Raw genomic sequence first — 46,711 nt, 5'->3', positions numbered from 1 at the left:
ACCCGCCGTGACGACTCAGCCGGGCTTCGGCATCAATGCTGGCGGCACGGCTATCACCATCATTGGCAGCGGCACCGGCGATGTCTCCTTCACCGACGCTAACCAGTCGGCGATCACGGGAGCCAGCAATGGCATTGTTATTTCCGGGGGCAATACCGGCACCATCAACGTTACCTCCGACGGCGTCATCACCTCGGGGGCCAATGATGGCATCATCGCCACCATGGGGGGCACTTCCACGGGTCTGACGATCGATGTCAATGAGGTTAACGCTGCCGATAACGGCATCAATTTGAATGGCAACAACGGCACCGGCGATATTTCGGTCACCGCCAACACGATCAACGCGGACACCGACCACGGCGGCATCGGCACCGGCATCGTCTTCGACAACGGTCCGAACACCCACAATTTCACCGTCAATGTCGGAACGATCACCGGCGGCGGCGGCGGCGGTATCTCTGGCTTCTCCAGCGGCGATGGTAATACCGATATCACAGTAGGCTCCATCACCACTACCGGTGGACATGGTGTGAACCTCACTGTCGACGCCAGTCCCGGTGCGGGGTACACCAAGGTCAATGTCGGCGACATCACGGCCAATGTTGGCAATGGTATCTTGGTTAACACGACGAATGCGAATACGACAGACCTTACCATCACAGCCAATAATGTAACCGCTGGTGCTAACGGCATACAGGCGCTTAATGGCGGCACGGGAAAATCTGCAATTACAACCCATGGCGATGTTGTCGCCAATGGGACCTACGGCATCTATAATGTGAACACCGCTGCGGCCACCGGCGATCTTACGGTCAATACGGATGCCGGTACGACGACGCACGGCACTAGCTTTGGCATCTATGCCGAAAACAACGGCACGGGTAATCTCGTCGTCACGTCTAACGGCAGCGCGACCACGAACGAATTTTTCACCGCGGGCAATGAATCTGGAATTCTGGCGGTCAACAATAATACGACTGGGAATTCCAGTATCCAGATCACCGCAGGTGATACGACCGGTGCTGGCTTTGGCATTCTTGCTACGAATAACAGCAACGGCGGAATACACATCGAGTCCAACGGCACCGCGAAGGCCGGCTTTGGTCTTGGCGGTTGGGCCGCTATCGAGGCCAATAATTTCGGCACCGGCGACGTCTATGTCAAAGCCAACAATGCATATGGCGACATGGGCGGTGTCAACGTCGTTAACGCCGATGCCGCAACCGGCAAAATTGACGTTATCGTGACCGGCAAGGCGACGACGATTGAAACCGAATTTCCCGGGCATGGTGGCGGCAATGCCGTCAACGTCATAGCCGGTGTCAATACAAAGGCCATCAACGTTGCGGTGAACAATGCCACAGGCAACAACGATGGCATCTATACCGAGCAGCATGGTACGGGCACGACGACGATCACCACGACCGGTGTTGTGGAAGGGAACACTCACGGTATCCATGCCCTTTCCGTCGATGCGGCGATCAACATCAACAACTCCGGCACCGTCCGCAACAGCTCTGGTCTCTCCACCAGCGGGGCGATTATTACCGAAGGTCCTGCACAGGCGGTGGTCACCAATACAGGCCATGTTACGGGCTTGATTGAGTTGACCGGTGACAGTGGCAATACGCTCAATAACTCCGGGACCTGGGACACCTCCGGAGGCACCAGCCGGTTCGGCGCGGCAACCGACAAGAACACCATCAACAACACCGGCACGATCATCGCTGCCAAGGATGGCACGGCCGTCGCCAACACGGTCTTGCACAATGCCGGCACCGTCAACAATGCCGGCCTGCTGACCATGGCTGACGAAGGCGCCGGCGACACCACCACCATCGAGGGCAATTATGTCGGCCAGGGCGGCACAGTCGAGCTCGACACGGAGCTGGGCGACGACTCTTCGAAGACCGACAAGCTGGTGATCACCGGCGATGCCACGGGCTCCACGAAGCTGACGGTCCACAATGTCGGCGGCCTGGGCGCGCAGACCACAGACGGCATCAAAGTGATTGAGGTGGGTGGTACCTCGGACGCGAATGCTTTCCGGCTCACTTCGGCCGTGGCGGCGGGCGCCTATGATTACGGCCTGTATATGGGCGGCGCGAGTGGTGCGAACGACTGGTTCCTGCGTTCGACGAATGAACTGAATTCCGAGGCGCAGACCACGGTGGTCTATGCCGGCGCGCTCTCCCACTTCGCTCAGGCGACGCTGGGTACGCTGCAGCAGCGCACCGGTGGCCGGATCTGGCCCAATGGCGGATCGCAGGTCGCGGCTGACCTGCCCTCGGACCAGGTGATGAAATATGCCCCCGGCGGACCGGTGATCTATGGGCAGGGCGCCTGGGGACGCGTCGGAGGCCTTTATGCCTCCTATGATCCGAAGAAGGGCGGTTCCTACACCCAGGGCATCGGCTTCCTGCAGGCCGGTTATGAAGGCACGGCCTATGAGACGTCGGAAGGCCAGGTGACGCTGGGCGCCTATGCCACGGTGGGCCGTTCCTGGGTCACGGTCGACACCACGCGGGACCCCGTCACCAAGGCGGTCCGCTCGAAGGGCAAGATCACCAGCAACGGCTACGGCGTGGGCGTCAATGCGACCTGGCTGGGCAATGATGGGCTCTATGCCGATGCGATCGGCCAGTTCACCTGGTACGACTCCAGTCTGTCCAGCAAGAACGGCAACAATCAGGGCTGGGCAAGCGCTCTGAGCCTCGAGGTCGGCAAGCGCTTCGACGTCGGATCGGGCTGGTCGGTGGTGCCGCAGGCGCAGTTGTCCTGGACCCATGTCGACTTCTCCTCCTTCACCGATACGTTGGGCAACCGGGTCTCCCCCGGCGACGGCGACAGCGTGCTCGGACGCCTGGGTGTGCGGGTCGAGAACCTGAGCAGCTGGAAGGGCGAGGATGGCGAGACCCGCCGCCTGCAGTTCTACGGCATCGCCAATCTGAGCTACGAGTTCATGGGCGACACCTCGGTCAAGATCGCCGGCGGCACCGTCGAGCAGCAGGACAAGCGCCTGTGGGGTGAAATCGGAACGGGCGCGACCTATGCCTGGAACGACAAGTCCAGTCTCTATGCCGAAGCAAGCTACGGCCACGCCCTCGCCTCGGGTGACAACTACAGCGCCAAGGGAACGGTGGGCTTCCGCTACAAGTGGTAAGTGGAAAGACCCATTATACCCAATAAAATTTCCGTCGTCGCCCTCAAGGCGGCGACGGAAAAGCGTAATTTGAGACGTAGTCTATCGATACCAAGCCGAATACGATCAAGACGGTCGAAGAAACTCTACTCTGCTCCCGCGTCCCTTCAGGATCTTGGATGTCCGTGGATCTGTGGTTTCGTGATGGCCCGCTATATTAGATGATATTTTTCGTCTCCAGTGGCAGTTGCGCGTGAGGAGCAATCCTTCAATTGGTGTTTCGAAAATCGCCTTACATTACGTAGGGTAATTTTATATTTTTTTTGATATATTTGTTATTTTTTAAGCAAATACTTCACCGACTCTTGAAATGACGACGATTTTGCGTTACTGATTCGCTGGTTTGGTGATCGTCGATGTTGGGGGAAGATTATGATTCTCAAACTTTCGGTGCATGACCTAGGCTAACCTCTGTTTAGAAAGGTCAATCATGGCCATACATGGAAAGTTTAGTCTAAGTTGTTCTGTCCTAGCCATTGCGTGCTTCTGGGCACCCGCCACGGGTTGGGCGCAATCTGCGACCAACGAGCAACTCTTCAAAATGATCGTGGACCTCCAGAATCGCCAGAAGGCGTTGGAAAGCCAGCTGAAGGTCGCGACGTCGGAGGCTTCCAAGGCGAAGGCCGAGTTGCGGCGGCTGGGGCGGAAGACGGCTCATGTGGCGCCGGCCGGAGCCGGGCGCGACTATGTCGAAATGGCCCCGGTCGCCACGCCCGTGGCCGGATCCGTGCAGGCACCGCCCGGCACCCAGGCTGTGGCCGCTGTCAACGGCAAGCTGGAACTGGGGGGCGGCAACAGCTTTGGCGGCTCGGGCTATGGCTATGCCGGCGGCTCGCTGGCGGTGCCGCTCGGGCAATCGTTCGGCGCGCAGGCCGACGTCATCGGGGGCGTCGCGAGCAATACCGGCTTCTATGGCGCGGCTGGCCATGTGTTCTGGCGCGATCCCACCATCGGTGCGATCGGCGGCTATGGCAGTTTCCTGTATGGCACCGGCTATTTCGCGTCGCGCCAGGGCAACTCGGTCTATGGCTACCAGAATGCCAAGGGCGGCCTCGAGGGCCAGCTCTATTGGGGTCCCTTCACGCTGCAGGGTGTGGCCGGTCTCGAATACGAGAACCTCAACAGCAAGCTGCGCTTCTTCGATGATGTGCGCGTCGCCTGGTACGCGACGGACAATCTCAAGCTGAATGTGGGCCATCGTTACACCGGTGGTCGCAACCAGGTCGTCGGCGGTGCCGAATATCTCGTGAACTTCAACACCAATACGGCCGCCTCCATCTTCGCGGATGTGGCCTATGGCAAGAAGGGCAGTGGTTTCGACAGCTCCTTCGGCAGCAAGAAGGGCAACGACCTGACCATCCAGGGCGGTCTGCGCTTCTTCCTGGGCACGGGCAGCAACACCAGCGTGCCGGCAGTCTCCTATGGCGGCGATGGTTTCGGCGAGAAGCGGGGCGGTGTCTTCACGGCGCCGGATGCGCCGACCGAACGTACCCTCAAGCAGCGGGATCGCGAGGATTATCTGCCGAGCTATATCGGCCGAGACGCCGCCGAGATGCCGAGGGGAACCAAGCGGCCGCCTCCGATCGTGGTCGTCGGCCCGCCGGGCGCACCGGGTACGCCTGGGAAAGACGGACTTCCGGGCACGCCTGGACAGAACGGTACGCCTGGAACAGATGGCACGCCCGGAACAGATGGCGCGCCTGGTCAGCCCGGCACTCCGGGTGATGTCGGGAGTCCTGGCCCTATTGGCGCTCCTGGTCCAGCTGGACCGGATGGCGCGCCCGGTGCTCCCGGCCCCGAGGGTCCGACTGGCCCAGCTGGCCCAGCTGGCCCATCTGGGGCAGATGGAGCTCCTGGCCCAGCTGGAGCACCTGGCACAGACGGTACCCCCGGAAAGGATGGGTTGCCTGGCCCAGCTGGCCCACCCGGTCCTCCGGGCCCATAAGACGGGCTGATTCAAGAAGATCGATCAGTATCAATGATCGGGTGGCTCGCAAAAGAGCCGCCCATGACCGGACGGGGCTTCGGGAAAGCAGGCGCTATTCCCGAGGCCTTTCGAAGGGCGGAACGGTACAAGATCGCACAAATTCCGAACAGGTGTTCGGGAGGTCCCGCTGGTTTAGAGGCGAGTCGGTGGCACTGTGCGGCTTTCTCCTTTCGGACCCCCTTACGCGCAGCGGCGGTGTTGAAGTTGCCGGGCGGCCACTGAGATTGATGCGCATGACCGGATGTGCTTTAGACGCGAGATCTTGAACTGGCTGGGAGATCGATCGTCGCGAGCCACTTGTCCGGCGTAAAGGCATTGCTTCTCGTTCAATGATGTCCGGAATGCGCGGGTAGCATAATTGTTGGCACTCAAAGGGTAATGAGGCCCGCTCCAATTCTCGATCCGATCCGTAATTTCGGGCGAGACGACATATTCAATCGGAATCTTCACCATGCAGGCGCCGAAGCTCGAAGGCTTTTCCATCCATCCCAATCCTGCGCGACTGGTCGCCGCCGGCAGCGAGCGCGAGTGGATGGATCGGACGAGCGATCACTATGCCTATCGCTGCACGCCTTTGGCCATCGCCAATGCGACAGGCTGGGAACTGCTGAATCCATCGGGCTTCTCGGCGACTTGGACCGGTGGAAATGGCCGTAACGACATCATTCTACGCCCCCACGTCGCCGGCGAGAAATTGCATCAGACTGGTTTCTTCTTCGGCCACGGCATCATCAGTTTTCACCCCGGCTATCTCTTCCGCACCGATCCGGGGTGGGTCGTCTGGGTTCGTGGCTCGCCGAATCGTTTCAAGGACGGCATCCACCCGCTCGATGGGGTGGTGGAGACGAATTGGCTGCCCTTCACCTTCACCATGAATTGGCGCTTCACGCGGCCCTGCACGGTGCATTTCGAGAAGGACGAGCCCTTCTGCTTCCTGACCCTGATGCCCAGCGTGACGATCGAAGATGTCCAGCCGGTCATCCGCCCGCTTGAGGAAGAGCCCGGTTTGCATAGGGAATATCTCATGTGGGCCAGCGAACGCAGCAAATTCAGCGCGGCCAAGGACGCCGGAGATCCTCTCGCGGGCGACCAGAAGTGGCAGAAGAACTATTTGACCGGCAAGTCACCGTCGGGAAAAAGCGTCGCCGACGCCGATCATCGCGTCAAGCGGGGGCTCAACCAGCCCGTCTTCGGCTGCCCCGTGAACCATGGCCCGAAGTGAGAGCGCCGCATGAGTGATCTGGCGATCAGTGCACCGCAACTGCAGTGCTTTTCCGTGATATCAAATCCGCCTCGTCTCGTGCCAGGTACCGCCGAGCGCGATTGGATGGATTTTACCAACCAGCGTTTTGCCTATCGCTGCACGCCCTTGACCATGGCCAACACCACCGGATGGGAGCTTTTGAATCCAACCGGCTTCTGGGCAACCTGGACGGGGCTTAACGGCAAGGACGAGGTGATCCTGCGTCCGGACGATCCTCGGGCCTCCATGCACCACGTGTCCCTCGGTTTCGGCCATGGCATCATCACATTTCACCCGGGCTATCTTTTCCGAACGGCGCCGGGATGGATGACGTGGGCGCGCGGTGCGCCCAATCGCCTCAAGCACGGCATCCAGGCGCTCGACGGTTTGGTGGAAACCAGCTGGGTGCCCTTCACCTTCACGATGAACTGGAAGTTCACCGAGCCGGGCACGGTCTATTTCGCCAAGGACGAGCCGTTCTGCTTTATTACGCTGGTGCCGAGCCTGCCGATCGAGAGCGTTCAGCCGGTCACTCGCCCGCTCGCGGACGAGCCCCAGCTGGAGAGGGAATACAACATCTGGCTCAGCGAGCGCACCAAGTTCAATATCGGCCTTGCCCAGGGGGATCCGATCACCCTGGAGCAGAAATGGCAGAAGAACTATCTCGTCGGCAAGTCCCCCAGCGGGCGGACGGTCGCCGACGAGGATCACCGCACCAAGCGCAGTCTCAAGCCGCCGGTTCATGCCGACAAGCTCGAAGGGGGCGATATCGCGAAGATGCCCGCCCAGGTGATGCCGGCGTTCGAGAGCGAGAAACCGGTGCCGGCTATCGTCATGCGCCAGGCCTTTCCAAGTTTCCAGTCCGTCTTCGGCATGCCTCCGCACGAGCCAACGCAACTGCCAAAGAGTGCCGAGCCTTCGCATGCTCCATCGCAAAAGCCGGCGAAGTCGCCGCGCAGCAAGAAGGCTCCTTCCGGGAGTGGTTCCCAAACGGGCAGGACTGGGAAGACGTCCAAACCTAAGAAGTAAACTTGCAAAACTTGAAAGAGGAACGTTCCGCACAATCCGCCGGCGTTCATTCAAAGGCGATTGCCGCCACCTGAGATGCGGCAATCAAATGTCCAAGCGGAAATATAACTCTGCTTATGCCACTCAATACACCATGACACGCGTTCCATTGGGAACGCGGCTGGCAAGATCGATGATGTCGGCATTGCTCATGCGAATGCATCCCGAAGAAACCGGCATGCCGATACTGAAGGGATCATTGGTGCCGTGGATGCGATAAAGAGTGTCCGCTCCATTCGCGTAGAGATAGAGCGCCCGGGCTCCAAGCGGATTTTCGGGGCCACCAACGGTTTTCGTCATGCGAGGATCCCTGCCGCGCATTTCACTTGGCGGATTCCAATCCGGCCATTCGGCCTGATGATTGACATAGACCGCGCCCCTCCAGGCAAATCCGTTACGTCCGGTCGACACGACATAACGAATTGCCTTGCCGTCCGGCAGAGTGAAATATAGCAGGTGCCTCTGTGCATCGACGACGATCGTGCCCGGAGGGGCCTTGGTGGGACTGTCAACAACCGTTCGTGCATAGGCCGGGTTGGTTCTTGCATTGGGCAGCAATGCCAGGAAACGAGCATCACGTTGCGACAACCCACTTGCTACCAACGGACCGGACGCCGTTTGCGACGTTGTTGCCGCCATATTGGAAGCGCAGCTCACCAATACAGCGCCAGCAGCCACCGAAGCGAGAAGACGCATCAAAGAAACCATCATATTTTCTCGCTTCCGAAATAGCTTCGATTCTCTTGTTGAATCGGCCGTAGGGTATCCAAAAAAATATTCTATATGACCTCGAAAGTAAAGCCGTAGAATCGAAATTGTTATTGAGAATTGATTCCAGATCGCTTCTGCCATGCGATAGTTGGGGCGTCTCCTGTGCCAGTTGCTATCGTGTTCCGGTTCTCGAGCTCTCATCACTACATGGGCGCTCCCAGCTTCACTGTTTAGCGCAAAAATAAATCAACGCCACGACTGCAGTGAGTGGCTCAAGATCATCGCTGAGTTTTCTCAGCCACCATGGAGGCGATTTGAAAGAGCGCCCCAGGCGAATCTCTATTGATCAAATGCACGTCGGGATTGTGTAATTAAGATACATCATATGACAGAATGTGTCATTTAGTGCGATTGTGAAGATTTTTTTGAGAATATAATCTCCAATATCCCTCTAAAGGCTAAAAAAATACGTTTTTTTGGAAAAAATCCATGAATAAAAATCCTAGTTTATCTCCAAAATTTAACTGTATGTTTGGAGTAACTGATACATATCGCAAATCTATTTCAGAGTTTTGTGCATATTTTTCTGTTTCATGCTCAGAATTGCGTCAGTTATTGCTGCCGCCGCAGCGTATTCGGTTGGTAGTTTAGTGGCTGCTTTACGTGTGAGGTTTGGCGTGGCCGTGATTAAGCGGCAATTGCGCCCGAGAGGGCGGTAACTGCTCCTCTTGGAAACACGAATTCCGAGTTTCTTGTCCAAATAGTGGCGGTGATTTTATGTCGGTGAACAGTACTTGCTTGGACTTTTGCTTACGCATCGGCGTCATTAACCGAAGCACCAAGATCATTGGGCCCGGAATGGATGCGATTTCTTTCAGTAAACTTACATTTGAACGAAGCAAAAGTGCTTCGGACGAAGAATATTGTAGGTGGCGTGGTTAATAGACAGGAATCTCAAAGTAATATGGAATATTTTTAGATTCAAATCGGAAGGAGTAGACGCCAATATTTTAAAGTAAAAATACAATAAATATTAATTCTAATGAATGGCGAAAATGCATTTATTTTTCTTCTTTCCTGGCGATTTGAAAACGGCCTTTTGACGGGGAATTACGAAGTTGCCGCATAGAAGGGACATTGATGTCCGCTGGAGACGCTAAGCAGGGCGATGTCGCGATTGCTCCTCTCGTTTATCTTGTTGATGACGACGAGGGTTTTCGCGAAGAGATGGTGTTGGGCCTATCCAAACTGGGCTTGAACATACGTGGGTTTGGCAGCGCTGCCGCCCTGTACCGAGCCTATGCCGCCACGCCCCCCGAGATCGTTATCCTCGACATTGGCCTGCAAGATGAAGACGGCCTGTCGATAGCGGCCCATTTGCGGACATCGCAATCGGTTGGAATCATCATAGCCACGGCCAGGGGGTCTATCGACGACCGGATCGTCGGTCTTGAGAAAGGCGCTGATGTCTACCTGGTGAAGCCTATCGATGTTCGGGAAATGGCCGCCACCGTGGTGGCACTCCACAATCGTCTCATCAGGCATCGCAAGGTGCCTGCTCCTCCTCAGGCTCCACGGTGGGCCCTGGTGGAAGGGGGGTGGACACTTACTGACGGTCTGGGGCACCGCCTGCGCCTGACCGTCTCCGAGCAACGCCTTTTGGGATGCCTGTTCAGGGAGCGCGGCAACACTGTCGAGAGGAGCACGCTGGTCGAAGCCATGGGCGCTGACGTCTACGACTTCAACTATGCCCACCTTGACACCATCGTAAGCCGCCTGCGCCGGAGGGCCAGGAAGTCCAACATGCTCCTACCCCTGCATGCCATTCGCGGCCTGGGCTTTACCTTCACCGAGTAGAAGGTGCGTGCCTATCTCTCTGGGAATAAACGGTTTTTACAAAGCCAAGGCGGATATCGATGCGATATGAAATATACATCGATGGCAACAAGTGACAGGATTCGACAGTTACTGAGATTGTATAGAATAACAAGAGAAAATATGGTCTGATATATATTCGATATAAGGGTCTCAGTAATCGCAATTAATGTAATGAGCTCCATCGTAAAGGTGGGGCAATATCGGTGGCTCCAAACTCCACATTGGGGCCCGATAGTTGCATTGCGAGATGTCACCGGTGTTGGCACCAAAAAGGGGCGACCTCTTTGCAAATAGTTCCGCGCCAGGCAGACGTAGCAAAGAGTCAATGCGCGAGTGCAGATGCGGGCAGGCGCTTGTGGGTGACATGCCGCCTATGACCAAGATATCGGCCATAGCTATGGAACATGGTGATGCAAGGAGATCTTTGTATCATATAAATGGTTCTGGCATACAAAATATAGTAATTTGTGGAAGCTTTAGGTTTTCAGACGAAAAATCTATATTTAAAAATCTCGATGAAATAAAATACAAGTATGGAGCGTTCCGCATAATACGCGCCGCAGAAGACCGTATTGGAAAAATAGTGAATAAATGGGCGCGCGAAAACGACATTGAAATGATCGCGGAGCGCGCGTCCTGGTTTAGATACGGTACGGCAGCAAAGGTTCTGCGAGATGAGCATATTCTCAACTACTATTCTCCAGTATTAGTGGTTTGTTTTGTCACTTTGAAGGAATATCCGAATTTATATGGCAAGGCAAAAAGAGATGGAATAGACATTCTTGAATTCTGTACGTCGTAGTTTTATATAATTCTTATATTTTATATTTATATATCGGTGTCAGATTAAGTCTATTCTGACGCATAGTTGATTTATATTAAGGCGGGACAGGTTTGGTAAAGAGTGGCTAATCCAAAGGGGCGTGGGGATGTCTACCGTCGATACGATCGTTCTAGTGTGTCCATTGGCGCTTTGGCGTGACTGCGTCGGTCGGGTTCTTGCCGCTGAGTTTTCTAACGTTCCAATCTTGGCATTCTCGGATCTGCGCGAGTGGTACGCCGTTAGTGATTGGCACGGGCAGTCTCCATTGCTAGTTATATTTGAAATAGGTCAAAGTGTAACTCTTGATGATCTCCGTGTAATAATTTCACGAAAGCCAAATATTGGCATTGCAATTATTTCCGACAATAGTAATCCATCTCGAATTATTGAAGCAATAAATATAGGAGTCAGGGCATATATTCCCAATGATCAAAGTATTGAAATCGCCCTGAAAGCGATACAATTGGTCATTGTTGGAGGTAGTTTTTTGCCTATCTCGTCACTTCGGCAAGATGTCCCAGTGCATAAGCCCGTGATGATTACTTCAAAAGCCAAATACAAGTTTAATATTTCTCGAAGACAATTTGAGATCATAGCGGGTGTAAGTCGTGGTAAATCCAACGCAGATATAGCTCAAGATTTAAATATAAAAGAAGCTACAATCAAAGTTCATATTCGTAACATTATGAAGAAGATGGGTGTTAATACAAGAACAGCCATTGCATATAAGTCGAAAGAAATGCTTCAGTCACCATTTTTCCCCAAAATATCGGATAGTCGTAACGATATGCTGGAGCGCCGAAAATATTAAATGGCGGATGATAAGAAGTGCGAGGGCTGGTGAATTTTCGTGAATATTAGGAAATTTGGATCAGAACTTATTGCCATTGGTCGACAAGAATCTAATTTGGCAGACATCTCGGCCATTGTTGCTGAATGTTGTCGCGATTTTAATGTCAGTGCTTATGAAACGATTTCCGCATGGAGGCGGACGGAGCCTCGTTCCGCGAAGCCGATTGTTCTGCTCTATGTCGCTGGGCAGCAGCGACAATATCAACTGATGGCTGACATTAGGACGATACGAAGCGTGGTCGCTGACGCTTGGGTCATCGTTCTTTCCGGCATTGTCTCGGCGAGAGTGGTCGTCCGCGCTTTGGAGGAAGGCGCGCGCGGATATATTCCGGCGGACACAAGTCTTGCCGTGGCGTTGGCGGCAATTCACCTCGTTCGGGCTGGAGGCATCTTCGTGCCAGCCGATAGTTTCAAATGTTTGCCGGGGCAAAGCCGCTCGCATGGGTCTGCGGTAGAGCCCAAGGGGGTACCTCAATTTACTAAAAGGCAATTGGCGGTGTTGAGATGCTTGCAACAAGGCGAGCCAAACAAGATCATTGCCGATAGGCTGCGCATAAAAGAAAACACGGTGAAGGTGCACGTTTACAACATCATGCAGAAACTCAAAGCACGAAGTCGTACAGAAACTGTCTATTTCACAAGGCACATGTTCGATGAGACGCAATATACATAGACTATGAATTGAACTGAATTCCTGCGCTCAAGGACTTTGCTCGGGACAACGGTTGCATGCACTTGCGGACAAAAGACGGGCGAAGTCTATTGCAGCTGATAACCTCGAAACCACGTGTTGAGTTCAAGCAGCGAACGGACCTGTTCACCAGGCGCGGTATCGGCATCGACCGCAAGCAATGGCGTGGCGTCGCACCACTTTCTGCCACACCGTGGAGTTCACCGAATGACAGGCGCGTCGTGGGCCGTGGCCCCTGGCGAATGGGCGCGGACAGGGTGTCCCACCTTAAGCAGATAGTTCCGGGCCTGAGAACCGTGAATGTAAGTTGAATATTCTCCGCTGGCTCCCGGCTGTTCTGATTTACACATAAGTACAGGAGATCGAGGAAATTTGTGGAACACGAAAATGGTGTTGCTTGTGACCGCTTAAGTTAAGCTTTGCATAAAACTGGAAAATTTCCAAGAAGCCGGGTCGACACAACAATACTGTATAAATAGTGAGAAATGTCATTCACTTCGGCGTCGACATAGAAAGAAGGTGAATAAACATGCTCGAGGAAGACACAGATCTGCTGCATCTGACCGTCGACATCGTTTCGGCTTACGTCGCCAACAATCAGATCGACACCACTTTTGTGGCCGAGCTGATCCTTGCAGTCCATGGCAGCCTTGCCAGCCTGAATGATCCCAAACCGGCCGAGGCGGACACTCTGCTAAGGCCCGCCGTTCCGATCAAGAAATCCATTACGCCCGATTACGTGGTCTGTCTGGAGGACGGCCTCAGATTCAAATCTCTGGCCCGGCATTTGCGGGCCGCCTATGATCTGACGCCCGCGCAATATCGGGAAAGGTGGGGGTTGCCCGGGGATTATCCCATGGTCGCGCCGAATTATTCGGCCGAGCGGTCTCGCCTCGCAAGGGAACTTGGTCTCGGCAAACAACGTCGCAAGGGTAAAGCCAAGAGCGAACCACCACCTCCTCCCGCTTCAAACCAGGGCAGAAGGAAAAAGGTGACATAGGCGCCTTGGCGAATGCCAGGCCGTTCGATCTTCGAATGCCGACTGATCGAGATCAGGGCTTTCCAACCTATTCGCAGGTTTCTGGTGTGGAGGCAAACCGTTGCGTGCAAGTCATTGTACGCCGCCGCAGCCAACTCTACCGACGTTGCCCCTTGGACCTAATCGGGTTTGAAGTTCGCTCCGGCCTGCCACGAGAACCAGAGCATGAAGCGCATTCGCTTTTCGGAGGAACGGATCATCGCGATCTTGAAGGAGCACAAGGCCGGCGATTCGGTCGTGGATCTGTGCCGCAAGCGGGGGGCAGCGGCATCAGCATTTGCAAATGGAAAGCGAAATCCGGTGGGATGGAAGTGCCCGAGGCCAAGCGACAGCCGCTTCGATCTAGGGCTCGGCCGCTGGAACGCGGGACAAGGACAGGTTTGCCTCCAGCAGGCGACGGGTGGCCGGCGCCTTGGTTTGCCTGGTGATAGTGTGGGACGGCAGGTTTTCCACCAGGCGTCCCTTGTCGAGCACCAGGATGCGGTCGCAGAAGGATTGCACCACCGCCAGATTGTGGCTGATGAACAGATAGGTCAGGCCGAGCTGCTGCCTCAGTTCGAGCAGCAGCGCCAGGATCTGCGCCTGCACGGAGACATCGAGGGCGGAGGTCGGCTCGTCGAGGATCAGGCATTCGGCCTCGACGCCGAGCGAGCGGGCGATGTTGATGCGCTGGCGCTGCCCGCCGGAGAATTCGTGCGGATAGCGCTCCGCGGCATCCGCGTCCAGGCCGACCAGGCGGAGGAGCTCGGCCGTCCGCTCGTGCGCCTTCTCCCGACTACCGGCGACGCCCAGACGCAGCATGGGCGTCGCGATCTGGGTCCCCACGCGCCGACGCGGGTTGAGGGCCGAGGAGGCATCCTGCAGCACGAGCTGGAGACGGCGGCGCAGGGGCCGGCGTGCCTGGTGGGAGAGTCCGTCGATCCTGGCGCCGTCGAGCAGGATCTCGCCGCTATCAGGTTCGTCGAGCCCGGTCAGCAGGCGTCCGATCGTGGACTTGCCCGAACCGGAGGCGCCGATGATGCCGACGATCTCGCCGCGTTCGATCGTGAAATCGACACCCTCGACGGCGACGACCTCGTGCCGCGGGCCGAACAGGCCGGTGCGCACGCCATAGCGGCGTGTGAGGCCGCGGACCTGGAGGAGGGGAGATGCTGCCATCGTTTATCGTCCTGCTGAACGGGCAAGGATGGCCGGCCGATCCTGTTCGCTGATCACGCCGGGCGCGGGGCGGGGCAGGGGGTGGTTGAGGCGCGGCACCGCATCGATCAGCGTTGCCGTGTAGGGATGCCGAGGTGCTGCCAGCACGCGCGCGGTGGGCCCGGTCTCGACGATGCGTCCGTGCTGCATGACGGCGATGCGATCGCTCAGGAACGACACCACGCCGAAATCATGGGTGATCAGCAGGATGGCGGTGCCGTAGCTGTCACGGATGCGGGCCAGCAAGGCCAGGATCTGCCTTTGGGTGGCTGTGTCGAGCGCCGTCGTCGGCTCGTCGGCGATGATGAGCTTGGGGCGGCTGTTGATCGCCATGGCGATCAGCACGCGCTGACGCATGCCGCCGCTCAGTCTGTGCGGATAGGAGGCCATGACGCGTTCGGCCGCCTCGATGCCGACTTCACCGAGCCAGCGCACGGCTTCGCGGCGGGCCGCGCCGCGCCTCACGCCATTGCGGAAGGCGATCATGTCGGCAAGCTGGTGGCCGATGGTGGACGTCGGGTTCAGGGAGGTCAGGGAGCTCTGTACGATGAAGGCGATGTCCTGGCGCAGGATGCGTTGGCGGTCGCGTGCGCTGGCGCCGAGCAGGTCCCGGCCCTGGAACAGGATGCGCCCCTGGGTAATCCTAGCGGCGGGGCGCGGCAACAGGCCGACGACGGAAGCTGCCGTCATGGTCTTTCCCGAGCCGGACTCGCCGACGAGGGCGAGAATCTCGCCGGCCCGGAGGTCGAGGTCGACGCCCTTGACGGCCTGGATCGCGCGGCGGGGTGTGGTGATGGTGACGTGCAGGTCGGCGAGTTGCAAAAGCTCCGAAGAGCCGGGTGGTGCTTGAACCTTGTCGTGCGCAATGGGGGCAACGATCGGCATGGCCGCTCCTTCAGCAAGTTCGACTACGCATGATGATGAGGGTCCAGCCAGTTCCGCAGGCCGCTGCCGAGCCAGTTGAAAGCCAGCGAAACGACGATGATCGCGATACCGGGGGCGATCACCACATGCGGTGCGCCTTCGGCGAACACGCCGACGCCATCCACGGTCATCCGGCCCCAATCGGCCAAGGGCGGCTGGATGCCGAGGCCGAGGAAGCTGAAGCCCGAGGAAAAGCCGATCATCGGTCCGATCAGCGTGGTGGCATAGATGATGGCGGGCGAGAGCACGTTGGGCAGGAGCTCGCCGAACAGGATGGCCGACCGGCCGGCGCCGAGCAGACGCGCCGCATCCAGATATTCGCGCCCGGTTTCCGCCAGCACCGCGAAATAGACCACGCGCGTCATGTAGGGAACCAGCGACAGCCCGATAGTGGCGATGATCGTGATGAGGCCTGGGCCGAGCATGGCTGCGATGGCGATCGCGAACAGGATCATCGGAAAGGCGAAGAGCACGTCGATGCCGCGCATGATCACCGCGCCCAGAGGTTTGCGGGCGAAGCCGGCGGCGAGGCCAAGGCCGAGGCTGACGATGAAGGCGATCGCAACGGGAACGATGCTGGCGATCAGGGACAGGCGCGCGCCCCAGATCAGGCGGGAGAGGATGTCGCGCCCCTGGCCGTCGAGCCCGAGCCAATGGCCCGGCGTGCCGGGCGGTTCGAGCCGAAGGGCGCCCTCGCCGATGTCGGGATCATAGGGCGCGAGCAGGGGCGCCAGCGCCGCGAGGCCGACCACCGCGACAATGATCACAAGGCCGATGACGCCGCGATCGATCCGCCACCGGCGCGCCGGGGTTTCGGCTGCCGATGCACCCAGGGAGTTTGAATCCTGGAAGGATGACATCAGGCCCTCGCTCGCGGATTGAGCCAGAGCAGCGCCAGATCGACGACCAGGTTGATCAGGATGAAGGTCGTGGCGATCATCAGGACGCCGGTCTGGATGACAGGGATGTCGTGCGCCGTGATGGCATTGTAGAGTTGGGCGCTGAGGCCGGGCCAGGCGAACGCCGTCTCCACGAAGATGACGCCGCCGAACAGCGTGCCGAATTGCAGCCCGCCAATGCTGACGATCGGCGCCAGGATGTTGCGGGCGATCTGGGTGAACAAGAGCCTCGACGTCGACATGCCGGCCGAGGCGAACATCCTGGCATAGTCGGCATTGAGCGCGTCGATCACGCTGGCGCGCGTCAGGCGCATGATGATGGCGATGGCGAGCACGGCGGCGGAGAAGGCCGGCAGCACCAGATGGGCGAGAAGATCGGCCAGGGAATGGGAGCCCCTGAGATTGTACATGCCCGATGAGGGCAGCCAACGCAGTTGCTTGGAAACCAGCCAGATCAGCATGATGCCGAGCCAGAACACCGGCGTCGCTGCCAGGCCCTCGCTGATCGCGGCCGCCAGCCGGTCGAACCAGCCCCCGGCCCGCAGGCCGGAGAGCACGCCGAGCAGGACGCCGAAGGCCAAGGCGATCACCAGGCTGGCCAGGGCCAGGATGAAGGTGTTGACATAAGCGGGGACGAGAATGTCGAGCACCGGCACATGCATGGTGATGGAGGTGCCGAAATGGCCGCCCAACAAGCCCCACAGCCAGGCGCCATACTGGACGAGGAAGGGTCTGTCGAGGCCGAGATCGCGGCGGATCTGGTCGGCAGTCTCGCCCGAGGCGTCGCGGCCGAGCATGATCGCCACCGGGTCTCCCGGACTGAGATAGACCACCAGGAAGACCAGGAAGGTGACCAGCACCAGGATGGCGAGCGAGGCGACGGTGCGGCGTGCGACCAGGGCGATCATGCCAGCATCCCCCGGCCTACTGCTTTTCCTTCAGCCAGACATGGCTGAGATCGTACCAATCCTGGGCGGGGGTGGCGAAGCCGACGACATTCTTGCCCGCGGCATAATGGGTGCGCTCGTAATAGATCGGCAGCTTGCCGACATCGGCGGCCAGGATACGGTTGGCCTCGCGCCATTTATCCCTGATGTCCTCGGCCTTGACGGCGGTGATCGCCTCATGGACGGCCTTGTCGAACGCCGGATTGCTGTAGTTACCCGTATTGCCGCTGCTCTGGCTATGAGCGACGATGTAGAGCCAATAGGGCGTGAGAAAGCCCCATTCCATCGAGGTCAGCGCAACCTCGGGGCCGTTCTTCTTGTTGCGGGCCAGGAAGCTGTTCCAGTCATAGGAGCGGATCTCCAGCTTGATGCCCGCTTTGGCCGCATCACGCTGGATCCATTCGGCCACCGGTTCGCCGCCGGCATAGATCTCCAGAAGGCCGCTGACGCCGCCGGGGTGGCCGGCTTCTGCCAGCAACTGCTTGGCCTTCTCGACATCATAGGGATAGTCGCGGAAGGATGGGTCGAAGGCATCGCTCCCCGGGTTCAAGATGCCATAGGCGGGGCCGGCCGTATCCTTGAGCAGGTCGCGCGCCAGCGCGGCCCGGTCGATCGACAAAGCGAGCGCCTGGCGCACGCGCGGATCCTTGAAGGTCTCGTTGGCGGTATTGAAAGTGTAATAATAGACGGACGGCAGGTCGACATTGTCGACGCTGAAGCCCTCCGCCTTCAGCTTGGCCACGCTGTCGCGCGGAGGCCAGGAGATGATGTCGACCTCGCCGGTTTCCAGCGCGGCGACGCGGGCATTGCCGTCGATGATCGGCCGGAAGATGATGCGGTCGAGAAAGGGCTTGTCGCCCCAATAGCCGTCGAAGCGCTCGATCTCGACTTTCTGGCCGCGGATGCGCTCGACGAAGCGATAGGGGCCGGTGCCGACGGGATGTTCGGCATAGCCGTCATTGCCGTATTTGCGGATGGCCGTGGGGCTGGCGATGCCGCCCGAACCGCCGCTGCCCTGGGCGAGCATCCGCAGGAAGGGACTGAAAGGCTCGGCGAAGGTGAGGACGAGCGTGTGGTCGTCGGGCGTGTCGATCCGGCTGAGCGAGGAATAGGTATAGGCGAGGTTGGCGGCGCTGATCTTGTCGTAGAATTCGAATTTCGGATCCCAGCCGCGGCGGATGTTGAAGGCCACGGCCTCGGCATTGAAATCGGTGCCGTCCTGGAACTTGACCCCGTGGCGCAAATGGAAGGTGTAGATCCGCCCATCCGGCGAGATTTCCCAGGATTCGGCGAGCGCCGGCTTGAGCGGCGGCACCTTCACCTCCGCGCCCGATTTCGACAGGTCCTCGGTCACCAGCGCTTCGTGGATGTGGCGGGCGATGCGGAAGGTTTCCCAGCCGCCTTCCCGGCCGGGATCCAGATTGGTGATCTCGGCATTCTGCGCGACGATCAGCGTGCCGCCATATTTGTCGGCGTCGTCGGCAAGGGCTGCGCCGTGGACAAGGGTGAACAGGGCGCCGGCAAGGCTCAGCCTGAGGCCCAGGGAAACGAACCGCATCGTAATCTTCCATTCATTCCAGCAGGAGGGGCGGGCGCACCAAAGGGCGGTGCGCCGAGGCAGGCGGAAGGCTGAAGCGATCCGCCTGCCTGTTGTCAGCGTCAGAAGTCGCCGATGCCGCCGCCCGGCGGGCCGACCGGTGGCTTTTCCCTGGGCAGCTCGGTCACCAGCGCCTCGGTGGTGACGATCAGCGAGGCGATCGAGGCGGCGTCCTGCAGGGCGGTGCGCACCACCTTGGCCGGGTCGACGATGCCGGCTTCCAGGAGGTCGACGAAGGTCTCGGTCTGCGCGTTGAAGCCGAAGGTCGCCGACTTGTTCTCGGTGATCTTGCCGACCACGATCGAGCCTTCCACGCCGGCATTCTCGACGATCTGGCGGATCGGGGCCTCCAGGGCCTTCAGGACGATGTTGATGCCGGACTGGACGTCGGCATTCTCGCTCTTGAGTTCGGCGACGGCGGCCTTTGCCCGCAGCAACGCGACCCCGCCACCCGGCACGATGCCCTCGGCAACGGCGGCGCGGGTAGCGTTGAGCGCATCGTCGACCCGATCCTTCTTTTCCTTGACCTCGACCTCGGTCGAGCCGCCGACACGGATCACCGCGACACCGCCGGCGATCTTGGCCAGGCGCTCCTGCAGCTTTTCGCGATCATAGTCGGAGGTGGTCTCCTCGATCTGCGCCTTGATCTGGGCGACGCGAGCGTCGATGTCCTTCTTCTTGCCGGCGCCGTCGACGATGGTGGTGTTCTCCTTCTCGATGCGCACGCGCTTGGCGCGGCCGAGCTGGGAAAGCGTGACGTTTTCGAGCTTGATGCCGAGATCCTCCGAGATGGTCTCCCCGGCGGTGAGGACGGCGATGTCCTCCAGGATGGCCTTGCGGCGATCACCGAAGCCCGGCGCCTTGACGGCAGCGACCTTGAGGCCGCCGCGCAGCTTGTTGACCACCAGCGTGGCGAGCGCCTCGCCCTCGACGTCCTCGGCGATGATGAGCAGGGGCTTGCCGGTCTGCACCACCGCCTCGAGCACTGGCAGCAAGGGCTGGAGCGAGGACAGCTTCTTCTCGTGGATGAGGATGTAGGGGTCCTCAAACTCCACCACCAGCTTCTCGGCATTGGTGACGAAATAGGGGGAGAGATAGCCACGATCGAACTGCAGGCCCTCGACGACGTCGAGCTCGGTTTCCAGGCTCTTGGCTTCCTCGACGGTGATCACGCCCTCATTGCCGACCTTGTCGACGGCGGTGGCGATGATGGCGCCGATGGAGCCGTCGCCATTGGCCGAGATGGTGCCGACCTGGGCCACTTCCTCGGACGACTTGACCTTCTTGGCGCGCTTTTCGATGTCCTTGATCGCGGCTGTCACGGCAAGGTCGATGCCGCGCTTGAGATCGAGGGGGTTGAAGCCTGCCGCCACCGCCTTGGCACCTTCGCGCACGATGGCCTGGGCTAGCACGGTGGCGGTGGTGGTGCCGTCCCCGGCGAGATCGTTGGTCTTGGAGGCGACTTCGCGCAGGAGCTGGGCGCCGAGATTCTCGAACCTGTCTTCGAGCTCGATCTCCTTGGCAACGGTGACGCCGTCCTTGGTGATTCGCGGGGCGCCGAACGACTTCTCGATCACGACATTACGGCCCTTCGGACCGAGCGTGACCTTGACGGCATTGGCCAGGATGTCGACGCCGCGCAGCAGGCGCTCGCGGGCATCGGAGGAGAATTTGACGTCTTTTGCTGCCATAGTTGGATTCCTTCAGGCCCGCCGGCGACGAATACGCCCCGGGGCCGTCTGACCGAAAAAGGGGGACTGTCAGGCGATGATGCCCAGGATGTCTGCTTCCTTGAGGATGAGCAGATCCTGGCTGTCGATCTTGACTTCCGTGCCGGACCATTTGCCGAACAGCACGCGGTCGCCGGCCTTCACGTCCAGCGGCTGGAGCTTGCCGTTCTCGTCGCGCGCCCCGGGGCCGACGGCGACGACCTCGCCCTCCTGGGGCTTTTCCTTGGCGGTATCAGGTATGATGATGCCGCCCTTGGTTTTCTCGTCGCCTTCCAGGCGACGCAGGACCACGCGATCATGGAGCGGTCGAAAGCTCATGGATTCTACCTCAGATTGATTGAAGCACCGCGATTTGCCGCCTGATTCAGGCGGGTTTTGCGGCCTGAACCCATGCTAGGGCGGGTTCGCGGCCGACGTCAATAAAAAGAATATAAAATATATAGACAATATATAATTTATGCGCAAACATACCTCCATCGATTGCCGGACGCGGCCTGCGGCGACAGCAGGCGCGGCCAGCCCGGCGAGCCAAACTTCCCTAGAAATGGATGACGAACGTCGTGTCCGCCGAACCGATCATTTTGAACGGGTTCACCATGAACTCGGTTTCCCATGTCAATTACGGGCTGTGGCAGCACCCCGAGGACGAGACGTACCGTTATACCGATCTCGACTATTGGCTCGAGCTCGCCAGGATCCTCGACGAGGGCCGTTTCGACAATCTGTTCATCGCCGATGCGCTGGGGCTGCTCGACGTGCATGGCGGCAGCGCCGAGGCCTCGCTGCGAACGGGCACGCAATCTCCCCTCGGTGATCCCCTGTTGCTGGTGTCGGCCCTGGCGGCGGCCACGCGCGATCTCGGTTTCGGCATCACCGTCTCGACCAGTTATGAGAAGCCCTATCTGCTCGCCCGCAAATTCACCACGCTCGACCATGTCACTCGCGGGCGCATCGCCTGGAACGTGGTGACCTCCCAGCTCGACAGCGCCGCCCGCAATCTGGGGCTTGAGGCCCAATATCCCCACGACGAGCGCTATGATCGCGCCGACGAATTCCTCGACGTGGCCTACAAGCTCTGGCAGGGTTCATGGGAGGACGATGCCGTCCTGCGCGACCGCGGCAGCCCGGACCGTCCCGAGGGGCTCTATACCGATCCCTCCAAGGTGCATGGCATTGCGCACCGCGGCCATTACTACAACGTGCCCGGCCCGCATCTGTCCGAGCCCAGCCCCCAGCGCGTGCCGGTGATCTTCCAGGCCGGCGGCTCGCCACGCGGGCAGGCTTTTGCCGCCCGCCATGCCGAGGTCGTCTTCGTCGCCGGGGCCGATGCCGCCGGCATCCGGCGCAATGTCGCTGGGATCAAGGAACTGGCCCGCGAGGCAGGCCGGGCGCCGGGGGCCATCCGCTTCGTCAGCGCTATCGCCGTCGTCACGGGCGAGGACGACCAGGCCGCCCAAGTGAAACTCGACGATTACCTGCGTTATTACAGCCTGGAAGGCGCCATCACCCATTATTCGGCCAGCACCGGCATCGATTTTGCCGGCCACCCCCTCGATGAGCCGCTGCGCTATCAGGACACCAACGCCAACCGATCCCTGCTGCGCATGTTCGACGATCCGGCCTCGGGCAGGCGCTGGACCTTGCGCGAGGCCTTTCTGCCCGATGGCGGTTTCGGGCGGGTGAAGACGCTGGTGGGCGGCCCGGCCCGGATCGCCGACGATCTCGACGCTTGGCTCGCCGAGACCGATACCGATGGCATCAATCTCATCCACATCGTCAATCCCGGCAGTTTCCGCGACTTCACGCAGCATGTCGTGCCGGAGCTCGACCGGCGCGGGCGCCTGCGCGAACGACGCGGCGGCGCGCTGCGCAGCCGCCTGTTCGGCACCGCTTCCCCGCTCGTGCCGCCCGATCATCCCGCGGCCCGCTTCGCCTTCCCGGCAGCCCAGGTGGCGGAAGCCCGGTCATGAGCGCTGATGGAACCCGGGCGGGATTGAACAATGAGGAGCGGTTCCGGTTCTGGATCGAGGCGGCCGAGCGGGTTGCCGCGGAATTGAGGCGGACGGGGGCGGCGCGCGATGCCGCCGGTGTCGATCCGGTGGCGGAGATCGAGCTGTTGCGCCAGGCCGGTCTCCTGACGATCTTCCTGCCCGAGGCGATCGGCGGGGGCGGTGCCACCACCCGGCAGGTCCTGCGCATCATCCGCATCCTGGCCAAGGGCGATACCTCCATCGCCCAGATCGCCGCCTACCACCTCTTCGGCACGGCCCTGGGTCGCAAGGGGCCGAACCAGGCGCTGTTCGTCAGGCGGGCGGAAGGCTTCCTCAGGCAGGGCTGGTTCCATGGCGGCGTGGCGCAGGCCGCCTATGAGCCGCTCATTAGCGCAACCCCGCAGGGCACGGGCTTCGTGCTCAACGGTTCCAAGCCCTTCGCCAGTGGTGCTGCGGTGGCCGATACCCTGCATGTCTGGGTGCGCTTCGCGCCCGGTACGACGATCGCCGGAAACGATGTCGGCGGCCATATCGGCCAGTTCGTGGTGCCCAACCCCGCGCCGGGGCTGAGCTTCGGCCATGACTGGGACAATATCGGCCAGCGCCTGACCGTCTCCGGCAGCGCCAGTTTCGACAACGTCGCGGTGAGCCCGGACGACCTCGTCGCGCATCGCCGCGAGGACGCGCCGCAGACGCCGGCCGAGACCCTGCACGTGCCCGTCATCCAGCTCGCCTTCGGTGAGCTCTATCTCGGCACGGCACTCGGCGCCTTCGAGGAAGCGCGCGACTATATCCAGACCCGCTCGCGGCCCTGGCTTTCTTCTCCGGCAGGCAGGGCCAGCGAGGATACGCTGGTGGTCGAGCGCTTCGGCCGGCTTTCCGTGGCGCTTGCCTCGGCCGTGGCGCTGTCGGATACGGCTGGCGAAGCGGCGCAGCGTGCGGTGGAACGCGGGAGCGAGCTGACCGAGCGCGAAAGAGGCGAGGTCGCCGCCGTCGCCTACCAGTCGAAGGTGCATTCGACCGAAGTCGCGCTGGAGGTCACCTCCCGCCTGTTCGAACTGATGGGTGCGCGGGCCACCAGCAGGGCGCTCTCCTTCGATCGCTACTGGCGCAATGTGCGCACCCACTCCCTGCACGACCCCGTGCACTACAAGGTCCTGGAAGTCGGCGATTACGCCCTCAACGGGACGGTTCCTCCACCCACCTATTATTCGTGAATGGTTTGAACGATGTCCGTTTCATCACAGCCGATTGCCGCCAAGAAACCTTTTCTGCTCAATGGCTTCGGCATGGCCGTGGTCGGCCATGTCTCGGCGGGCCTGTGGCGCCATCCCGACGACCGGGCCGACACCTATACCAGCATCGACTATTGGATCGGCCTCGCCAGACTGCTCGAGGAAGGCGGCTTCGACGGACTGTTCCTGGCCGATGCGCTCGGGCACCTGGACGTCTATGCCGGCACGCCCGATGCCTCGCTGCGCACCGCCGCCCAGTCGCCGGTCAACGATCCCCTGCTGCTGGTCTCGGCCATGGCGGCAGCCACAAGGCATCTGGGGTTCGGCATCACGGTGTCGACCACCTATGAGCAGCCTTATCTGCTGGCGCGCAAATTCACCACGCTCGACCATCTCACCAAGGGGCGGATCGCCTGGAACGTCGTCACCTCCGTGCTGGAGTCGGCCGCGCGCAATCTCGGCCTCGAACGCCAGATCGAGCATGACGAGCGCTATGATCGGGCCCAGGAATTCGTCGACGTCGCCTACAAGCTGTGGGAGGGCTCGTGGGAGGAGGATGCGGTCATCCGCGATCGCCAGCGCGGGGTCTATACCGATCCGGCCAAGGTCCATGCCATCCATCATCGCGGCACCTATTTCACCGTGCCGGACGCGCATCTGTCCGAGCCGAGCCCCCAGCGCACGCCCTTGCTCTACCAGGCCGGCACTTCGACGCGCGGGCGCGAATTCGCGGCTGGCAATGCAGAAGTCGTCTTCCTGGGCGGTACCAATTCGCCTTCGATCCGCCGGCGTATCGAGCAGATCCGCTCGCGCGCCGTCGAGCTCGGCAGGGCGCCCGATGCCATCAAGTTCATCACCGCCATCAGCGTGGTGACGGCTGAAACCGACGAGGAAGCCGAGGCCAAATATCGCGACTATCTCTCCTATACCAGCGTGGAGGCGGCGCTCGCCCTGTTCTCAGCCTGGACCGGGGTCGACTGGTCGCAATATCCGCTCGACCATCCCATCGAATATATCGAGACCAATGCCGGCCGCTCGGCCTTGTCCAGCCTCACCAGCATCGATGCCGACAGGCGTTGGACCGTGGGCGATGTCGCCGACTATATCGGCGTGGGCGGCATCCATCCCACCCTGGTCGGCGGGCCGAAGAAGGTCGCCGACGCGCTCGAGCGCCTTGCCGACGAGACCGGCATCGACGGCTTCAATCTCGCCTATGCCATCAGCCCCGGCTCCTTCGAGGACTTCATCCGCTTCATCGTGCCTGAGCTGCGGCAGCGCGGTCGTATCCGCGAGCGGCCGGCGACGCCGGTGACCCTGCGCGAACGCTTCCAGGGCGAGGGCCAGCGCCGGCTGCGCGAGGACCATCGCGGCGCTTCCTTCCGCGACTTCACCCGCTTCGTCCCCGCGCGGGACGTGCCGGCCGCCACCGCGGCCGAGTGACCCCCCAATGTGCCGACAGCTTTGAACGAGGACGAGACAAGTGGCCTATGACGCAGCCGTGAGCGCCTTGCGCGATACGCGCAGGGATGCCCCCGCCATCGAGATCTATGCCGGCCTTTCGGAGGCGGAGTTCGCGGAATGGCGCAGCCGAGCCGAAAGTGCTGCTGCCGAACTTGCGGCCACTGCGCTCGAACGCGACCGTGCCAACCAGGATCCGTTCGAGGAGATCGAACTCCTGCGCAAGGCCGGCCTCCTCGGCCTTGCCGTGCCGCGGGCCCTGGGCGGCGCCGGCGCCAATCTCGCGCAGGCGCTCGAGATCAGCCGTATCATCTCGGCGGCGGACGGCTCGATCGGGCAGCTGATCGCCTATCATTATTCCAATGGGGTGTGGAGCTATATCCTCGGCACGCCCGAGCAATGGCAGGCCACGGCCCGCGGCGTTGGCGAGGAGGGTTGGTTCCAGGGCGGCGTCAGCAATCCGCGCGATCCCAAGGCCGAACTCGAAAAGACCGAAAAGGGCTACCTGATCAGCGGCCGCCGCACGTTCGCCACCGGCGCCTCGATCGCCCAGATCCTCACCGTTACCGTCTGGGATGGCGAGAAGCGCGTGCATTTTCAGGTCCCGCCATCGCGCAAGGGCATCAGCTTCGAGGGCGACTGGGACAACCTTGGCCAGCGCCTCACCGCCAGCGGCTCGGTGATTTTCGACAGGGTCGAGGCGACCGATGCGGACCTCCTGTCGGGTCTCGATCATTATGCCGGTGATGTCGAGCAGCGTGACGGGCTGCGCGTACTGTTCAGCCAGCTGATCTTCGTCAATTTCTATCTCGGCATTGCCGAGGGAGCGCTCAAGGCCGCCTCCGCCTATGTGCGCAGCCATGGCCGGCCCTGGCCCGAGTCGGGGCTGGAAAAGGCGACCGAGGATCCCTACCACCTCCAGCTCTTCGGGCGCCTGTCGGCCGGCATCGCCGCCGGCGTGGCCCTGGCCGACAAGGCTGCGGCCCTCTATCAGGCGGCGCTGCTGGCGGGGCCGGCGCTGACGGCGCAGGCCTGGGGCGAGCTCGCCCTTCTGATCGACCAGGCCAAGGTCATCGCCACCAAGGTTTCGCTGGAGGTTACCGCCGATATCTATGAGGCGACGGGCGCCCGTTCGACGGCCAACAAATACGGTCTCGACATCTATTGGCGCAATGTGCGTACCCATACGGTGCATGACCCGGTGTCCTACCGCCTGCGTGAAATCGGCGAGTTCGCGCTCAACCAGACGCTGCCGAAGCCACGCGTCTTCACCCCGCCGGCGAAGGCCTGAACGCCATGTCGCTGCACGCCGTAGACCTCTCGGCCGTCAGGGCGCCGAGCCCGGCGCCGGCCCGGGTAAGAGTTCTGGATGACGTCTCGGAACTGATCCAGGCGGCCCGGCTGTTCCGCACCGCCATGGTGGGTCTGCCGAATTTCGGGCCGATCGATGCCGGCTTCGTCGCCGACATTTATGAGCCGGGTCGCACCCTCGGCGCCTTCCTGTCAGGCACGCTGGTCGGCACCGTCAATTCCTATGCTAGCACCCTGACGGTTCCGGGTGGCGGATGGCTCGCCCATGCCGCCGTCACCCATGTCGGCGTGCTGCCCACCCATACCAGGCGGGGCATCGGCACCGCTCTTCTGGAAAGGCAATTGGCAGAGGCGCGTTCGCGCGGCGATGCCATCGCTACGCTGCGGGCTTCGGATGCGCGCATCTACGCCCATTTCGGCTATGGCATCGCCAGTTCGCAGGTCAGCTTCGACCTTGCCACCGAAGGGGCCCGACTGCGGCCGGGCGTGGCGCGCGGCCTGCCAGTGCGTTTCGTCGAGCCGGACGAAGCCTGGTCGCTGCTGCCCACCATCCATGCTCAGGCCGGCACCGCCCGGGCCGGCGCCATTGCACGCTGGCAGGCCTGGTGGCGCTTCCAGCGCCTGCGCCAGGACCTGTCCAGGGCGCCGGCCTATGTCGTGGTGGCCGGCGAGGAAGGGCAGGAGAGCGGCTATGTGCGCTACCATCCGATCGGTCTCGACGAATGGTTCTCCGGCTCGGATCGAACCCTCGTCGTCGACGATCTGGTCGCGGCCGACGATGCCACCTATGGCGCGCTCGTCGCTCATCTTCTCAATGTCGATCTGGTGCACCGCATCCTCCTCCCCGGCCGGCCGGTGGATGACGCCCTGCCATGGCTGTTCGAAAACCATCGACAGGTTCGCGTGACCGGCCAGCGTGACGAGACCTGGCTGCGCCTTCTCGATGTGCGCCAGGCCCTGGAAACGCGCCGCTATGCCGGTGAAGGCGAGGTGGTGCTCGCCGTCAGCGACGCCCTTTTTGCCGAGAACAATGGCCGGTTCCGCCTCTCGGCGCAGGGCGCGGCGCTGACGGATGCCCCGGCGCAGGCCGAGCTCGATGTCGGCGCCTTGGCAACGGCCTATCTCGGCGGCACGCGCTGGTGGCAGCTCGCCAGGGCTGGGCGGGTCAAGGCCGAGAGCGAAGTGGTGCTGTCCACGCTCGATACCTTGTTCGCCACACCGGCCCAGCCCCACGCGGGCACCGTGTTCTAGGCCCGGCGCCCGATGGTGCGCGGCCTTCGTCCCTCCTTCGAAACATCAGGAAACAGACTATGAAATCCCGGCTTTTCGCCCGTTCTTGGCTGCTCGGCTCGGCGGCTTGCTTTGCGACGGCGGGGGCGGCCCTGCTGCTGGCGGGCGGCCTCGCCCCCAGCATGGCACAGGCGGCCGACGAGGTCCCCTATGGCGGGACGCTGCGCATCGCCTCGCTCGACCCCGATCTCGACGCCTTCGATCCCTTGACCGGCTACAGCACCGATTCCTGGGAGATCCTGCGGGCCTTGACCCGCCAGCTCGTGACCTATCCGGGCGCGCCGGGCGAGATCAAGGACGACACCAAGCTGGTGCCTGACCTCGCCGAGTCCTGGGACGTCAGCCCCGATGGCAAGACCTACACCTTCCATCTTCGCGATGGCGTTACCTATGCGGGCCCGACCACGCGCAAGATCACGGCGGGGGATTTCGTCTACGGCATCAAGCGCTTCTGCGATCCCAACAAACAGGTCGCGGCCATCAACTATTTCAATCTCGCCTTCGCGGGCTTCGCCGACTACTGCAAGCAGTTCGCCAAGGTGCCGACGGGCGATCTCGCCGCCACCAAGGCCTTCACCGATACCCATGACATCGCCGGGGTCTCCGCGCCCGACGACAGGACGCTGGTGCTGCGTTCCGACAGCAAGAACTATGATTTCCTCAACATCCTGTCGATGAACTTCGTCAGCCCGCTGCCGCCGGAAATCGCTTCCAAATATTTCCCGGATTCGCTGGAGTTCAGGAAGAACCTGCCTTCGAGCGGTCCCTATTACGTGGCGGCCTACGACCAGGGCCAGAAGCTCGTGCTCAAGAAGGTGGCCAACTACAACCACGCCGCCGATCCGGCCCGCAAGGCCTATGTCGACGAGATCGTCGTGGACTTCACCACCAATACCGAAGATGCCGTGGTGCAGAAGATCCGCGCCGGTGAAGCCGACCTGTCGCTCTATCTCGACGTGCCTCCTTTGGCTGCGATCCGGCAATACCAGGCGCAGAAGAGCCCCTATCTGCATGCCTCCAACAGCGGTTCGGCCAATTTCATCACCTTCAATGCCCGGCCGGAAGCGACCAGTCTGGGCGCCACCGCCTTGCGCAAACTCGAGGTGCGCCAGGCCCTCGCCTATGCGGTGAACAAGGCCCATCTCGTCCAGCGCCAGGGCGGCTCGATCGCCGCTCTCCCGCTCGGCCAGATCATCACCTCGACGATCCTCGGCCATGAGCCCTTCGATCCCTTTGCCACGCCCAAGAGCGCGGGCGACCCGGCCAAGGCCAAGGAGCTGCTGGCCAAGGCGGGCTATCCCGACGGCCTGACCCTGGACGCGCTTTATCAGACCACAGCGCAGACCCAGGCCATCGCGGTGACGCTCAAGGAAGACCTGGCCGCGGCCGGCTTCACCCTCAACCTCATCCCGGTGCCGAGTTCGCAGTACCGTTCCTACATCCAGGATCCCAAGAGCCATTGGGACGTCTTTCTCGGCGGAACCTTCGCACCCGATTGGCAGGGACCGAGCACGCGCATGCTGCTCGGGGGCTGGCTGAATTCGGACGCATCGCCCTGCGGCACCGGCAACGTCTATGCGATCTGCTACTCCAACAAGGAGCTCAACAAGTTGGCCGCGGAAGCCTTCCCCTCCGATGATCCCGGCCCGGTCTGGGCCAAGGCCGATCGCCTCGTCTCTGCCGACCTGCCCTGGATCCCTCTGTTCGAGAAGCGCAAGGTTGCCATCACCTCCGATCGCATCGCGTTGTGGACCTGGTCTTCGCTCGCCGTGCAGGCCGACATCACCAACATCGCCCTGCGCAAATAGCGACAGGGCGCAGGAGAGCCGGCCATGGCGATCTTCGCAGTCGATAGTCTGGATGTGAGCTTTGGAATGCGCCGGCATCGCATGGAGGTGGTCCGCGGCGTCTCCTTCGCCGTCGATGCCGGCAAGACCCTGGCCATCGTCGGCGAATCCGGCTCCGGCAAGAGCGTGTCGCTCTTGGGGGCGACCGGCCTGCTGCCGCCCTCGGCGGCGGTGGCGGGCAGCGTCCGCCACCGCGGCACCGAACTCCTCGGCCTGTCGGCAGGCCGGCTGCGCCGCCTGCGCGGCGCGCAGATCGGCTTCGTCTTCCAGGATCCGCTTTCCAATCTGCATCCGCTCAAGACCATCGGCAGCCAGATCGGCGAGGCCATCACGGCCCACCAGCGCGTGAGGCGGTCGGCGCTGCGCGCCCGCATCCTCGATCTGCTCGACGAGGTGGGCATTCGCGATCCCGCCCGGCGCCTTGACGATTATCCCCATCAGTTCTCCGGCGGCATGCGCCAGCGCGTGATGATCGCCATGGCGATCGCGCTCGGCCCGGACTTGCTGATTGCCGACGAGCCCACGACGGCACTCGATGTGACCGTGCAGGCCGCCATCCTCACGCTGCTGCGGCAATTGCAGGAACGCCATGGCATGGCCCTGATCTTCGTCAGTCATGACCTCGGCGTCGTCAACGACATCGCCGACGACGTGGTGGTGATGCGCGGGGGAAGCGTCGTGGAGCAGGGGCCGGCGGCGCGCATCTATGGCGCACCGAAGGAGCCCTATACCAGGCTGCTGCTGGGAGCGGCGCGCCACGGCCTGGCGCTCGGTACGGCCACACCCGTGGAGACCAAACCCCTGTTGACGGCGGAGGGGATTTCCCGCCGCTTCCGCCGAGGCGGCAAGGCCGCGGGTTCGCTGCAGGCGCTCGACCAGGTTTCCTTTGCCTTGCGTGAGGGCGAGATCCTCGGCGTGGTCGGCGAGTCCGGTTCGGGCAAGTCGACCATCGGCCGCATCGTCGTGGGACTGGACAGGCCGGACGAAGGCCAGGTCCGGCTCGGCGACAATGTCTATGCCCATGCCGGCGCCATGACCCTCACCGGGCAGCAGCGTTCCGCCATCCAGATGGTCTTTCAGGACCCCTATGGCAGCCTCAATCCGCGGCGGCGGATCGGCGCCATTCTGGCCGAGCCCTTCATCATCAATACGGATCTATCCGCGTCCCAGATCCGTTCGCGCATCCGCGACCTCGTCGACGTGGTGGAACTGCCCCAGGACGTGCTTGATCGCTACCCCGCCCAGCTCTCCGGCGGACAGCGCCAGCGCATCGCCATCGCCCGCGCGGTGGCACTGGAGCCGCGCGTGATCGTGGCCGATGAACCGGTATCGGCCCTCGATATCACCACCCAGGCGAGAATCATCGCACTGCTGCGCTCGCTCAGAAGCCGGCTCGGCGTCTCCATCCTGTTCATCTCCCATGATCTGGGCGTGGTAGCCGATCTGTGCGATCGCGTGCTGGTGCTGCAAGCAGGCCGCATCGTGGAGGAGGGGCCGACGGCACAGGTCTTCCAGCGTCCCGGCCAGGCCTATACGCGGGCACTGATCGCCGCCATTCCCGGTCAGAGGAACCGGGATGGGGACAGGCTCGAAAGGCTGGCCTTGCATGGCTGAGGCGAGCCGGACCATCTCTGCCGAGGGAGCCGAACGGGTTTCCTCCCATCGTGAATCGAGGCGATCTCCCACCGGCATAGCGGCCGTACTGGCGGAACCCTCCGTGCGGTTCGGCGGCCTGCTGGTGCTGACGGTGCTGGCTGCCGCGCTGCTGGCGCCCCTGGTGGCGCTCTGGCTCGGCCATGGACCGACGGAGCAATTCAGCGACATCGCCCTGTCGGAGGATGGCCTGCCCATCGGGCCGAACTGGGCCTTTCCGCTCGGCGCCGACGGCGATGGCCGCGATGTCCTGGTCCGCACCCTCTATGGCGCGCGCGTTTCCCTGCTGGTCTCCATTCCCGCCACCACGCTCGCGATGGTGGTGGGGACCTCGATCGGCCTGATCGCCGGCTATTTCGGCGGGCTGGCGGACCGGGTGATCTCGCAGGGCATCGACGTGGCCTTGTCATTTCCCTTCGTGGTGACGGCGCTCAGCCTGCTGGCGCTCAACCGCGGCGCCAACGGCCAGCCCATCGCCGATCCCCTGCTGGTGGTGGTGCTGATCATCGCCTTGTTTTCCTGGACCTATTTCGCCCGCCTGACACGGGGGCTGGTACTCTCGCTTCGGCACAGTCCCTTCGTCCAGGCCGCACAGACGCTGGGGGCCAGCCGCCGGCGGATCCTGATCCGGGAGATCCTGCCCAATGTCGCGCCGGTTGCCCTGGTCTATTGGGCGGTGCAACTGCCCAACAACATCGTGGCGGAGGCGACCCTGTCCTTTCTGGGTGTCGGCATCCAGGCCCCGACGGCAAGCTGGGGCAACATGATCGCGGATGCCCAGCGCTCCTCGCTCTACCAGCTGCAGCCCTGGTTCCTGCTCGGGCCCAGCATCGCCCTGTTCCTGACGGTGGTGGGCTTCAACACGCTGAGCGCGGGCCTGCGCAACGTGCTCGATCCCCATCGGCGCTGAGGGAGAGATCATGCTGCGTTTCATTCTCGGCCTGGCCGTGCGGGCGATCTCCACCCTGCTGATCGTCCTGGTCATCGCCTTCTTCATCACGCGGCTCGCCTACCAGAATCCGGCCGTGATGCTGGCGCCGCGCAATGCCAACCAGCAGGCGATCGATGCCGTCGCCCATGCCCTGCGCCTCGACGAGCCCTGGCATGTCCAGCTCTGGCAATATCTCTATCGCGGGCCGGACATCCAAGGCGCGGCGATGGGTCTTGCGCACTGGCCGCCGGGCCTCGGCTATTCCTTCCGCAAGCAGACGGGCGTGACCGAGCTGATCCTCGACAAGGTGCCTGTGACCTTCTCGCTCGCTTTGGGAGCGCTGGTCATCTGGATGGTGGTCTCGCTGGTGCTCGGTATCCTGGCGGCGCGGCGGCCGGGTTCCCTGCTCGACCATGCCTTGGCAGCCATCGCCTATGTGGGCCTGTCGGTTCCCACCTTCCTCTCGGGGATGCTGCTGTCCTTTTTCCTGTTCTACCAGCTCTCGACCGTGGGTATCGACTGGTTCCCGAGCAGCGGCTATGTGCCTTTCCTCGACAGTCCCTTCGAATGGGCTCGTCATCTCGCTCTCCCCTGGCTGACGCTGGCGATCGCGGAGATCGGCATCTTCCAGCGCGTGGTGCGCGCCGCCATGCTGGACGTGCTGGGGGCTGATTACATTCGCACGGCCCGGGCCAAGGGCCTCGGCGAATGGCGCATCCAGGTCGGCCACGCTCTCAAGGCCGCCCTCAACCCTATCATCACGCTGGCGGGTCTGGAACTGGCGGTGATCATGGGTGGGGCGATCGTGACCGAGCAGATCTTCGGCCTCGACGGTGTCGGCAGGCTGGCGATCAATGCTGCGCTGGACGGGGATTTTCCAGTGGTGATCGGCACCACCATCTTCACTGCGGCGATCTTCGTGGCCTGCAACTTCCTGGTCGATGCCATCACCAGGCTGCGCGACCCGCTGGCGGCAGCCGGATGAGCCGCCGGCGGGGTTCTACAGGCTTGGTGTCGCATAGGTGCGCATTTGAAACATTGAGCAGGGAGATGGCACGTTTCCGGTCCCAAATTCGAGGAGGGGCAGCCTTTGCTGCGGTGCGAAACAACCCGCTGCCATATTCCGGAGGATCCTGTCCGATGCTGTGGGTCAGCGTACCCTCAGCGTGACCGGATGATGGTCAGACCCGTGCCGGCTTGCCTCGCGCGCGGCGGGAATATCCGGGCGTTTCATGTTCTTGAACATGAAACCATCGAGATGTCTTTGCGTACCGTCGCTGCCCAGATGAGTTGGCTCTTCGGGCATTGCGTAGCCGACGCTATGGTGACGCATTCTGTTCGTTTCATAAGAGCCGCTCGCCTGAAGCGGGGTTTCGCTCATGAGATCGAGCCGCGCCACATTCCACTTGTGCTGGACCTGTCTTTCGGACCGCACTTTCCCGTCGACAAGGCGCCTGCCGTTGCTCCCTTGCAGCGGCTGCATCAGACTGCCATCGGCAATCTGCCTGGCGAGACCCGTCTCCACGGCCTGATTCTGCGCGTGCTGTCGCAGATCAGAATTGAAGTCGCCTGCCATGATGATGCGCTGATCCTTGAACGCGCGGCCGAGTGCCGTCAACGTCGTGTGCGCATCGCTGGTGGCGGCCTGGCTGGCCTCCGCATGGAAGGATGTCACGACGCATCCTCCATATTTTACGCTGACCGCGGATCGCCCGGTGGCACTGTTCACGCCAGCACTCTCGTCCCCTGGCAGGTCCTCCAGGCGATCAATCCTGGCGATGATGCCGACGGTGCAGCGATTATTGTTGAAATGTCCTGCCTGTTCGCGCGAAACGAACACATATTTTGCCTGAGGGTTTCGTTCCTTCAGGTCGGCAGCTCCGCACCTTCGGCCACTCGTGCGGTTCTCCCTGCTGTCCCAGTCAACGACGGTGCCATGAGCGCCTCCCAGCATTTCCGCGACCTGCTCAGGCTTGAGGCCGCCGCACTCCTGCAACGCGACGACATCGTTTTCCGCACAGAGCTTGGAAAGGCCTCTCTCCTTTTCCGGGTTCCCCGATGGGTTTCCCTGCATGTTCCATGTGGCAACCCGGAATTCGGCCGCATGATCCGGCATCACATTCTCCATTGGCAAATCGTTGCGAAGCTCGCCAACGTCAACGATGCCCGACCTAGGGCGATCGGGGCAGGCGAGGGCGGCAGGTCAGAAGTAGAGTTCGTCAAGACTTCTGCGCAGCAGCTCTCTATGAGCCTGCGAGCCATCGACCGGCAGCAAGGTTCGCTTTGCGATCTTCCAGCGGCCATCATGGCGTTCCAGCTCCCAGCGGTTCACCACGGCCCGATGGATCCGATATCCCATCGACATGCCATGGTTGGGGAGAGCTTTTGGCTGGCCATCGTGATCGAGGTGAACGATCTGAAGGTAGGACGTCACCACAGCGCGATCGCCTCGCAGGTCGATCAGCGGCAGGCCGGCAAAATGGGCGAGGCCGCCGGCAATCGCCTGGCCATGCTCGGGGCGCTCGATAAATGCGGCGATGTCCCTGGCGCCCTTTGCACCATCCAATGCCGGGCCACGGTCAAAAATGCCATCCTGTGTGTAGACAGACAGGGTGTAATTGGAATGTCCAGTGTCGGCACTTGGCGGGTGAGAGGCTATGAGCTCGTAGATCGCAAGTTTGTCCTCGACGGTGCGCAGGCGGCTCTCGAGACTGTTCTGGTCAGGTGAATTCATATCCAATGTCTTTTGTCTAAATTCATGTTGGCAACGGAGGCACCTGTCGCCGAACTGCTGGAAACGAGCTGGAGAAAAGGCCGATCATGGGCAGTAAGGGTCGAAGCGGGAGCTTTTCCCACCCCATGACAAGATCCGGTTTTTCCTCGCGTGCGACCGGGGGCAAACGCACGGGCCGGATTAGCTCTGGGGTGCTGTCTCCCGCCTCGCCTGGTGTTCTGCTGCGATTTGATTGTGTCGCTGAACAACTTCCTCGATGATAAATTTCATTAGATTTTCAACGAAGTCTTGATCGAGGCCGGCATTCTCCGCAAGGATTCTCAATCGGGAATATTGACGGCTTTCCCGGTCTTTATCCACGGCGGGCAGATTATATTCAGCCTTTAATACGCCAACCTCATTGGTGCACCGGAACCGTTCGCCCAGAATACGAAGAAGGGCGGCGTCGATATTGTCGATTGTATGTCGGTATGATTCAAGCTGAGCCGCAACGTCGCAATTTTTCATGAAATAAACCTTCTACTCACCACAAACTGGGAGGCGCCAGAACAGAGCACTGTCTTCGGCGGCAGAGTTGCCCTGCCTACCTTCTGAATGGTAGATTGTCAATATTGCCTTGGAGGATTGGGCTGGAGTCACCCATCGCCGGGCTCCCGAAGGTTTGTGCAGGCAACCACGGATGATCTCGTCCAGCCTCCACTGCAGCGGCCGGCAAAGTGTACCGCTCGGCAAGCGAGTGCCACCACAAACATGGCGGGCAGCCAACCCAAGTTCGATATTTCGCTCTCTTTTTCGGAGGAGGAAGGCGGGAGAGCCCATGCAGATATCAGGACCGGGGCAAGGCAAGCATTTCTTCTCCTGCATTTTATAGGTACACGCTTCGCCGGCTGACTTGGCGTGGCTGGCTGACTTGGCGTGTTGCCCTCACAGTATCGCTGCCATCGACATGAGGGCGCGGCGGATTTGAGACAGGCTGGACGCGCTGGGCTGGCTCTTGGGATGACCCAGGCCGCGCACGCTCAACTGCGAGGCAGAGGAAAATCAGATTCACGCTTGACAGCCTCCCTACTGAAAGGTAGACAAATTCCATGAGCAATCTTTCGACGACGTCTGACGATATCCTGGCCTCTGCGCGTTCACTCATCATGAATGGCGGCTATAACGGCTTCAGTTACGCCGACATTGCGGAAGTCGTCGGGATCCGCAAGGCCAGCATTCATCATCATTTTCCAAGCAAGGTGGATCTGGTCCGCACGCTCGTGCGGCGATATCGTGAAGAAGCCGAAGCGGGGTTGGCGGGGCTTGAGCGGAACGTGCGCAACCCTGTCGAACTGCTCAATGCCTATGCAGGCTTCTGGGCCAAGTGCATTGAGGATGCGAGCATTCCTTTTTGCGTTTGCGCTTTGCTTGCCAGTGAGTTGCCGGCGCTCCCGCCGGAAGTTGCGGTGGAAGTGAAGGCCTTTTTCCGGTTTCTATCGGCTTGGCTGACGGCGGTCATGGAGCGCGGCTCGAAAGAGGGAGCCTTGAAGCTGTCAAGCGAGCCACGGATCGAGGCCGAGGCGTTCATGGCGTCCGTTCATGGGGCAATGCTCTCCGCCCGCGCTTACGGAACTCCGGACGTGTTCGCCGCCATTCTGGCGCCTACGCTGAAGCGGTTGTCGTCGACTGCTGCTTGACAACGCCCGGGGCGGTGCAGTCTGCCCCGCGCAGCAATTGCGATTGAAAAACTACCAACTAGTAGGAAGTTATTGTGATGATCAAGAATTTTTTCCCTGCGCTTGCCGTCGGTCTGTCGGCGCTCTCCTCGGCGGCCATCGTGGCATCGCCCGTCCATGCCGAAGATAAGAAGGCAGGGCAGATCCATGTCCGGGGCAGCATTCTCAATTACAGCGGGTCTACGCTCAAAGTGAAGACTCGCGAAGGAGAGACACTCGATGTCGCTCTCGCCGACGGCTGGAAAGTATCCAGCGTGGCGAATGCGAAGGTAGCCGATATCAAGCCCGGCGATTTCGTTGGTATTGCATCACTGCCCAAAAAGGGGGGCGGGGACGGTGCGCTCGAAGTGCTCATTTTCCCGCCGGCACTCAAGGGCACGGGGGAGGGCAGCTACGGTTGGGATCTCAAGCCCAACAGCAGCATGACCAATGCGACCGTGGCGGATGCGGTCAAAGGTGTCGAGGGCAGGACGGTCACCGTGTCCTATCATGGTAAGGAAAAGAAGATTTCCATTCCGGACGGCACGCCGGTCGTCACTTTTGCGCCCGCGACCGCGGACGATCTCGTTCCTGGTGCTGTCGTTTTCGTGCCTGCCGAGAAGGCCGGGACCGGCACCATCGCCCATCAGGTTCTCGTCGGAAAGAATGGCGTAGTTCCGCCCATGTGAGGCGCGTCGCTGTCGGTCGATCCGGTCGCTCGGCCGGTTCGATCGGCGCGGCCTGAAAATACCGTCTGACCTGAGAGTAATGAAGGCCAAGAACAGAGGGCGTTGTCGTGAACGGGAATGCTAGCAATGATAATACCCAATGTCGGCGAACGGTGTTCATTCGCCGCCACGCCCTCAGCACGCGGCTCACGCATTGGTTGAACGCGCTTTGCCTGAGTTTCCTCCTCTTGAGTGGACTTCAGATCTTCAACGCTCATCCCGAATTGTACTGGGGTCACTATGGAGCGGACGGTGATCATGCGGCCTTGACCATCGGTTCGCAGGGCGAAGGCGACCAAGCGCGCGGCTTTGTGCGAGTCGCGGGCGTGCAATTCGCGACAACCGGTGTTCTCGGAGTGTCGGACGTGGAAGGCGAGCCGACATCGCGGGCTTTTCCGGCATGGGCCACGATACCCTCGTTCCAGGATCTGGCGGCAGGACGGCGCTGGCATTTCTTCTTTGCCTGGCTGTTCCTCATCAACGGCATCTTCTACTTCGGTTTCAGTGTCTTGAACGGTCATTTCAGGCGGGACCTGGCACCGACGACCCGAGAGCTTTCACCGCGCCATCTGTGGCGCGAAGTCCTGGATCACGCCCGTCTCCGCTTCCCGGAAGGCGAGGAGGCAAGACGCTATAACGCGTTGCAAAAGCTTACCTATCTCGCCGTGATTGTCGTTCTGCTGCCCCTGATGGTCCTTACGGGCCTGACCATGTCGCCCGGCATCGACGCAGCTTTTCCAGCATTGGTCGATGTCTTCGGGGGGCGTCAATCCGCCCGAACCATCCACTTCATCACGGCATCGCTTCTGGTGCTGTTCGTCGTCGTCCACATCGTGATGGTCGTGCTGTCAGGCGCTTGGAACAATCTGCGCTCGATGATCACTGGCCGCTATGCTATTCGCGAAAAGAGTTCCAAATCATGAGCCAACTTCTCACCCGTCGCCGGTTTCTGATTGGCGGCATGCTGGGGGCCGGCGTCCTGACCCTTCCCGGCTGTGACGCGTTGGAGCAAAATACCGATATCGATGCCGCCCTCCGTTCAGCGGAGAAGCTGACGATGATGGCTCAGCGGCTGCTTCAGGGGCGTGACGCTTTGGCCCGCGAATTTGCGGAGGCCGATATTTCGCCATCCTTCCGGGTGAACGGCACCAATGCTCCCGACAGCGACGAATATGCCGAGTTGGCCGAAGGCAAGTTCGAGGGCTGGAGATTAAGGATAGACGGCTTGGTGGAGAGGCCTCAGGAGGTCTCCCTTGCCGAGCTCAAGAAGCTCCCGGCACGCACCCAGATCACGCGCCATGACTGCGTCGAAGGATGGAGCGCCATCGGCAAATGGACTGGTGTTCCGCTTCTGAGCCTTTTGAGTTTGGCCGGCCTGAAGCCTACGGCGCGCTACGTGGTCTTCCATTGCGCCGATGAGCTCGAGAAGACGCTCGATGGGAGTGGTCGGTATTACGAGAGCATCGATCTCGTTGACGCGTTCCACCCGCAGACCATCCTCGCCTATCAAATGAATGGCAAGGACCTGAGCATCGGCCACGGTGCTCCACTGCGTCTGAGAGTCGAGCGCCAACTCGGTTACAAGCAGGCGAAATACATCATGCGCATCGAACTCGTCGATAGCTTTGCCGGCTTATGGGGTGGAAACGGCGGCTATTGGGAGGATCGAGGATATGAGTGGTACGCAGGGATCTAATTCGTGCGCACCCAGGCCCGGCCCACGTTCTCCCTGCTTTGGCGCAAATCACATCCGCCGCCGGCAAATGGACCGTCGAGATCGGAAGAGAGAGCAGCGCTACCCGCGGGATCCAGCCTGTTCAACCGAGCCGATATGCACGGCATCAGCACGCTGACATCAGCCGATAAACAAACCCCTTTCGACATCTCATAGGAAATTATCATGCCTGTCGATCAGACGAACTTAGCGGCAAGTGACAAGGATCATTGGTTGAAGCGATATTATTTCGTCCGAGCTGTGTTTTCCGGAATCTGGGTTGCAGCGGCATTGGCTGCCGGTCGCCATTCTTTTCCGGTCGCGGTGGTCCTGCTCATCCTGTATCCGGCCTGGGACGCCGTGGCCAACTTCGTCGATGCAGCGCGAAACGGCGGCCTGGCAAATAACCGGAGCCAGGCGATCAATGTGGCTGTCAGTTCGGCGATGGTCGTTGCCGTGATCATCGCGCTCACGATGAACATGAATTGGGTTCTCGGCGTCTTTGGTCTCTGGGCTATTTTTTCGGGTCTCCTGCAACTGGGCACGGCGCTTCGCCGCTGGAAGACGAGCAGTGGCCAGTGGGCAATGATCCTCAGCGGCGGCCAGTCGGCTGCGGCAGGTGCCTTCTTCATCGCCCAGGCGCGAATGCCGGAACTGCCGTCGATTGCCGACATTGCAGGATATGCGGGCCTCGGAGCCTTCTATTTCCTGGTTTCGGCTCTATGGCTCAGCTTCAGCGATATGCGTCGCGCAAGAGCATAGGTGCGGCCTGTCGCCCGACTATTACTGACAACCTATTCGCCGGCTGTGCTCAGAGCTCGGAGCCACAGTCCGACGCCCGGTTGAGCGTGGTGCAGCTGAATCATCATGTGAAGACCCATCCTCATCATGTCAGGCTGCCTTTCTGACTGGTCGTCATGAGAACGATCGACCACCCGTGAGCAGGCGATAGGCCTGCGAGGCTGAAATTCCTTGAGTGCCCACCCCCTTCAACGATCGGAGGGTGGGCATTCGGCTGCGCGCCGGTAAGGCGCCTACCAGCCCTGCTCGATTGGCAGAACGAAGAGTTCCGCAACGTTTACATGAGCCGGCGCTCGGGTGGCGAACAGGATGGTCTCGGCGATATCCTCGCCCTTCAGGAAGGTCATCTGCTTCGTAAGGTCGTCCATCTGCTGGCGGTAACCGGGATCCGTGATCTGGTCATAGAGTTCGGTAGCGACGGCGCCGGGCTGGATACAGGTGACGCGAATATTGTGCTTTTGCCCGACCTCCATGCGCAGGCCATCGGAGAAGGCGGTCACCGCGTGCTTGGTGGCGCAATAGACCGAGAGCCCCTTGAAGACCTTGCGGCCGGCGATCGAGGATGTATTGAAGATGTGCCCCGAATGCTGCTTGATCATCTGGGGCAGCACCGCCGCCGTCGTATTGAGCAGGCCCCCAATATTGATGTCGATCATGCGGTGCCATTCGCCAGTCTTGAACTGGTCGATATCGGAGAGCGGCATCAACCCGGCATTGTTGAAGAGAATGTCGATCGAACCGTAGGCTTCGATCAGCCCCTTGACGCCAGCCTCGACGGAGGCCGGATCGACCACGTCCATCGGGATGACGAGAGCTTCGCCGCCCTCCTTTGTGATGTCGGTTTTCAGTGCTTCGAGGCGATCGGTGCGCCTGGCAGCAATCCCGACCTTGACGCCCGCGCCGGCGAGCTTGTGGGCCGTCGCCGCGCCAATACCGCTCGATGCGCCGGTAATCAGCGCGACCTTTCCATTGAGGTTGGTCATGGGTTGTCTCCTTGTTGCCGCCGAACCCGATCCGGGGAGCGGAAGGGCGTTCGCTTTCGGCGAGGAGGAGGCTAGGGAACTTCAGTCTTTCCCTCGCCCGGTGCCTTGCGGAGGCTGTCGGGATCTTGCTCGTTTCTGACTTCCAGTGAGCTTGGCGCTTCAGCCGCGGCGGTAGTCGCTTGGCGAGAGGCCGGTTTCACGACGGAAGATCTGCGCGAAATGGCTGGGGCTGGAGTAGCCGACGGCCATGCCGATCTCAAGGATGCTGGAGTCGGTTTCCTGCAGCAATTGCTGCGCCTTGGCCACCCGCTGGCGAATGAAGTAGAGCGACGGAGAAAGACCTGTCGCCTTCTTGAAAAGCCGACTGAAATGGAACTCGCTCATTCCCACCTCATGTGCCAGGCTGCTGAGATCGAATGGCTGATCGAGCCGGGCTGTCATGAAGGCGGTTGCCCGCCGCAGTTTCGAGCCGGGTAAGGCGTTTTTGATGCGCATATCGGTATCTGCAACCGCATAATGGCGTACCAGATGCACGGCTAGGCCCTGCGCCAGCCCTTCAACAAACAACGCGCTTGCTTTTCCTGACATGGCCAATTCTCCATGAAGGAGGCTCAGGATGTGCGTGAGCGTGGTGTCGCGCCCCCCGGAGACGTCCTTCACGGTGACGTCACTGCCGGCTTTTCCGAGAATCCCGCGCACGACTCTCTCGAAGAGTGGGACCGAGAGATAGAGGTGCATCACCTGAAAGGGTTGATCGCCATCGGCCTGCCATTGCAGTTCATAAGGAGTGGGCGACCTCGTCAGGAAGAAATCGCCCACGCTGACGCGACTCGTGGCCCATTCACCTCCAAGATCCCGTTCCGCGACGGTGGCGCTGCCCGACACGACCCAGACGATGAGTGGTTCGGCAACGGCAGGAACGAGGAAAGAGTGTTGATCGCGATTGCGTGAGAAGACCTGCACGAAAACGTCTTTCCACGCCGGCCCGTCGCCGGTGATCAATCGAGTGCCGCTGATATGGCTCTCGAGCCCGATTGGAGAGGTGCGCTCCGGAGGCGGAGCGGATACGTCCTTCAAAGTCAATATCGTCTCCGTTTGGATGGGTATCGGATGCGGTCGAAGAGGGCGGTCGCGAGCGTCGTGGGATCATCGCATGTGTTGAGGCTTCCGTTCCGCCGGTCGAGCGGCGGTCCACCTGCTTCTTCTCGGCGCCAATGCCGGTAACACGGAGACGCTTATTCGGTAGCCGAACTCGGGTATCTCGCCATGGAAGAACAGAAGCTCGCAATGCAGCTTCGCGTCAGGAATGGCGCGATCGAAAATCAGACCGTCAAGCGCATCCTCGCTTCAACCGATGAAGCGGTGCGGGCAGCGCGAGGACTGATCATGTCGCAATGCTGAGGGTTACAATGCGATTTTAAAGCTGGTTACGGGACCGGCATGTCCTGATATCCAGAATGCGATCGAGCTTATCCATGAGAAACGCAAGGTCCTGACCTCCCAAAGCACTAGCCAGCCAAAGCCATGTCGATGGCAGCCTCGCAATGGATCAGCGCGGTATCGAAGACGGGCACGGAGACATTGCCCTCGTTGAGCAACATGCCGACTTCCGTGCAGCCGAGAATCAAGCAATCGGCGCCGTTCACGATCAAACGCTCTGCGATCGCCTCATAGATCGAGCGACTGTCCTCTGTCGTAATGTCCTTACAAAGTTCATCGTAGATGATGCGGTGCACCTCGGCGCGGTCGGCGTCAGCGGGAATAACAGGTTGGAGCGCGGCCGCCTTCAGGCGATCGGTATAGAAAGCCTGCTCCATGGTGAAGGCGGTCGCCATCAGGCCAGGCTTGGTGAGGCCGGATTTGACGATCCGATCCGCGGTCGCATCCGCGATGTGAATCAAGGGAATATTCACGCCGCTCATCATCTGCTCAGCCAGTTTGTGCATCGTATTTGTCGCCAGGACGAGAATATCCGCGCCGCCGCGTTCCAGTGCTTGTGCCTCGACATTCAATCTGCGCCCAGCTTGATCCCATTGACCGTTGACTTGCAGCATTTCGATCTCTGCGAAGTCGAGTGATCGGATCAAAAGTTGCGGAGAGTGCAAACCACCAAGGCGTCGGCGTGTGATTTCGCAGAGTTCACGATAGTAGATCTGCGTCGATGCGGCAGACATTCCTCCCAATATGCCAATGGTCTTCATGTATTTTCCCAAAAAAATTGCGATTTTTAAATTTTCACACAGAATTCAGATGTTTATATAAATTTGTTCAATCATGCCTCATCTTAAGATCATCCCCTGAGGTATATTATTGGCTATGAGCTGTTTGCGCGCGACTGTATCAGGCTTCCAAAGGCTTCGTGTCTTGGAGCGCAGCTTTCTGCGGTGGCGCCCCTGCTCAACCACCGCGCAGCAACCGATTTCAGGAAGCAAGCCGAGTATGGCTATGCGGCGGATCACCCATGGAAATTGCGTTACAACACGAAACCGCCCGTTTCTAGCCCGTGATGCGAGATCCGGTAAACATCGATAGGCTGAGGGAAAACACAACGTAAGAGCAAATCCTGCCCGAGCAATCACCGATACCCGCAAGCCCCGCCCATGGACAGGGCTCGTTGCATTGAGGCCGGGCCTTGCCGCCACTCCGACCCAGCCAGCCCAGGATCGTGCCCAGGTTGCCGCGCAGCCTCGCATGGAGATCGTTCCATCACGGCCCGGCCGTTGCGGACTGTCTCCATGATGCAGACGATCTCCGTCACACCTTGCAATATCGCCAATGTGACAGACACAGCCTCTGAGAAGCAGCTCGCCCATCCTCCCCAGGTGGTTTGCCCCCATCCTCAAAGCGGCTCTCGAAGCGAACAGCTGGACGGGCTGCCCGGTGGAGCTCCCGATGCGAATTCCGCCCGTCGCTAAGCCGCCTGACCGGCAGCTTCGAGGATCAGCCCGGCTATGTCATCGGGCCGAGAGATCAACGACAGATGGCTTGCCGCCACCTCGATGGTCTTCGCCCCCATGCGCTTGGCCATGAAGCGCTGCAGATCGGGATTGATGGTGCGGTCTTCGGTGGAGACGGCATAGAAGCTCGGTTTGGACCGCCACGCCGCCTGGGACACCTTACCAGCCAGCAGAGCCTTGTTGAAAGGCTGCTGCGTGGCATAGAGCACTCTTGCCCTGGCCTCTGGCAGATCGCCGGCGAAGTCGCGCAGGAATGCTTCTTCGCCGAGGCGCCCCTCATCACCATCGAACAGGATGCCGGCGCTCGCCGGGGGCGTGGGATAGGTCTTGGCTAGCGCTGCGTAGTCTTCGTTCGCATCCGGAGCGCGGGCCGCGACATAGACCAGCGCCGAGACGTTCGGATGCATACCCGCCTCGGTCACGATCATACCGCCGAACGAATGCCCGACCAGCACGGTGGGTCCCTCCTGCCGTGCCAATACGCGCTGAGCCGAAGCGACAGCCTCCGGCAATGTCGTCAGTGGATTCTGCACCGAGGTGGCGTTCAGCCCTTTCACCTGCAGGCGGGCGATGACGTCGCTCCAGCACGAACCATCGGCGAAGAGGCCATGGACGAACACGACGTTGCGTGCGGCGACGGGCTTGTCAGCCGCGGCTGCGGAACGCGACGCGAAGAGGGAAGTGGCGACCCCGGCAAGGACGGCTTTCGAGAAGGTACGACGACTTATCATGGCAATTGTCCCGATGTTTGTTCGATCCGGCACGCTGGAGAGCAGCATACTTCTCTCGGGTCTTTCGTCCTGTCACGCGCCCGCGTTACACACGCAAGCTGTAATTGCCCTGCAATCCGCAAAGGAGAAACGTCTCTCTCGCGTAAGAGACCGGCATGAATGCGCGCGAGACTATATGGAGCCAGGCCATGCGCAGCCGGCGGGAAGAAGTCCGGTCGCGCCATCGCATGGACCGGGCAGGACTTCGGGCGCGGTTCAGCATCGAACCGCTCGCCGCGGAAGTAGGTAAGGGCCCGCTGAGCCTGCACGAGCATTTTCGCGCCGTGACGGCGATACCGCCGCTGCAATTCCAGAAACAGCTTCGTGTGCAGGACGTGCGCAGCCTGATGCTGGTCCAAGACATCGACACCCGGCTGCACTCTTTCGCGTAGGCCACCAAAGTCCTTCGCAGTTCAGTCGCAAATATCGCCACCACTTTGGAGAACCGCCAGCGCGTGACATAGCCCGCTTGGCCGTAGGCTTGAGCCTGAGGGCGAGGTTCAGCGCCTCGAGGTGATTACCGGCGCGGCGGCCGACGGCGCAGGAGCGCCGATGACCGAGAGCGGGCTTGCTGCGACACTGGCATTATTGTCCCGCCTTAAGGAATCTCGTGCCGAATATGGTCGCCCATGAGAGTCGTTGCTTGCGCAGGAGCATGATGGCATCGATTACCACCACGATCACGAGGACGAGACCGATCACCGAACTTTGCCATTCGGAGGGAACTTCGAAGAGATTGAAGGCATTCGTCATCAGGCTGATGAAGCCCACACCCAGCATGGCACCGATCAAGGAGCCCTTGCCGCCGGCAATGCTGCCGCCGCCCACGAGGCAGGCGATGATGATGTTCATCTCCAGTCCGACGCCGAGATAGCGATTGGCCATGCCGATGCGTGCCGTGACCAGCACGCCGGCCAGAGATGCCATCAAGCCGGAAAAGACGAAGACGCCGATGCGCAGGCGGGTGGCGTTGATGCCGATCATGCCGGCCGCTTCGGGATTGCCGCCGAGGAAATAGAGCCGGCGCCCCAGGACGGTGCGGCGCAGGATGAACTCGCCGGCGATCACCAGCCCCAGCGCGAAGATGAACATGCCGTAGATCCCGAAAACCTGGCCATTGCCGAGCAAGGTGAAGGTGGCCGGAAATTCGGTGAAACCGCCGAGGCCGGTACCGATCAGCATGACCTCGACCAGCCCGCGGACCATGTACATCATCCCGAGCGTGGCGATCAGGTGGTTGATCCTGAAGACCGCGACGAGGATGCCATTGGCGAGGCCGATCACCGCACCGACCGCGAGCCCGCAGACGATCGCTCCGGCCATGCCGAAGCCGGCCGACAATGCATAGGCCGTGACGATGCCGGACAGGCCCATGACCGCCCCGACCGACAGATCGAACAGGCCGGTGATGAACAGCACCATCATGCCGATGGCGATGATCATGTTCGGTGCAAGGCTGGTCTGCAGCGAGTCGAGATTGTTGGCATTGAGGAAGGCCGGTGCGCCGAAGGCCAGCAGCAGCACGAGTGCGGCGACCACGCCCAGCGTGATCGCCTCCTGTTCCAGTCGCCAACGCTTCAGGAAGGGCATCGTCTCGGGGGTGGCGGAGTGGGCTGCCATTTCTGTCTCCCTCAGACGCGATGACGGTTGAGGAGCGTGTCGATCGCGACGGTGGCGATCAGCAAGGCTCCCACGACGAATTGCTGGAAGACGGGTTCGATATCGTACATCGCCATGCCGTTGATGATCACGGCAAGCAGGAAGAGGCCGAGCACCGATGCGGCGGCATTGCCGCGCCCGCCATAGAGGCTGGGGGCGCCCGG

The 46,711-nt window shown here is 61.0% G+C and carries 41 protein-coding genes and 2 pseudogenes; 26 read left to right on the top strand and 17 right to left on the bottom strand.

Annotated features, from left to right (window positions below; all coding sequences use genetic code 11):
• From BA190_RS17310 to BA190_RS17295, 4 genes are all read left to right on the top strand, one after another.
• Positions 1 to 3,166 (top strand): autotransporter outer membrane beta-barrel domain-containing protein (locus BA190_RS17310; RefSeq protein WP_156771556.1); only part of this gene is annotated, 3,166 nt, incomplete at its 5' end.
• Positions 3,167 to 3,746: 580 nt separating this feature from the next.
• Entirely contained in the window at positions 3,747 to 5,150 is a 1,404-nt protein-coding gene (locus tag BA190_RS36860) for a collagen-like protein (RefSeq protein WP_068290071.1), read from the top strand.
• A 493-nt stretch (positions 5,151 to 5,643) separates the two neighbouring features.
• Positions 5,644 to 6,414, top strand: coding sequence for a DUF6065 family protein (locus BA190_RS17300; RefSeq protein WP_068290069.1), 771 nt, complete (start codon positions 5,644 to 5,646; stop codon positions 6,412 to 6,414).
• A gap of 9 nt (positions 6,415 to 6,423) precedes the next feature.
• Complete coding sequence (locus tag BA190_RS17295; RefSeq protein ID WP_156771555.1) at positions 6,424 to 7,464, top strand: DUF6065 family protein; 1,041 nt, start codon at positions 6,424 to 6,426, stop codon at positions 7,462 to 7,464.
• A 123-nt stretch (positions 7,465 to 7,587) separates the two neighbouring features.
• On the opposite strand, the gene BA190_RS17290 is transcribed toward BA190_RS17295, so the two are convergent.
• Complete coding sequence (locus BA190_RS17290; RefSeq protein WP_305773777.1) at positions 7,588 to 8,355, bottom strand: L,D-transpeptidase; 768 nt, start codon at positions 8,353 to 8,355, stop codon at positions 7,588 to 7,590.
• 999 nt (positions 8,356 to 9,354) lie between these two features.
• Between BA190_RS17290 and BA190_RS17285 the strand changes: the two genes are divergently transcribed.
• The 6 genes and pseudogenes from BA190_RS17285 to BA190_RS35315 all read left to right on the top strand — a co-directional run.
• Positions 9,355 to 10,071 carry a response regulator transcription factor gene (locus BA190_RS17285; RefSeq protein ID WP_068290065.1) on the top strand — a complete coding sequence of 239 codons (717 nt, stop codon included), beginning with the start codon at positions 9,355 to 9,357 and terminating at the stop codon, positions 10,069 to 10,071.
• A gap of 268 nt (positions 10,072 to 10,339) precedes the next feature.
• Entirely contained in the window at positions 10,340 to 10,894 is a 555-nt protein-coding gene (locus BA190_RS35325) for an SLOG family protein (protein ID WP_082979814.1), read from the top strand.
• 127 nt (positions 10,895 to 11,021) lie between these two features.
• Complete coding sequence (locus BA190_RS35320) at positions 11,022 to 11,726, top strand: response regulator transcription factor (protein WP_082979813.1); 705 nt, start codon at positions 11,022 to 11,024, stop codon at positions 11,724 to 11,726.
• Between the two features lie 96 nt (positions 11,727 to 11,822).
• On the top strand, positions 11,823 to 12,440 hold the full coding sequence (locus tag BA190_RS17280) for a response regulator transcription factor (protein WP_156771554.1): 618 nt from the start codon (positions 11,823 to 11,825) through the stop codon (positions 12,438 to 12,440).
• A gap of 547 nt (positions 12,441 to 12,987) precedes the next feature.
• On the top strand, positions 12,988 to 13,458 hold the full coding sequence (locus tag BA190_RS17275) for a MucR family transcriptional regulator (protein WP_068290061.1): 471 nt from the start codon (positions 12,988 to 12,990) through the stop codon (positions 13,456 to 13,458).
• 204 nt (positions 13,459 to 13,662) lie between these two features.
• Positions 13,663 to 13,826 (top strand): annotated as a pseudogene (locus BA190_RS35315) (transposase); the annotation flags it as partial.
• Between the two features lie 13 nt (positions 13,827 to 13,839).
• On the opposite strand, the gene BA190_RS17270 reads toward BA190_RS35315, so the two are convergent.
• The 7 genes from BA190_RS17270 to groES all read right to left on the bottom strand — a co-directional run bounded on the left by BA190_RS17270 (position 13,840) and on the right by groES (position 21,109).
• On the bottom strand, positions 13,840 to 14,655 hold the full coding sequence (locus BA190_RS17270) for an ATP-binding cassette domain-containing protein (RefSeq protein ID WP_068290059.1): 816 nt from the start codon (positions 14,653 to 14,655) through the stop codon (positions 13,840 to 13,842).
• 3 nt (positions 14,656 to 14,658) lie between these two features.
• On the bottom strand, positions 14,659 to 15,579 hold the full coding sequence (locus tag BA190_RS17265; protein WP_068290057.1) for an ABC transporter ATP-binding protein: 921 nt from the start codon (positions 15,577 to 15,579) through the stop codon (positions 14,659 to 14,661).
• Positions 15,580 to 15,602: 23 nt separating this feature from the next.
• A complete protein-coding gene (locus BA190_RS17260; protein WP_082979812.1) occupies positions 15,603 to 16,478 on the bottom strand; it encodes an ABC transporter permease in 876 nt (291 codons plus the stop codon).
• Positions 16,478 to 17,425, bottom strand: coding sequence for an ABC transporter permease (locus tag BA190_RS17255; protein ID WP_068290055.1), 948 nt, complete (start codon positions 17,423 to 17,425; stop codon positions 16,478 to 16,480). Before BA190_RS17255 ends, BA190_RS17260 begins: the two co-directional genes overlap by 1 nt.
• Before the next feature lie 16 nt (positions 17,426 to 17,441).
• A complete protein-coding gene (locus BA190_RS17250) occupies positions 17,442 to 19,022 on the bottom strand; it encodes an ABC transporter substrate-binding protein (RefSeq protein ID WP_068290053.1) in 1,581 nt (526 codons plus the stop codon).
• 101 nt (positions 19,023 to 19,123) lie between these two features.
• Positions 19,124 to 20,752, bottom strand: coding sequence for a chaperonin GroEL (gene groL / locus BA190_RS17245; RefSeq protein WP_068290052.1), 1,629 nt, complete (start codon positions 20,750 to 20,752; stop codon positions 19,124 to 19,126).
• A gap of 69 nt (positions 20,753 to 20,821) precedes the next feature.
• On the bottom strand, positions 20,822 to 21,109 hold the full coding sequence (gene groES, locus BA190_RS17240) for a co-chaperone GroES (protein WP_068290049.1): 288 nt from the start codon (positions 21,107 to 21,109) through the stop codon (positions 20,822 to 20,824).
• 230 nt (positions 21,110 to 21,339) lie between these two features.
• Between groES and BA190_RS17235 the strand changes: the two genes are divergently transcribed.
• From BA190_RS17235 to BA190_RS17195, 9 genes are read left to right on the top strand one after another with little or no spacing between them, the layout of a single operon-like run.
• Entirely contained in the window at positions 21,340 to 22,761 is a 1,422-nt protein-coding gene (locus BA190_RS17235) for an NtaA/DmoA family FMN-dependent monooxygenase (RefSeq protein WP_156771553.1), read from the top strand.
• Entirely contained in the window at positions 22,758 to 23,999 is a 1,242-nt protein-coding gene (locus BA190_RS17230; protein ID WP_068290046.1) for an acyl-CoA dehydrogenase family protein, read from the top strand. Before BA190_RS17235 ends, BA190_RS17230 begins: the two co-directional genes overlap by 4 nt.
• A gap of 12 nt (positions 24,000 to 24,011) precedes the next feature.
• Positions 24,012 to 25,457: an LLM class flavin-dependent oxidoreductase gene (locus BA190_RS17225; protein ID WP_156771552.1), complete on the top strand. Its 1,446-nt coding sequence runs from the start codon at positions 24,012 to 24,014 to the stop codon at positions 25,455 to 25,457.
• 40 nt (positions 25,458 to 25,497) lie between these two features.
• Positions 25,498 to 26,766, top strand: coding sequence for an acyl-CoA dehydrogenase family protein (locus BA190_RS17220; protein ID WP_202908479.1), 1,269 nt, complete (start codon positions 25,498 to 25,500; stop codon positions 26,764 to 26,766).
• A 5-nt stretch (positions 26,767 to 26,771) separates the two neighbouring features.
• On the top strand, positions 26,772 to 28,037 hold the full coding sequence (locus tag BA190_RS17215; protein ID WP_068290044.1) for a GNAT family N-acetyltransferase: 1,266 nt from the start codon (positions 26,772 to 26,774) through the stop codon (positions 28,035 to 28,037).
• Between the two features lie 59 nt (positions 28,038 to 28,096).
• Complete coding sequence (locus tag BA190_RS17210; RefSeq protein WP_068290042.1) at positions 28,097 to 29,884, top strand: ABC transporter substrate-binding protein; 1,788 nt, start codon at positions 28,097 to 28,099, stop codon at positions 29,882 to 29,884.
• A gap of 24 nt (positions 29,885 to 29,908) precedes the next feature.
• Positions 29,909 to 31,537, top strand: a complete 1,629-nt coding sequence (locus BA190_RS17205) for an ABC transporter ATP-binding protein (protein ID WP_068290040.1) — start codon at positions 29,909 to 29,911, stop codon at positions 31,535 to 31,537.
• Positions 31,530 to 32,486 (top strand): ABC transporter permease, encoded by a 957-nt coding sequence (locus tag BA190_RS17200; protein ID WP_082979811.1) that lies wholly within the window; start codon positions 31,530 to 31,532, stop codon positions 32,484 to 32,486. The genes BA190_RS17205 and BA190_RS17200 overlap by 8 nt, the downstream gene beginning before the upstream one ends.
• 10 nt (positions 32,487 to 32,496) lie before the next feature.
• Positions 32,497 to 33,492 (top strand): ABC transporter permease, encoded by a 996-nt coding sequence (locus BA190_RS17195; protein WP_068290038.1) that lies wholly within the window; start codon positions 32,497 to 32,499, stop codon positions 33,490 to 33,492.
• A gap of 165 nt (positions 33,493 to 33,657) precedes the next feature.
• Here BA190_RS17195 and BA190_RS17190 read toward each other — a convergent pair whose 3' ends face one another.
• The 3 genes from BA190_RS17190 to BA190_RS17180 form a co-directional block, all read right to left on the bottom strand.
• Positions 33,658 to 34,623, bottom strand: coding sequence for an endonuclease/exonuclease/phosphatase family protein (locus BA190_RS17190; protein ID WP_068290035.1), 966 nt, complete (start codon positions 34,621 to 34,623; stop codon positions 33,658 to 33,660).
• A gap of 87 nt (positions 34,624 to 34,710) precedes the next feature.
• Positions 34,711 to 35,241: a nuclear transport factor 2 family protein gene (locus BA190_RS35310; protein ID WP_082979809.1), complete on the bottom strand. Its 531-nt coding sequence runs from the start codon at positions 35,239 to 35,241 to the stop codon at positions 34,711 to 34,713.
• Between the two features lie 180 nt (positions 35,242 to 35,421).
• Positions 35,422 to 35,748: a chorismate mutase gene (locus tag BA190_RS17180; protein WP_068290031.1), complete on the bottom strand. Its 327-nt coding sequence runs from the start codon at positions 35,746 to 35,748 to the stop codon at positions 35,422 to 35,424.
• Between the two features lie 581 nt (positions 35,749 to 36,329).
• On the opposite strand from BA190_RS17180, the gene BA190_RS17175 reads away from it, so the two are divergent.
• The 5 genes from BA190_RS17175 (at position 36,330) to BA190_RS17155 (ending at position 40,139) form a co-directional block, all read left to right on the top strand.
• Positions 36,330 to 36,917: a TetR/AcrR family transcriptional regulator gene (locus BA190_RS17175; RefSeq protein WP_068290029.1), complete on the top strand. Its 588-nt coding sequence runs from the start codon at positions 36,330 to 36,332 to the stop codon at positions 36,915 to 36,917.
• Between the two features lie 77 nt (positions 36,918 to 36,994).
• Complete coding sequence (locus BA190_RS17170) at positions 36,995 to 37,624, top strand: hypothetical protein (protein ID WP_068290027.1); 630 nt, start codon at positions 36,995 to 36,997, stop codon at positions 37,622 to 37,624.
• Positions 37,625 to 37,731: 107 nt separating this feature from the next.
• Positions 37,732 to 38,586 (top strand): cytochrome b/b6 domain-containing protein, encoded by an 855-nt coding sequence (locus BA190_RS17165; RefSeq protein ID WP_068290024.1) that lies wholly within the window; start codon positions 37,732 to 37,734, stop codon positions 38,584 to 38,586.
• Positions 38,583 to 39,359, top strand: a complete 777-nt coding sequence (locus BA190_RS17160; RefSeq protein ID WP_068290022.1) for a molybdopterin-binding protein — start codon at positions 38,583 to 38,585, stop codon at positions 39,357 to 39,359. Before BA190_RS17165 ends, BA190_RS17160 begins: the two co-directional genes overlap by 4 nt.
• 204 nt (positions 39,360 to 39,563) lie before the next feature.
• Positions 39,564 to 40,139, top strand: coding sequence for a hypothetical protein (locus tag BA190_RS17155; RefSeq protein WP_068290020.1), 576 nt, complete (start codon positions 39,564 to 39,566; stop codon positions 40,137 to 40,139).
• A gap of 272 nt (positions 40,140 to 40,411) precedes the next feature.
• On the opposite strand, the gene BA190_RS17150 is transcribed toward BA190_RS17155, so the two are convergent.
• Positions 40,412 to 41,161, bottom strand: coding sequence for an SDR family oxidoreductase (locus tag BA190_RS17150; protein ID WP_068290017.1), 750 nt, complete (start codon positions 41,159 to 41,161; stop codon positions 40,412 to 40,414).
• A 159-nt stretch (positions 41,162 to 41,320) separates the two neighbouring features.
• On the bottom strand, positions 41,321 to 42,244 hold the full coding sequence (locus BA190_RS17145) for a helix-turn-helix domain-containing protein (protein ID WP_371260335.1): 924 nt from the start codon (positions 42,242 to 42,244) through the stop codon (positions 41,321 to 41,323).
• A gap of 183 nt (positions 42,245 to 42,427) precedes the next feature.
• Between BA190_RS17145 and BA190_RS37065 the strand changes: the two genes are divergently transcribed.
• Positions 42,428 to 42,562 (top strand): hypothetical protein, encoded by a 135-nt coding sequence (locus BA190_RS37065; protein WP_256390533.1) that lies wholly within the window; start codon positions 42,428 to 42,430, stop codon positions 42,560 to 42,562.
• 107 nt (positions 42,563 to 42,669) lie between these two features.
• Here the strand turns inward: BA190_RS37065 and BA190_RS17140 are convergent, their stop codons facing one another.
• A complete protein-coding gene (locus tag BA190_RS17140; protein ID WP_068290005.1) occupies positions 42,670 to 43,362 on the bottom strand; it encodes an aspartate/glutamate racemase family protein in 693 nt (230 codons plus the stop codon).
• A gap of 710 nt (positions 43,363 to 44,072) precedes the next feature.
• Positions 44,073 to 44,849 (bottom strand): alpha/beta fold hydrolase, encoded by a 777-nt coding sequence (locus tag BA190_RS17135; RefSeq protein WP_068290074.1) that lies wholly within the window; start codon positions 44,847 to 44,849, stop codon positions 44,073 to 44,075.
• A 155-nt stretch (positions 44,850 to 45,004) separates the two neighbouring features.
• Here BA190_RS17135 and BA190_RS36855 point away from each other — a divergent pair, with 155 nt between their 5' ends.
• A complete protein-coding gene (locus tag BA190_RS36855; protein ID WP_068290003.1) occupies positions 45,005 to 45,280 on the top strand; it encodes a hypothetical protein in 276 nt (91 codons plus the stop codon).
• Between the two features lie 193 nt (positions 45,281 to 45,473).
• On the opposite strand, the gene BA190_RS17125 is transcribed toward BA190_RS36855, so the two are convergent.
• Together BA190_RS17125 and rbsC are read right to left on the bottom strand one after the other, a co-directional pair.
• Positions 45,474 to 46,508 carry an ABC transporter permease gene (locus BA190_RS17125; protein WP_068290001.1) on the bottom strand — a complete coding sequence of 345 codons (1,035 nt, stop codon included), beginning with the start codon at positions 46,506 to 46,508 and terminating at the stop codon, positions 45,474 to 45,476.
• Positions 46,509 to 46,519: 11 nt separating this feature from the next.
• A pseudogene (rbsC, locus tag BA190_RS36480) lies at positions 46,520 to 46,711 on the bottom strand (ribose ABC transporter permease); the annotation flags it as partial.

Source organism: Labrys sp. WJW (genome assembly GCF_001676615.1).
GTDB lineage: Bacteria > Pseudomonadota > Alphaproteobacteria > Rhizobiales > Labraceae > Labrys > Labrys sedimenti.
The sequence above is the reverse complement of the archived record's forward strand: the minus strand, read 5'-3'. Positions and strand labels throughout refer to the sequence as shown.

Excerpts from the sequence above, each read along its gene's own strand:
- BA190_RS36860 (WP_068290071.1), top strand. The coding sequence starts at position 3,747 with ATGATCGTGGACCTCCAGAATCGCCAGAAGGCGTTGGAAAGCCAGCTG.
- BA190_RS17300 (WP_068290069.1), top strand. The coding sequence starts at position 5,644 with ATGCAGGCGCCGAAGCTCGAAGGCTTTTCCATCCATCCCAATCCTGCG.
- BA190_RS17295 (WP_156771555.1), top strand. The coding sequence starts at position 6,424 with ATGAGTGATCTGGCGATCAGTGCACCGCAACTGCAGTGCTTTTCCGTG.
- BA190_RS17290 (WP_305773777.1), bottom strand. The coding sequence starts at position 8,355 with ATGGCAGAAGCGATCTGGAATCAATTCTCAATAACAATTTCGATTCTA.
- BA190_RS17285 (WP_068290065.1), top strand. The coding sequence starts at position 9,355 with ATGTCCGCTGGAGACGCTAAGCAGGGCGATGTCGCGATTGCTCCTCTC.
- BA190_RS35325 (WP_082979814.1), top strand. The coding sequence starts at position 10,340 with ATGTCACCGGTGTTGGCACCAAAAAGGGGCGACCTCTTTGCAAATAGT.
- BA190_RS35320 (WP_082979813.1), top strand. The coding sequence starts at position 11,022 with ATGTCTACCGTCGATACGATCGTTCTAGTGTGTCCATTGGCGCTTTGG.
- BA190_RS17275 (WP_068290061.1), top strand. The coding sequence starts at position 12,988 with ATGCTCGAGGAAGACACAGATCTGCTGCATCTGACCGTCGACATCGTT.
- BA190_RS17270 (WP_068290059.1), bottom strand. The coding sequence starts at position 14,655 with ATGGCAGCATCTCCCCTCCTCCAGGTCCGCGGCCTCACACGCCGCTAT.
- BA190_RS17265 (WP_068290057.1), bottom strand. The coding sequence starts at position 15,579 with ATGCCGATCGTTGCCCCCATTGCGCACGACAAGGTTCAAGCACCACCC.
- BA190_RS17260 (WP_082979812.1), bottom strand. The coding sequence starts at position 16,478 with ATGTCATCCTTCCAGGATTCAAACTCCCTGGGTGCATCGGCAGCCGAA.
- BA190_RS17255 (WP_068290055.1), bottom strand. The coding sequence starts at position 17,425 with ATGATCGCCCTGGTCGCACGCCGCACCGTCGCCTCGCTCGCCATCCTG.
- BA190_RS17250 (WP_068290053.1), bottom strand. The coding sequence starts at position 19,022 with ATGCGGTTCGTTTCCCTGGGCCTCAGGCTGAGCCTTGCCGGCGCCCTG.
- groL (WP_068290052.1), bottom strand. The coding sequence starts at position 20,752 with ATGGCAGCAAAAGACGTCAAATTCTCCTCCGATGCCCGCGAGCGCCTG.
- groES (WP_068290049.1), bottom strand. The coding sequence starts at position 21,109 with ATGAGCTTTCGACCGCTCCATGATCGCGTGGTCCTGCGTCGCCTGGAA.
- BA190_RS17235 (WP_156771553.1), top strand. The coding sequence starts at position 21,340 with ATGACGAACGTCGTGTCCGCCGAACCGATCATTTTGAACGGGTTCACC.
- BA190_RS17230 (WP_068290046.1), top strand. The coding sequence starts at position 22,758 with ATGAGCGCTGATGGAACCCGGGCGGGATTGAACAATGAGGAGCGGTTC.
- BA190_RS17225 (WP_156771552.1), top strand. The coding sequence starts at position 24,012 with ATGTCCGTTTCATCACAGCCGATTGCCGCCAAGAAACCTTTTCTGCTC.
- BA190_RS17215 (WP_068290044.1), top strand. The coding sequence starts at position 26,772 with ATGTCGCTGCACGCCGTAGACCTCTCGGCCGTCAGGGCGCCGAGCCCG.
- BA190_RS17210 (WP_068290042.1), top strand. The coding sequence starts at position 28,097 with ATGAAATCCCGGCTTTTCGCCCGTTCTTGGCTGCTCGGCTCGGCGGCT.
- BA190_RS17205 (WP_068290040.1), top strand. The coding sequence starts at position 29,909 with ATGGCGATCTTCGCAGTCGATAGTCTGGATGTGAGCTTTGGAATGCGC.
- BA190_RS17200 (WP_082979811.1), top strand. The coding sequence starts at position 31,530 with ATGGCTGAGGCGAGCCGGACCATCTCTGCCGAGGGAGCCGAACGGGTT.
- BA190_RS17195 (WP_068290038.1), top strand. The coding sequence starts at position 32,497 with ATGCTGCGTTTCATTCTCGGCCTGGCCGTGCGGGCGATCTCCACCCTG.
- BA190_RS17190 (WP_068290035.1), bottom strand. The coding sequence starts at position 34,623 with ATGCCGGATCATGCGGCCGAATTCCGGGTTGCCACATGGAACATGCAG.
- BA190_RS35310 (WP_082979809.1), bottom strand. The coding sequence starts at position 35,241 with ATGAATTCACCTGACCAGAACAGTCTCGAGAGCCGCCTGCGCACCGTC.
- BA190_RS17180 (WP_068290031.1), bottom strand. The coding sequence starts at position 35,748 with ATGAAAAATTGCGACGTTGCGGCTCAGCTTGAATCATACCGACATACA.
- BA190_RS17175 (WP_068290029.1), top strand. The coding sequence starts at position 36,330 with ATGAGCAATCTTTCGACGACGTCTGACGATATCCTGGCCTCTGCGCGT.
- BA190_RS17170 (WP_068290027.1), top strand. The coding sequence starts at position 36,995 with ATGATCAAGAATTTTTTCCCTGCGCTTGCCGTCGGTCTGTCGGCGCTC.
- BA190_RS17160 (WP_068290022.1), top strand. The coding sequence starts at position 38,583 with ATGAGCCAACTTCTCACCCGTCGCCGGTTTCTGATTGGCGGCATGCTG.
- BA190_RS17155 (WP_068290020.1), top strand. The coding sequence starts at position 39,564 with ATGCCTGTCGATCAGACGAACTTAGCGGCAAGTGACAAGGATCATTGG.
- BA190_RS17150 (WP_068290017.1), bottom strand. The coding sequence starts at position 41,161 with ATGACCAACCTCAATGGAAAGGTCGCGCTGATTACCGGCGCATCGAGC.
- BA190_RS37065 (WP_256390533.1), top strand. The coding sequence starts at position 42,428 with ATGGAAGAACAGAAGCTCGCAATGCAGCTTCGCGTCAGGAATGGCGCG.
- BA190_RS17140 (WP_068290005.1), bottom strand. The coding sequence starts at position 43,362 with ATGAAGACCATTGGCATATTGGGAGGAATGTCTGCCGCATCGACGCAG.
- BA190_RS17135 (WP_068290074.1), bottom strand. The coding sequence starts at position 44,849 with ATGATAAGTCGTCGTACCTTCTCGAAAGCCGTCCTTGCCGGGGTCGCC.
- BA190_RS36855 (WP_068290003.1), top strand. The coding sequence starts at position 45,005 with ATGAATGCGCGCGAGACTATATGGAGCCAGGCCATGCGCAGCCGGCGG.
- BA190_RS17125 (WP_068290001.1), bottom strand. The coding sequence starts at position 46,508 with ATGGCAGCCCACTCCGCCACCCCCGAGACGATGCCCTTCCTGAAGCGT.